Origin of the sequence: Bacillus cereus group sp. MYBK216-1 (genome assembly GCF_051916495.1) — a bacterium.
Classification (GTDB): domain Bacteria; phylum Bacillota; class Bacilli; order Bacillales; family Bacillaceae_G; genus Bacillus_A; species Bacillus_A thuringiensis_K.
Genome location: NZ_JBQAGT010000001.1, coordinates 1 through 57,065, shown reverse-complemented (window position 1 = coordinate 57,065; position 57,065 = coordinate 1). Strand labels below are relative to the sequence as shown.

The window sequence follows — 57,065 nt, the reverse complement described above, 5'->3', positions numbered from 1 at the left end:
CCTCCTACAATAAACGCTAACACACTTGCTAACCATTTATTATAATTAATTGCTCCGCTATTATTTTTCTTCGGTACAAACATCATCATAGCTGCAATGGTCGCTAATACTGTATAAACAACATTTACAGCATGTTCATCTAATAGATTTGCACTAAAACTTCCTATAAAACTTCCTATTAATATACTAGCTCCCATATACACAACTAACGTTTTATTCATATCAGTACTTTTCCGATATGCCCACGCACCTGCAAAAGTTGCAAAGAATACTTGTACCGCTGTAATACCGCTCACTTCATGAGACGTATAGCCAGTAAATCCTAACAGTACTGGAATGTATAAAATCATTGGATAGTTAATAATCGCACCGCCAATTCCAACCATTCCTGATATAAACGATCCTATAAACCCAATTATAAAAAGTAATAATACTAAACTCACCTTACATCCCCCTCCTTCTAAAAAGAAGGTGATTTAAATGAATAAGTTCACATTCCCATCCGAAGCATCTGCTAAATATGCCCCTACACCTGCAAACTCTACCCCTTCCATAATCTCTTCCTCTTTTAACCCTAATAAATCTACTGTCATTTGACAAGCTACAAGTTTAATCCCCTGTTCCTTTGCCAAATCAATTAAATCTGGCAAAGGCATTGCATTATGTTTTTTCATAATGCCTTTAATCATCTTTGGTCCCATACCAGCAAAATTCATTTTAGATAACCCCATCTTATCAGCACCGCGTGGCATCATTTTTCCAAATACTTTTTCTATAAATGTTTTCTTTACATTCACATGTTCATCTTTCCTTAAAGCATTTAATCCCCAGAAAGTATGAAAAATAGTTACCTCTTGATCATACGCCGCTGCACCATTTGCAATAATATAAGCAGCCATTGCTTTATCGTAATCTCCGCTAAATAACACGATTGTCGTTTTCTTCTGTTGTTCCATATTGTTCCTCCTCCAATTACCTATAGGGGTATTTTTTTATTTATAAAAAATTGTTTCTCCCTATTCTACTTTTCCTTCCCAAGCTAACATACCGCCTACCATATTGATTACTCGAAAACCGTAACTTTCTAAAAATTGAACAGCTCTTGCACTTCTCCCGCCTGAACGACAAACGATAATATATTCCTGATTTTTATTTAATTCATGCATACGAAACTCTAATAGTCCTAGTGGAATATTACATGCTTCTGGAATTTTCCCTTCAGCTACTTCTTCTACTTCACGTACGTCCACAATATTTACCACTTCTTTACGCAACAATTTTTCTTCTAATTCTTTTGTAGTCATTTCTTTCATTTTAAAGTCCCTCCTCACAAACTATTCATACCACCTGAAACGTTTATTACTTGCTGAAACCCTAGTTTTTTCAATATCTTTGCTGCTTGCTTACTTCTCATTCCACTTTGGCAAATAACGATTACTTCCTTATTCTTATCTAATTGATTCGCCTTGCTTGCTAGATCATTTAGGGGGATATTTTGAAAGCCTTCCATATGATTCCCTCTATATTCACCTACTGTACGGACATCAATAAAATACTTCCCCTTTTTTCCCACTATACTTTTCAATTCTTTGCCATTTATATTTTGAACACCTTTCACTGGTAAAAATCGTGAAATAACAAACCATGCAGCAAGTATAATGAAAAGCGTACTTAATATTGTGTTCATATAACCAACCTCTCTATATTTACAAAACTATTGCTTCACTACGCCTTCTTAATCCAAAACTTCAGCACATCAGCTTCTTCTACATGCTTTACGATGTCATGACCAGTTTTATTTGCCCACGCTGGAATATCTTTCACTGATCCTTTATCCGTTACCTGTATTTCTAACACTTCTCCAGTTTGTAAAGTATCCATCGCTTTCTTCGTTCTTACAATCGGCATTGGACATGCTAATCCTTTTGCATCTAATACTTGTTTTACATTCATCATCTATTCCTCCATGTTTTATTTATTTTATTATTCATGAACTGCACAACGATTTGGACCAATCTCCATTTCACGTTCTTCCTCTGCACTCGGATGAATTTTACCCATATTCGTTTGACGAATTTCTTCGTAAGCATTTGGCTGAGGTGGTAAATTCTCCGTTACAACTTTACGAAACTCTCCCTCATCCTCAATATTTAATCCTGCATTATACGCAAATAAATCTTTTAATTTAGCACTAACAATACCACTCTCGTCCATTTCACTTATTTTTGAATAATGAGCCGGTAACACAACTAAGTTTTGAGATAGTTCTTTATATCGGCTATACAAAGTAGTACGTAAATCACTTACCCAATCTTCAGCTTTCCCAGCAAGGTCTGGACGTCCAATTGAATCTACAAATAAAATATCACCTGATAATAAATAGGAATCATCTACAATAAATGACGTACTCCCAATCGTATGCCCCGGTGAGTATAATGCGTCAATTTCAATTTTAGTACCCCCCACCGTAATAACAGATCCTTCAACAAGCGGTTTATATGAGAACACAACTTCCTCTGCATCTTTTGGCGGCAACCAATACGTACCACCTACTTTTTCCGCTAACTTACGTCCGCCAGAAATATGGTCTGCATGTAAATGTGTATCCATTACATTCGTAATCGTAACGCCATGCTCTTTCGCAAACTCTTCGTATGCTTCAACTGTTCTTACTGCATCAATAACTGCTGCTTCACCGTTTGAAATAACCATATATGATAAGCAACCTTTTCCAAGACGGTTAAACTGATACATAATTCCGCCATCTTTTAAATCTCCCACTTTTATAGGCTTTACATATTCACTCCAAGCCTTCATACCACCAGATAAATAATAAATATTTTCTAATCCAGCCTCTGTTAATTGCTCTGCCACAAATATAGAAGATCCTTCTTTTGCACATACTACTAAAACATCTTTATCTTTAGGTAGTTCACCGATAATATGATCTACCCCCTCTAATAAATCAAAGTACGGTACATTTATTGAAGTAACTTCTTTTCCTTCAATTTTCCAATCTTCATAATCCGTCTCATTACGAACATCTAAAATAAACAACTCCCCGAATAAAACTTTCTCTGCAACATCTTTTGCTTGTAATGCTTTAACACTCATCTAATTACCCCCATAGGTATGTTTTTGTTTAAAAAATTTTATCCCGCTTTAATGGGCAGTAAGACCCCACTGATTAAAGTTTCACTTTATTTTTCCACATTCCCTTGCCACTCTAACATGCCTGGAATGACATTTTTCACATTTGCATAACCTTTCTCTTTCAACATGTGGCAAGCTACATCACTACGGTTGCCAGTTCGGCAAACAACATAAATTTGCTTCGTTTGATCTAACACTGCACTGTCTAATTCTCCTAACGGTATGGAAACAGCCGATGGAATATGACCAAAAGCGAATTCCGCCGCTTCACGAACATCTACTACAATACACTCTTCACCACTTAATACTATCTCTTCCACTTCCGAATTCGTAATTGTATGAGGATATTTCACTATTTCATTCATTTCATGCTCATTTGCTTTTCTAACGTAATGCATCAATACATCACCTTCATGTTTCGTCCCGATATATTGATGACCTACTTTACTCGCCCAACTTTGTATATCCACAATAGACCCTTTATCTGTTGCCTGAACCTCAATCACTTGCCCTGACGTCAATCCTTCCATCGCCTTCTTCGTCTTTACAATCGGCATCGGACAAGCCAAACCTTTACAATCTAGATTCATATCCACTTTTATACTCATAGTCGATTCCTCCATAATTCACATACATATACCCGTACTGGTATATTAAAGTGTTTTTGAAAATCTGTCAACAATTATGTTTGACAGATTATCGGCTTTTTACAAGTAATTGAACAGCTTCTTTAATTAATTCTTCATTTGAACCATTACCGCTTTCAAACTGCTCACGCAAACATTGCTCTAAATTTGTCCCAACAACAAGTCCAATTGTACGATCAAGTGCAGAACGAGATGCCGTTAACTGTGTAATAACCTCTCGGCAATCTTTTCCTTCTTCCATCATACGAAGCACACCGCGAACTTGCCCTTCAATACGTTTTAATCTATTTTTCATGTCTTGATTATATTCCATTGTATAATCACCTCATTACCATTATGTCACTATTTATAACCTATGACAATATATTATACCCTATAGGGTATTTTGTAAACCCTATTTTTAATTTTCACCTTATATGTTCACAAAACAAAAAGTAAAACCTTAATCTATAGGTTTTCATCTTCCACTAAATCTTGAAGTAGAAAATGAAAAATATCAATATACAACACGTTCTGGCAATACTGTCCCATACAATTTAAAACCACCATCTACATTCTTTACCTTATATCCTTTTTCCATTAACATACGCGCTGCAACATACCCTCTCATACCAAGTTGACAAGTGATATATATTTCTTTGTCCATTGGCACTTCATCCAATCGATCACGTAATTCATCTAATGGAATATTAATAGTGCCTTTAATCATTCCCTGTTTTAGTTCATTAGGCTCTCGAACATCAATAAGGTACCCACCATTTTCAACAATGTGATCTATTTCATGCCATTGCACTGTGTCCACAAAACCATCTACTATATTACTTGCAGCATACCCCACCATGTTTACTGGATCTTTTGCAGAAGAATACGGCGGGGCATATGATAATTCTAAATCCGGTAAATCGATTACTGTTAAGTTTGCCTTCATTGCCGTCGCGATAACATCTATACGCTTATCTACCCCGTCACGTCCTAAAGCCTGTGCTCCGTAAATCTTTCCGCTATCTTTATTAAAAATTAATTTTATTAGCACTGGCGTAGCATTTGGATAGTATCCTGCATGAGAATTTGCCTGTACATGTACTACCTCATAGGGTATATTTAATCGTTTTAATATTTTCTCATTTACTCCAGTCGAAGCAACTGTTAAATCAAAAACTTTAGCCACAGAAGTTCCCATCGTACCTTTATATAAAGAATCTGTATGACCATGAATAATATCTGCTAACATGCGACCTTGACGATTAGCTGGCCAAGCTAAAGGAATCATCGTTTCTGTTTCTATAACAAAATCTTTCACTTCAATCGCATCACCAATTGCATATACATATGGGTCAGATGTTTGAAATTTCTCATTTACCTTTATCGTTCCTCTAACTCCTAATGCTAATCCTGCATCTTTCGCTAAACTACTCTCTGGTTGTACACCAATTGCTAAAATAATCATATCTGTTTTTATAACTGAGCCACTTTTTAAACGTACAACAGTCCCATTCTCCTCTAACGCATCTACACCATCTTCAAAAACAAGCTCAACATTGTGCACCTTCATATGCTCATGTACATATGCCGCCATTTCGTAATCAATTGGTGGCATCACTTGATTTGCCATCTCTACAAGAGTAACCTCAATCCCGCGTTCTCTTAAATTCTCAACCATTTCCACTCCAATAAATCCTCCACCAATAACCGTCGCATGACGTGGTTTCTTCTCATCAATATACGCTTTTATACGATCTGTATCAGGTACATTTCGTAACGTAAACAACGCCTTCGCTTCTTCAATGCCCGGAATAGGTGGAACAATTGGTTTCGCCCCTGGTGAAAGAATCAAAACATCATATTCCTCGTTATATGTTTCATTTGTAGTTACATTCTTTATGGTAATTGTTTTCTCTTCTTTATTAACCTTTACCACTTCACTCAATACACGTATATCTAAATTAAAACGCTTTGACATCCTTTCAACAGTTTGTACTAATAACTTTTGTCTTTCTGTAATGACACCGCCAATATAATATGGCAATCCACAGTTTGCAAATGAAATGTATTCACCGCGCTCAACCATAATAATTTCATCTTCCTCACTTAAACGACGAAGCCTTGCAGCTACTGATGCCCCGCCTGCAACTCCGCCTACTACAACTATTTTTCTGAACATATTTCAAACCTCCATCTTATTGATTATTTAATTTTCTAACACATCACAAATAACCTATACCTGTATGGGTATATAATAGAATATAAAAAAACTAATTTCAATATATATGGCTTTCTTTCACAAATTTGAAACAAATAAAGTAAAACTTTAATCAGCCCTCACCAATCGGGCTTTTACGGACAGTTGATCCCCCACCTAACTTCTTTGCTTCCGCTGAATTTTGAGGTGGGGGTCTTACTGCCCGGCAAATAGCCAGATAAAAAAGAACTTAGATATCTCCAAGTTCTTTTACGTATAGTTCTATAACTTTCTGTACGATTAAACCAATGTATAAATACGTGTTTTTAATAACTGAAATACACCTGTATTTAAATTTTCAAAATCAATAGCTTCTTCACATAAAGTTAGATCCATTCCACGTAAAATTTTTTAATGCCACAACCTAAGAAAACAAATCCCAATGGATTCGTTTTCTACAATGATATGTTTATTTTTTTCGTTTCATCTCTGTCATTAATCATAACCATCTGCGTCTCGTTATTTGGCAAAAAGACGATATATTTTCCCGTTCTCACATTCCTCCAAATAACTTTTCCTTCTTCGTTTGTTCTCCCTATTGAGATCCCAATTTCTTTACTGGGTTCAGGTGACTCGTCTTTCATAAGTATAATTTCAAAATCTTTTATTGGCTGCTTTTCTTTATTTTTCACGTGAAAAGTTATAGAATTAACAACCTTACTAAACTTCTTTTCATTATTTGCTATAGAACTAGACATTATGATTATGACCAATACACAACATAAAATCCATATAAACTTATTATATTTATTCAGACCATTTTTTAAGATTATTAAAAACATCATCTGTCACCCGATTTCCAGAATTCCAAGAATTCCTTCCTACTGTATGGGTAGCTATTATTGTTACACCCGTACGAGAATAGTCATGATATACAGGTGCTCCACTTTGACATCCATAAGTGTCCATCTTATATGTTAACACTCTAGGACTAGTGCCTTCAATTGGTCCATAATCTTTCCACATAGTATATTTTTCATTTCCTACTTTATCACATGGATACCCTGGAACTACTGCAAGTAACCCCTTTGGAGACTCTACATTAGTAGTTCTATACCCTAACCAACCTGTATAATCTCCAGGAGATCCATTTAATTTAATGGCTCCATAATCAAATTCCGAATCTCCATCATCAGTCCATCCACTTACTGAATAAAGCTTTGTCCAACTATAAGGCAAATATGGTGCTTGGTTTCCATTTCTACCAGGAGTCACAATAACATTTTTTGCCCATCCACCAAGCTTTTTATTGTAAACACAGTGCCCAGCTGTAAATACTGTATCTTTACTAATTAGCGCTCCTGTACACCCATAAACCTCTTGTCCATTAAATTGAATTACTAAGTGTACTATAGCCCTATAAGGATACAAAGTTGTATCAGTAACTCTAATTCGATCATCTCTTCCTATTATAGAATGTGTAAGGATATTAGATGGATAATTAAAATTACTGTCTCTTAATAAGTATCCCCAATCTTCCCCACCATGTTTACGCCCTTCAAATGAAGGTGAAACAAGATCTTCTCCCCTTCGATCATTACTATACAAAGATTGTTCTTGAAAAAGTACACGTTCTCCCTCATTGGAAACTGATGTCCACGGTACATCTTCTGCATACACCTTCTGATTCACCAAAAATACTATACAACAAAAAATAAAAAGAACACCAAAACTATAAAGAGCCAACCTACATCTTATAGAAATAAAGCTATACAACATAACTTACCTCCTATACAAATGATAGCGAACAATTGAATATCCCTTTATAAATTCTAGTTTTTCTTTTTTCAGAAGTCAACGTAATTAATAATGATAATCATTATTAATTACGTTGACTTAACAAAATCAAACAATGAGTCATATTCTTTACTCTGCGTTCAAAAATCTGTCTCATTAAAGGTTCACTTTATTACATAAACCCGTAACCTTCTTCACAATCAGCTCTGCAGTATTTTCCTCCAGTGGCATCAATAAATTCGTAACCGGTCCATACACTATAGGGCTTAATTCCACTTCATATCCACCATATGCGAATTCTTCTTTCGTTGGTAAGTAACCAATATATCCGTTCGTATATCCACCAAAGAAAGCTAGTTCATTTTGAAGACGCTCTTTCACCTTTAATGCCGTTTCCGAAAAAGGTTCCATCGGTATACCTGAGAACATACCATCATTAACTTGAAACATTTGCACTTCTAAATCAATACTTAATTGCCGAATACCTTGCTTATATTTTTCTAAAACGATAGTAAGCCATTCATCCGTATTCACGCCCCACTGTTTCTCTGCTAATTGAGCCATGCTTCGTATCTCATTTATTCCAGGAATATCTTTCAACTTCATTTGCATCGTACTCGAAACTGTTCTTAAATTTACAATTGGGCTGTATGTAACTGTTGGCAACATCGTTAATACATGCCCACTAAGTGTGTAAGCCATTTTCTTTAATGCTTCCCTTGAACCGCGATATTTCGCATTTACATTACCAGCAGCTCCTTGCACAATAATAACAGGACAGTTTACGATCCTCTCAAGAACCTCCCTCGTCATTCCAGGATAATCCGCTGATAATACATCGCTATCACCTTTTAAAACATTCGGATGCGCAGTACAAAATACTACAATACCAGATAGCTCCTTCGTTTCAGCATTTCTTATTGCTAACATCCCAATTCTTTTATCTACAACGCCCTCTATATTTGTTCCCATCTTTGCTCTTCCATCAGATGTTCTCTCTCTTCGATTTATCCCAATATCACCTTTCGTAACACCCCAGCCAACTTCACATCGCTTCAAGTTGTTATTCGCAGTAACCGCACCGTGCACTACATTATTTACTAAAATCATTTTATACGACTGCACTAGCCGATCATCACCGACTGTCTCTGGACCGGAATGTGTATGTGTATAAACAACTGTTATTCGCTCAAATGGTACGTGAAGCCTACTTGCTACTCGCTCACGAATCATATTCGTATCTTCTACTAACATCCCGATATTATCAATACTTATAAACACAGTTTTCATTTCATCTTTTTCAAATACAAAAACTGTCCCATAAATACGCTCTTCAATATTATTTATCCCTGTCTCTCTATGATATCCGACAAAATCAATACCGACAGGTGGCGTAATATCTACCTTGCATACCCCTATTTTGCTCATTTGAATCGCTCCATTTCTCTATGTAACTCCCTTTTTTCAAGAATAGCATATTTTACCTTGTTCCAAATAAAAAAAGAACAGACATAGCATTCTATGTCCGTTCTTTCCATCACACATACTTCCGATGCACCATCTTCCCATCATAAGAAAACACAACGCCCTTACTCTCCACAATCGACTCCATATGCACTGTTCTTCCCCACAGCTGATGAAGGTATGGTAATACCTTTTCTAAGTATTTTAAATCAAGCTCGATTCCTTCGTAACTATGTTTAATGTATAATTCCCCGTTCTTTAAGTAGTCTCCATCTTCTACTACTAAGTACGGGAAGCCGCCATTTGTACGCATATTTACGAGCTGATCACGTACATGTTCCCACTCTTTATCTATTACTTTATATTCTTTTCCTTGGCGCTGGAATAAGTACATATCTTCTCTCATTACGAGATCTTTATTTAAGTAGTTTCTTAAGAACGATACGTCCCATTCGATTTCGCGCACTTCAAAGATTTTGTCACGACCAGATCCTGGTTTGACGCCTCTTCGTTTCATTTCTTCTGTCGGGTTGTTGTAGCGTTCTTCAATATCTTCAAACATTTTAATACCGAGGTAGTATGGATTAATGCTCGTTTTTGATGGCTGTACAACACCTGCATTTAATTTCGCAAATTCGATGGCTTCATCAGATGTTAAGTCCATTTCGCGAAGTATGCGTTGATGCCAGAAGGACGCCCAGCCTTCGTTCATGATCTTTGTTTCAAGCTGCGGCCAGAAATATAACATTTCTTCACGCATCATCGTTAATATGTCTCGCTGCCAATCTTCTAACTCACGGCTATATTCTTCAATAAAGAGGAGTAAGTCTTTTTCTGGCTTTGGTGGGATTTTCTTCTTTTTACGTACATTGGAACGTTCCCTTTTTTTATTTCGATCATCTAAATTCCATAGGTCATCGTATTGTGATGCCTTTTTCTTTTCTATTTCTTCCTCTTCTAAGTCATCAATACTCCACGCAAGTTTCGGACGCATGAGCGACGGATCAATATGCTCTTGGATAGCAAGTACGGCATCTAAAAATGTTTCTACCTCTTCTTTTCCGTACTTATGCTCATATGCTTTCACCCGTTCAGCTGTCGCCGACATACTTTCTACCATATCCCGCTTCGTATTTGAAAAACGAATATTATTTTTGAAGAAATCACAGTGTGCTAAAACGTGCGCTACAATTAATTTGTTTTGAATTAACGAGTTCGTATCTAATAAAAAGGCGTAACATGGATCAGAGTTAATAACGAGTTCGTATATTTTACTAAGTCCTAAATCGTATTGTAATTTCATTCTGAAAAATTGTTTTCCAAAACTCCAATGTGAAAACCTTGTTGGCATCCCATATGCACCAAATGTATAAATAATTTCCGCTGGACATATTTCATAACGCATCGGATAAAAATCAAGCCCAAATCCAGTCGCAATTTCCGTAATTTCCGCAATCGCATATTGCAGTGCTTTATCGTCACTTGCTCTCATTATTTTCCCTCCTTACACTTTCCCTTAAGAAAGTGTATGATGGAGAACAAGCTTTCATGAAAAATAAACGTAGTTACTTCATTTATTCAATTTAAAGATTTAATATCCCCCTCATTCATCACCTATTTATAAATCTGAAGGATATTCAGCTGCTTGTCTAATTAATTTTTTAGTTTTAATATTGACATTATATAAAATAAAAACGAATAAATAAGATGATGGTTTATAATACATCGCCCTATTTATTCAATATGTAAATTCTTTAGCCTTTTCATACTTTCAAAGATCTTCAATTAAAATTCTCCTCTTTAGTTTATGAAACAGGTAGCCTACATCTCTTATTGATTAATCTTTCGTTTCAGATTTGTCATGGATATCACATCCTGATAATGCCATTCAATCAATTTAACTTTATTTCCCTTACATTTTTCTTTTTTTAATGCATCGAGTTTTTGGCGATATAGAAAAGCATCTTCTCCTCCAAAAAATTCAACAGGCTCATAATGTTGTTGTCCTTGAAATTCAATAGCAATTTTTAAACTAGGAATATACACATCAAGAGACTGTTTATCAAGCCAATCTGCTCTATACTCGAAAATTGCATCTGGATAATATTTTGCTACGAGTTTAAATAACTCTGCCTCATTCTTCCATTTAATCTTCGCGTCTCCACTTAACATGAGTTGTTGATAAATTTCTTCTCTTTTTTTCTTAAACTCATCAACCATCAAGAAAATATTGTTTTTTTCAAAGAATTCCTCTCTTTTATCCACATAATTTTGCATAGGTAGCAAAAAATTATAATGTAAATAACAAGCTAAATAAAGTTCCGATTCAAACTCGGTTTCTTTCATTAGTTGATGAACCACAAATCGAATAGATTCCTCGTTATAATTTTTTAGATGTGCTCCATTCCTAAAAGCCAGCATTCCATTTTTAATTGATTCATAGTAGGTATTAAAACGAACTTCGTGCCATTCTGGCTCACAAATTGTTATCCCCTGATGCTTACAGCAAGCAATGATAACTTGGATAGGAATACCTAATAATTTAAAACCTTCCAGGGACTCTTTAAGAAATCGTTGAGATAAAATAGATCTCATAAAAGCTAGGTCTAAAGGCTCTGAAAAACTAACAAAATAATTTTCGTTCTCATCGTCTAAGTCTAAAATAATTCTTTCACTGTGATTCGCTTTATTTAGGTATGATGTTACTATTTCCCCATCCTTTCCAATATTAGGTGTGACAAAAAAACCAATCTTCTTCTTATTAAATTTAAGTTTTGTAAAAAAATTCTTTTCTTTGCTTGCCTCTTCTTTAATTATTGGTCCTATCTCTGAGAGTACCCTATTAATAGCAGTACCTATTCTTTTCCTCTTACCTGCTTCTTTTTGATATGTATTAATACAATCTTGTTCTTTTTCTGCTAAAGTAGATACTTCCTTCATTATCTCTTCTAAATTAATACCCTTAAATAATGTTTTGATTCTTGTTATCTCTTCTCTAGATAGTGCATGAATAAATTGAGTATCAAAAATCACCTTCCGTATTATCTTACGAGTTTCAACAGTTGTAGAACTTCTGGTTTTACTAACAGATTGGCGAAATTCTAGATACTTTGGATGAATATCTTCAGCATTATATTTGTAAAATAGTAACGATTGAATTAACTGTAATTCTATTTCAGTAATCCCCTTCTCGATATAACAAATGAGCTCATCATCTAACATTTCCCTAAATAAAGTTCGAACCTTTTTCTTCTCGATGTCCTTTATCATCTTGGATACAAATTTGTGTATATCCTTTCCCCCATAAAATCTTACTTTATAATAAATAAAACGATACAGCGGTGGCATTTGCTCATAGTCATGAAGAATTTTCATCTTTTTACTCCAATCATTTGATAGTATCTTTCATTATATAATCCTCGTTATTTCCATCTAAATTCCTGCATAATATCTGAATACTTTTTCTATACTCAATTGTTGTTATCCTGTTTCAAAATATATAAAACCTCACTAAATTGTTCCTAATGTTTATGCTCTGAAGAATGATTTGTATTATTGCAATTCATTCTTATAATGTAGTTACTTCTTGCATTACGCTTTAACCTTTTTTGAATTTCTCGACTCCAACTGCTCTGTAATGTTCCTTTGTAATTTAAAGCTTGCTGTATCAAATCCCATTGATCCTCACGCTTTAAGTCATAAAAATTTTTCTCTTTTAAAACCCACTTGAGCTTTTGGAGTTTGTCCGTTGTTAAACGATCAACGTGTCTTTGTGGCAGCACCACTTTTTCGTACAATCTATCTTTCAAAAATGAATGTAATTTCAACTTTCGAATCTGTTCTAAATTAATAAAGCTACCACTGTTTTGATAAGTCTTTTCAATAACACTTATTGGAATATCAGGGTGAATGAAATATCGTTCAATATCAGATTTATTAACCCCTAATTTTTTCGAAATTGTATCTATGCTTTTTTCATCATAAACCATTTGACTGATTAATATGTGTTTATCTATCCATTTGGTAACTTGGTGATGGAACATTCTCTGTAACAGCTTCAACCTTTGTTCTGTCTCATTAGAATAAGGCTGTACAACGCAATAAACTGTGTTATATTGTAGGTTTGCATCATCAACTTCGAGATAAGCTATATATTCTGGAAACCCTGAAACAAGCCAATATTTATCCTCAAACTTATCTTTTTCAACTATGATACTACTACTTAACATACTTCCTTGTTTCAAAGCTCGAACTATTTTCTTCACAGCACTTTTTGAAACATGTTCAGCATAAATAGGGACGATGCTTTGTATTTTCACCAACTCTAAGCGAATATTACTAAGCTGCATGTTTTCTCTTCTCCCCTTCTTTTATTTATAAACCATATGAAAAAGGAAGACTGTCTTATAACAAAAAGGTACTGAAGCCTATTAGGACGACAGTACCTTTTTGTTATAAATTCACTTCACAATATTATCCCATTACTTAATATTATACATTCAAAACCCTATTAATTATTTTTAAGCTTAGCCAATCTCCGTGATAATTTTCACTCTCTAACAATTCTCTTAATACATCTTCCACATCATTTATACTGTACTTTAAAAGAATTAGATTTGGTTCATTTAAATGTTTAACATCGTTTTCTATATCTTCATAACTATTTCCCAAAATACCATACAAATTAAATACTTCCTTTAAACCTTTCTTAAAATAAGACATCGGTACTTCAACCTCAATATACTCAGTTGGAACTTGCATATCTTTAATTAAAAACTGAATAACTTGTTACCTTACTATTTCTTCTGGAGTAATTAAAACTAATTTCTTTCTAATTGGATCAAAAAAGCATTTTTGTCCATTTCTTATAAATATTTTTGGAATTTCATATTTGTTATACCTTACAGATTAATACATGATTTCTACCCAATTCAATCGTTCTAGATTTCAAACATACATATAGAATTCTATGTTAAATCAACCTAACATTTCTTGTTTTTCACAAAAAATCTGTAATATTCTTCGATAATATTGTAATATTTTAATTATATTATAGGAAAAATTTATCATGAAGGGAACGATTTGAATGCCATTACCATTTATTCCATTAGTTGTTGCTGCTGGTGCTGCAGTTGCCACTGCAGTTGCTGGAAAAAAAGGACATGAATCCTATAAAAATATGAAGGAAACAAAAGATATTGCTGAATCAATAGAAAAACGCTACAAAAATTCTTTCAACACATTTGACAAAGCACGTCAAAGTACAAATACTCAATTTGAAAAATACGGAGAATTAAAACTAAACATCCTTAGTGGCACGATGAAAGAATTCATTTCAGAATTCAAGAAATTAAAAAATGTTGATTTTACAGATAAAACTACTATTGATTCCCTTGAAGATGTATCTGATTCTAAACGCTTTATGCAGGAAATTGAAAAACAAGTTATCGCTGCATCTGATTTATTAAAATCGGGGGTTTCCGCACTTGCTAGCGGTGGACTGGCAGCTTTCGGAGCACTCGGAGCTGCTACAACATTTGGTGCTGCCTCAACTGGAACAGCTATCGCTTCTTTAAGCGGGGTAGCTGCGACCAATGCAACGTTAGCATTTTTAGGTGGCGGGTCACTAGCTGCTGGGGGTTTAGGAATGGCTGGGGGGATGGCTGTTCTAGGTGGGATTGCTCTTGCCCCTGCTTTAGCATTAGGAACCGTGATTTTCGCTGCCTCTACCAAAAAGAAATTGGAAGAAATGAAAATTCAAAGAGAAGAAGTCAAAGTAGAAATTGAAAAATTAAATAGTGCAACTTCTGTTTTACAAGAAATTAAAGCCTATACTGTCAAATTATCCGATTTAACTACTGAAACAAATAATCTTTTTGGCGACTATATTGCAACAATGAGTTCCATCATCAATGAAAAAGGTATCGACTATCGCAACTTCACCGACGATGAAAAACTTGCAATCCGTTATACTACTGAACTGGCGATTATCTTGAAAAATTTATTAGATACACCAGTTATTGATGATAATGGTGAACGCTCCAAAATCTTAGAAGATGTCCTTAAAAACACAGAAAAATCAATTCAACACATGTACTAGGTAATTGCATATGAAGAAAAATCTAGATATTCTTGCAACTCAAATTGTAGCTGAGCAAATTGAGCGCTATGGAAATGCTACTATTGAAACATTTGCTGGAATGGATACACTAACCAAAGTAGCAAAACAATATATGAACTGTTCACCCAATATCACACAAGGACGGCTTTTTGAAATTATTGAAGCAACCAAATTTAATAAAGACGCAGCCTTAAAAGGTGAAAGTTTGCGTGCTTTTACAACAGACTCTTTAGGAGATCCACATGCCGCGGCTGATATCTTAATCAAAGATGGTGATACATTAATTAAAGAAGTACAAGCAAAGTCTGGTGCTAAAGCAGCATCACTAGCAAGAATGGTATCGAGCGAAAAGTATGGGGACATGGATCGTTTAGTTAACAGTGAAAACGCTGATAAAGTAAAAGAATTAGTTGAGAAACGTGCAAATTCCCAAAGTATTTATGCAAAAGACTACGAACAAGCAGCTCCTCACATAAACGGAAAACTAGAAGCAAACAACATTACAAGTGGTGGCACTACATATGAGGAAGCTTTAAAAGCTACAAATCAACCACAAACATACGCACTAAAAGAAAAAATATATACATTTGCTGAAGGAACATTCTCTTCTATGATGAATGGTGCTTTAGCAGGGGCATGTGTAGGTGGCGGAGTATCACTTGTACAACAAACTGTTGAGATTTGTAAAAGCGAAAAGCAAATAAAAGATGGATTTATACAAGTAGGAAAAGATAGTGGCAAACAAGCTGGAAAAAGCGCTGCTGTTGCAGGCATTGCTCATGGCATTAAATTTATTGGTAAAGATAGTGTGATGATGAAAGGAAACGTAGCAGCAGCTCTCGCTTCTTCAGCTGTTCGACTAACGGAAAGCTCCTACCAACTCATAAAAGGAAAATTATCTATTGAAGAATTTTTAGAAATAGTTGGTGAAAACGCTGTTACTACTTTTTCTGGAATTGTATTCAGCGCAGCAGGAGCAATGCTTCTCGGTCCTGTCGGTGCAGCTGTCGGCGCCACCGTCGCGATGCTAGGAATGAAACAACTTTATGGAGCATTCACTCGTGCTCAACAAGAATTGGAATTAACAATTGAGGAACGAAAAAGAGCTGAAGAATTAAGTAAAGTCCTTATAGATTACATTAAACAAGAAGAAGAACGTATTTGTAACTTTTATCAAGAAACTGGTGCAAAAATAGAACACGTAACTGGATTGGTTAAACAAACGATTCATACAGGTGAAAATATAGAAGCGACTATTCATCAACTTGCCGAAAATTTAAACGTCTCGTTTAAATTTAAAAATCAAGATGAGTTCAATTCATTTATGCTAAGTGAAGAGTCATTCATATTATGATAACTTTTCCTTGTACCCAATGTGGAATCTGTTGTCAAAACATACAAGGTATTGACTCCCTATCTCATTTAAACAGAGGTGATGGCTGTTGTATCCATTATGATATTGACAATCGGTCATGTAAAATTTATGAAGAACGTCCTCTTCTCTGCAATATCGAACTAGCATATGAGGAGCTTTTTAAAAAATCTATATCAAAAAAGGACTTTTATCTCCTAAATGCTAAATCATGTAATGAATTACAGGAAATGCATAACATCTCTTTCATATATAGAACTGATATTAAACAAATTGATGAATAAATACAAACAAGCGCATCCTAGTTGAGGAATGTGCTTGTTTGTATTTATTCTCCCTACGCCTATTTAAATTAATTACATATTTATGATTATCATATAAAAGAGTAGCTTCTCTACATAAAAAATATAATAAATAAAACCTTTATTCTCAAAAATTACTAACATAGCTAGAGTGCTATTTCATAGTCTTCTCAAAAACAAAAAACATCCTTGTTTTTAACAAGGATGCCTTACCTATTTAACCTTCGATAATCTCCATCTTCTCCGTAATCGGAGTACGAGCTTTTCCTTCTGGCGCTTTATCGAAATAGCCGATATGAAGAATTCCAACGATACGTTGGCCTCTTGTTAAACCGATTCCTTCTATAAATAATGGATTGTAGTTTAATCCGCCTGATTTCCAAACGCAACCTAATCCACGTTCCCAAGCAAGAAGTTGGAAGTTTTGCATAAATGCACATGTTGCAGCGTAATCTTCGTCACGCTGAATTTGACGTGGATCTTCATTTATATATACAACGATTTGTGCAGGCGTGCTTAAGAAACGATCTGATAAAATTTTACCGCGTTTCGCTCTTTCTTCTTCTGTGAAAGAGTTTAATACTGCATCTACTAATTTCTTGCGGCCTTCTCCGATGTATAGTTTACAATTCCATGGTTCACGGTGCTTATGATTAGGTGCCCATGTTGCATCGTTTAATAGTTCAATTAATAAATCTTTTTCTACTGCTTTGTCTGTAAATGTACGAACAGAGCGTCTTTCTTTAATCACATTTGCGATGGAAGTATATGTAGTCATATTTTTCTCTCCCTTATTTTTATCTATATGTATACGTTTATTATTGATATTGATTTTCAATTTCGATTATACCTTAGTTTTTTACTATTAATCAATGTTTTATGTTGGAAAACTTCTAAAAAACGTCATTCCATACTGTGAATAAAAAAACTTAACTTGTTCACAAGTATTTTACATTTTATGGAAATGATATGTGTACAGTTTTCTACATTATCCATCTAGGAGGAGTTTACATGTACAAAAAAATCGCTGTTTGTATGACTATGACAGCATTATTATGCGGGATATCTACCTTCCCCGCTTCCGCTGCCACGCCAAAAGAAGTAACAATGCATCACCATAACCCAATTTCAGAAGAAGAAATGCAATCGCTAGAAAAACTCGGCTATAACAAACATGAAATTTGGAAAGCTGCTCATATTGCAAGAATGAGTAAAAAAGAAATTAAAGATGTTTTAGCTTACTATAAGCAAAATAAATCTTGGGAGAAAACAGCCGAGCATTTCGGTGTAAATCCAAGTAAGCTGAAAAAGCATCATATAAATAAAGAAACAAAGCAAGCGCTGCTACAACAGTTAGCAACTATGCAAAAATCCACACCTGATCAGCTAAAGCAAAAAATGAATGAATATAACATAAAATTGCGTCATCTTACTGTGTTAACAATCATCTCTCAAAAAAGCAATACCCCACTTGATGATGTACTAAAGATGAAAAAAGATGGAATGGACATGAAACAAATTGCCGAAAAATTAAATGTAAAAAGAGAAGATATACGAGCGGAAATGATGAAGTTAGTGCAGTCTATTAAAGAAAAGAAAGCAAATTAACACCCCAAAAAGGAAGAGGGATTCAATGCTCTTCCTTTTTCGTATGAACTTTCAATTTTCAAGTATAAATTCCCGGATTTCCCAAAAACTAACACAAGTAAATGATGTAAGTTAGGGGTGAGAAAATGTTCGGTTTATCATCTAAGAAATCAAAAAAGACTAATACGAAAACACTTTGTTCTATTCCAGAATTTATACAAACCATGAAAGAATCAAGCGATTTTGTCTCTTATAACATACTTAAAGATGAAACGTTGTGCTTGTTTTATTATAAATCTGTCGTGGAAGCACTTATTATTAAACAATTTATTTTAACTCCTCTAAAAAAGGAATCGGAACAAATCCAAAACATCTCTGATTTATGTAATATCATCTCTATTGAAGACATTATTACCTCCCCTTCTATTGATGATATTCGTGAAAAATTATTAGGTGGATATATTTTAATACGCTTAAAAAACAATGCGAATCCTGATCAATATGCTTTAATTCGTGCCGAAAGTACTGTTTTAGGAAAACGATTATATAACGATACAGAAAATGAGTATAGTGTAATCGGGCCTAAAATCGGTTTCGTTGAAAACCTTGATACAAATATCCACTTATTGCGCCGAAATATCGTAACGGAGCAACTCATTTTTAAAGAAGTTACCGTCGGATCTATATCAAAAACGAAAGTAGCAGTTGCTTATATAGAAGGAATTACAAATGAACAATTTATCAACACCGCAATACAACGGCTAGAAGACATTGATTTTGATGTCCCATTTGATGCAACTATGATTGAGCAATTTATTAGTGATAATAGCAATTCACCTTTTCCCGTTCTATTACCTACAGAACGATTAGATCGAGCTGTATTTGCATTAATTAACGGAGAAGTTTTAATTTTAACAGATGGCTCTCCATATGCTTTATCAGGACCAACAACGTTACTGGATTTTTTCATTTCACCAGAAGATTATTATTTACCGTGGATGATTGGATCTTTTTTTCGTGTTATTCGTTTTTTCGGAGCTATATTTTCTCTTTTTTCCTCCGCTATTTATACAGCGGCTTTAACATATCATTATCAAATGATTCCTGCTGATTTACTAGGTCCTATTATTTTCTCGAGAGCTAACGTACCTTTCCCTCCTATTCTAGAAGCACTCTTTTTAGAAATTACAATTGAATTGCTTCGTGAAGCAGGAGCACGTTTACCAACGAAAGTCGGACAAACGATTGGGATTGTTGGGGGGATTGTAATTGGACAAGCATCTGTTGAAGCAGCTTTAACAAGTACAATTTTATTAATTGCAGTTGCTTTATCCGCACTTGCATCTTTCACAACACCGACTGTAAAGATGTCTTCTACTATCCGTTTATTACGCTTTCCGCTTATTCTTTTAGCCGGTGCATTTGGAGGATTAGGCCTTATTGTCGGATTTGTATTTATTTTAGCTCATTTAATTAAATTAAAATCACTTGGATCACCTTATTTATTACCTTTATATCCATTTCGTGGTTTAGGTACAGCAGAAGGTTTTCTTCGATTACCATTTAGCCAAACGGCTCAAAGACCTTCTTTTCTGAGACCAAAATCAAAATGGCGCTATAATCCAAACAAATCGAAGCAAAAACATGATGGTGAGAATGAATGAAGAAAATTTTATTGCACCTTATCATTATCTTCTTCGTTTTACAAACTGGCTGTACACAAACGTATATAGTAGATGCACAGCGTATTATTCATATTGCTGGATTTGATATCACAAAAAACAAAAGATTCCAAGGAACTATTCTATTCCCAGAGTACACACATGGTGTAAAGTCTAAGCCAGAGACTCAAACAACATCTGCCCGTTCACTTGAAACAATTGCTTCACGATTGAATGCGAAATCTCCTCACAATGTTGTTGTAGGTCAAATGCGTGTTGTCCTATTTGGAAAGGCTCTAGGAGAACGCGGAATGGGAGAGATTATTACTAACTTACAACGTGACCCAAATATCGGGCGTGATGTACAACTAGCAATTGTAGATGGATCGGCTGAAGAGCTTTTAAATTACGGAAAAAAAAATGGGTCTTTATATATCGCTGATTTACTCGAGCAAAATATAAGAAATGAGAACATCCCACAAACCACATTAAACATTTTTTTATATAATTATTACTCTTCTGTATGTGATGCCTATGTTCCTTATATTAAAATGGACGATAATCATTCTATCGCTGTCAAAGGACTTGCCTTTTTAAAAGGCGATAAAGTAGTCATGTATACAGATAAAAGACATTCTGTTTTAGCAAAATTACTTATTAATCCTACGAAAAATGGACGTTACGAAGCAGTAATAAAAAAGGATAAGCATAAAGGTATGGTTGTTATACAAAACTTAGCTGGAGAAAATAAGTATGATATAGATCAAACTGGCGACATACCAAAAGTAAAAATTCATTTAAAATTAAATGGATTAATTAAAAACTCTCCTAATTGGATTGATCTAAGAAAAAAAACAAATATCAATTATATAAAAAAACAAATTGAACAAAATGTTGAAAAAGACTGTGAAGATTTAATAAAACAATTTCAAGAAAAGGAAATTGACCCTTTAGGAATACGAGATGAAATTAGAAGCCATACGAGAAAATGGAATATAAAACAAATTCGAAATATGTATAAAAACGTAGCGGTGGATATAAATTTAGATCTTAATATTGTACAATCTGGAATCGGGGAATAGTGAGGTGAAATGAGCAATGAATACAATGAATAAGACAAAAACTGTCTCTCCATATTTTGCATTTATTTTATTGCATTCTCTCCAAATCGGCATAGGAATTCTCGGCTATCAACGTGTAATTTTGAAAAATGCAGGTTATGATGCTTGGATTTCTCTTATTATTGCGGGGATTGCAACTCATATTGTACTGTTTTGTATGTTAAAAATGCTTGAAAAAGACGGAGATTTAATTAGCATTCATACAACCACCTTTGGAAAATGGATTGGCTCTATATTTTCTGTAATTTTCACTCTTTATTGCTTATTATTTTGCCTTACTGTTCTTCGTACATATATGGAAGTAATACAAGTTTGGATTTTCCCTACCATTAAGTTATGGAAACTAACCTTTATGTTTTTATTAGTGACTTGCTATATTATAAAGGGTGGATTTCGCTCTGTAACCGGAATATGTTTTTGGGGAGTCGTTCTACCTATTTTCGTTGTATTCTTTTTAATTTATCCAATGAAATATGCACATTTCCGCAATATTTTACCTATTTTTACACATTCACCTTTTGACATGCTTATATCAGCAAAACACTCTGCGTTAGAGTTTCTTGGTTTCGAGACAATCTTAATCTTCTATCCATTTATTAAAAAAGGAAAATCCTTAAAAAGATGGGCCCATGCTGGAATTGCTTTTAGCACCTTAATTTATGTAATTTTAGCTATCGTATCTTTTATGTATTATAGCGAGGGACAATTAAACCGTACTATTTGGCCTACTTTAACGATGTTAAAAATAATTAAAGTTCCTTTTATTCAGCGTTTTGAATATATTATTATTTTCGTTTGGTTTTTAATTATTTTACCAAACCTTTGCTTAACTATTTGGTCATCATGTCAAACGATGAAGCGCTCCTTTCATATTTCATTTAAATTTACATTACCGTTTTTTATTTTCATCATATTTTCAGCTTCTCTGCTTTTCACAAACCGTGAAAGTATCAACACATTAAATACCATACTATCTCAAGCTGGTTTATATATTGTATACGCTTATATCCCAATTTTATTTCTATTTCATTCGCTAAGATGGCGCTTCAAAAATCAGTCAAAAAAATCTTCAACTGATACACCGTAATCTCTGATACAATTTGATTAATACATTTGTAAAGGGGACAAGCGAATGAAAAAGTATGTATTTTCTTTACTTGCAGTACTAAGTTTAATTCTTGCTGGATGCGGAAGTACTGGTACAAATGACCAAAAATCTTCTGAATCAAAAAAAGAAGAACATGACCATGCATCGCACACTCAGCAAGCTGACATTCAAGAGAAAACAAAAGGAGTCGACACACTTCCGGCCTTCCTAGATAAGCTTGATCCACAAATGAAAGATATCTACACCGTCGCTGGACAAAATGCAGAGCTATTAGATTGGATTCCATGCTATTGTGGTTGCGGTGAAAGTGTAGGACATAAAAATAATAAAAACTGCTTTATTCGTGAAATTAAAAAGAATGGTGAAGTTGTTTGGGATTCCCACGCAACGACTTGCGTCAATTGCCTAGAAATCGCAGTTGAATCTGCTTCCATGAAACAAAAAGGAAAATCAACGCTTGAAATTCGTAACTATATCGATAATAAATACAAAGAAGGTTATGGCAAACCAACACCTACGCCAATGCCAAAAGCTTAAAAAACGAGGAAACTCCTCGTTTTTTCTTTTCATTCACTTTTTTTCTTAACAAATTCTTTCAAGTGTATTTCCCCTTACTTATCACACACTATATATAACTCTCGGTAAGGAGGGTACACAGTGCAAACATACAACGACTATGATAAAGCTCTCTATTACACGTATTGCTGTAATTGGGATAAATTACTCGTTCTCATGGTTCAAACGAACGATCAATTATTTTCTAAGCGTATTGAGCATTTTTTACACGCTTATCAATACAGTAAAGAACTGCCAGAAGTTGATAAACAATTGCAGCTCCTATTTCAATATATTGACCACGCATCCCAAAAGTCGCATGTAGAAGAAGTAGAACAAATTCAAATGTAAAATATAGCGCTATTCTCTTCCAGAGAATGGCGCTTTTTTAAAATATTAATACTAATAAATGTTTCCTCTTATAAAACTTTTATTGATAAACATATTTTTTCTTTCTTTTCTATACCACTTCATACTATAATTTAGTATGTAACTATTATAAGAGAGGTATAAAATATGGGACGAGAAAAAAAGCAAGAATATGCTTTACTTACCGCATGGGGAGCTTCTTTTATTGCTACACTAGGAAGTCTGTACTTTTCCGAAATCATGAAATTTGAGCCTTGTGTCCTTTGTTGGTATCAACGCATTTTTATGTATCCATTCGTTTTATGGCTTGGTATTGCTGTAGCAAAAAAAGACTATCGCATCGCAAGTTATTCTTTACCAATCGCAACTATTGGCGCTTGTATTTCTTTATATCACTATGCAATTCAAAAAGTCGCAGCATTTTCATCTGCTGGGGCAGCTTGTGGACGTGTACCATGTACGGGAGAATACATAAACTGGTTCGGCTTTGTGACAATCCCGTTTTTAGCACTTATCGGCTTTATTACAATCGCTGTTTGTAGCTTTATTGTCATCAAAAACAAATAAGGAGATGAAAGAATGAAAAAAATGCTTATATTTGGTGGTATTATTATCGCCTTGTTCGTGGCAATTTTTGCAGTAACACAAATGGAAGAAAAAAATGCTACTAGCCAAAAAATTGATAATCCTACTGAAAGTAAGACAAACGGTTCTGACTACTACACAAATAAAATTTCTCTTTCAGATCTTCAAAAGAACTTAAAAGAGAAAAAAGAAGAAACAGTATACTTTTATCAAACATCTTGCGTTCATTGTCAAAAATTATCTCCTGTCGTAGTACCAATGGCTAAAGACTTGAACGTTGATATGAAAGTTATGGATATTGAAAAATTAGATGCTCCTTGGGATGAATATAAAATTCAAGGTACACCAACAATCATTCATTTTAAAGATGGCAAAGAAGTGAGCCGTATTAGCGGTGAACAGCCGAAAGACAAATTAAAAGAATGGCTTGAGCAAACGAAAAAGTAACGAGAAAAGGAAACTCCTTCTACACATGAAATGGGCGTAAAATCCCAAACTAATGTATAAGGAGGGGGTTTTATGCCAGAAGTAAGATGTTCTGTTTCCAACTGTTCTTTTTGGGGACAAGGTAACTTTTGTCAAGCAAGTGCGATCATCGTTCAGCCTGATGCAGATGAAACTGGTCAAACTGAAAATGATTCATATACAGCTGCTGTTTTAACAAACGAGACGCTAGAAAGTTCTGTAGCAACGAGTGTAGAGACTTGTTGTCATACATTTAAGCCTAGATATTAACAATTATTCCACCTCATTTACGTGAGGTGGTTTTTTCTTTCCCTCTTCTTGTTTACGTCATCTCTAATTCTCCCTATAATAAAGTTAACATTTTTATGAATACGAAGGTGAAATACTATGGCTAAAACAATTGCAGATATCGCCAAATTGGCTGGAGTTGCAAAAAGCACAGTCTCTCGTTACTTAAACGGCGGATATGTAAGTGATAAAACAAAACTTAAAATCGAAGGTATTATTCAGGAAACAAATTTCTCTCCCAATACATTTGCTCAAAGTTTAAAAGCAAAAACAACAAATTTAATTGGTGTCATCATCCCCCGATTAGACTCCTTCGCTACAATGAAAACACTTATCGGGATTGATAAAACATTACAGGAAAATAACTATCAAATGCTTGTAGCAAATGCAAATCAAACAACCAAAACTGAAATACAAGCTATGGAAAACTTTATAAAACAAAGAGTAGCTGGCATTATTTTATTAACAAAAACATTAACGAATGAACATCAAAAAATTATGGCTAATTCAAACATCCCTATTTTATTCGTCGGGCAAGAATATAAAGATCAATATTGCCTCGTTCACGATGATTATGATGCAGCTTATGAGTTAGGGGCATACGTGTTATCACAAGGTCATCGACATATTGCCTATTTAGGGATAGAAAAAGATGATATTTCTGTTGGAATAAATCGAAAAAATGGTTTTCAAAAAGCAATTGAAAATTTAGAACCGGCTTGCAACGTTTCATATTACGAAACAACTTTCCGCATAGAAGATGCCATGAAACAAGTACAACATATTTTAGATAATAATCGCCCAACTCTTATCGTATGTGCTACAGATAACATCGCACTTGGGGCAATGAAAGTGATTCACTCCCACTCCCTTTCTGTACCAGGTGATATTTCTGTAACAGGATTCGGTGGATATGATATTTCAGAAATGGTACACCCTAGCTTAACGACAATTGCGTTTGACTATGAGTATGCTGGAAAGCTTGCTGCCACTTCTCTTTCACAGCTTGTTGAAAACAAAACTATACCAAAAATATTACACTCTCGTTATACATTAAAAATCCAAGAAAGCGTTGACAAAATATAAAGGCGCTCTATAATAAAATTAAAACCGGTTCCACATTTTAAAAACAGGATTTTCAACATCATTTCCCTGTTTTTTATTTTAACTTATTGAGGAACCGGTTCCACAAGAGAAATTTATAGTAAGGGGGAATTTTTATGGATATGAAACAAATTGCAAATCAAGTATTACAGAACATTGGTGGAAAGGAAAACATTGTTCGTGCCACACATTGCGCGACTCGCCTTCGTCTTATATTAAAGGATGATACGAAAATAAACGCTGCAGAAATCGAAAACATCGATGGAGTAAAAGGTGCTTTCGCAACGACCGAGCAATATCAAATTATTTTTGGAACTGGCATAGTAAACAAAGTATATGATGAATTCTCAAAACTAATTGGAATAGCCGAACTAGATTCTACAACATCAAACGATATACCTAAGAAAAAAATGAATCCTATCGCCCGCCTAGCAAAGACACTATCCAATATTTTCGTTCCAATTATTCCAGCTATCGTCGCAAGCGGTTTACTTATGGGTCTACTCGGAATGTTGAAAGCGTTTAAATTAGTTCCTGGAGATCACTCACTTATCCAATTACTTGATATGTTCTCAAGTGCAGCTTTCATTATTTTACCTATTTTAATTGGAGTAAGTGCCGCTAAAGAATTTGGTGGAAATATTTTCTTAGGGGCAGTTGTTGGTGGTATATTAACTCACCCAAGCTTAACAAATCCTTGGACTCTTTCAAATGCAAAACCAACTGTTTTACATTTCCTTGGCATGGATATTGATATGATTGGCTATCAAGGTACTGTTTTACCTATTTTATTATGCGTATACGTTATGAGTACAATTGAAAAAGAACTTCGAAAACGTGTTCCGAACTCTTTAGATTTATTAGTTACACCATTCTTAACAATTATTATAACTGGCTTTTTATCACTTATTATTATTGGACCAATTGGATATAAAATCGGTGACGGTATTACGTACCTTTTAAATACAATTTATCAATTTGCAGGACCAGTAGCTGGTCTTATATTCGGTGGTCTATATTCAACAATTGTTCTTACTGGCTTACATCATAGCTTCCATGCTATTGAAGCAGGCTTACTCGCAAATAAAGATATCGGTGTCAATTTCTTACTCCCTATTTGGTCAATGGCGAACGTTGCACAGGGCGGCGCTACTTTAGCTGTCTATTTCAAAACAAAAAACAAAAAAACGAAAGAAATTGCAATTCCGGCAGCAGCTTCAGCATTTTTAGGAATTACAGAACCAGCTATTTTTGGTGTCAATTTAAAACTAGGTAAACCATTTATTGCAGCAGCTATTGGCGGCGCAATTGGAGGCGCTTACGTTGTTTGGATGCAAGTAGCAGCTAACGCATACGGTTTAACAGGTATTCCGATGCTTACAATTGTTGCACCTCTTGGCATGATGAACATGATTCACTATATAATTGGCTTCGCTATTGCAGTTATCACTGCTTTTGTTGCCACATTCATTTTATATAAAGAAAGTAAATAATAACGGGGTGAAAACCTATGTCAAAATATAAAACAATACTGCAATCTAATAAAGACGAATTACATTCTTTATATGAAATTGCAAACCAAGATTCATGGAAACCAATTTATCATATCCATCCACCATTTGGATTAATGAATGATCCTAACGGTGTATCATACTACAATGATGAATATCACGTTTTTTATCAATGGTATCCATTTGGTCCCATTCATGGAATGAAGCATTGGGGACATGTGAAGTCAAAAGACCTTATTAACTGGGAGCGTATGCCTGTAGCCATCATCCCTACTGAAAGCTATGAATCACACGGTGCATATTCTGGTAGTGCTATCGTAAAAGATGGCCTTCTTCATTTACTTTATACAGGGAATATAAAAAATCCTGATGATTCCCGTGATGCAAAACAATGTATGGCAACAATGGATTCACAATATACGATGACGAAATATAGTAATAATCCTGTTATTGATATAATTCCTGACGGATATACAAAACATGTACGTGATCCAAAAGTCTGGAAACATAATGATATGTACTATATGTTACTCGGTGCCCAACGTGAAAATACAACAGGAACTCTATTACTATACAAATCACAAGACCTATACAATTGGCATTTCCAAGGCGAAATTACAACAAATTTAAAAGAATTTGGATTTATGTGGGAATGCCCCGATTACTTCCAATTATCAGGGAAAGATGTACTTCTCTTTTCACCGCAAGGAATTGAAAAAGACGGAGAAAACTTTCACAATGTATACAATGTCGTTTATGCTATAGGTCATTTCGATATTAAAAATTTATATTTCCATATTGATTCCTATTACGAAGCTGATAAAGGATTCGATTTTTATGCCCCTCAAACTTTAGAAGACGCTACTAGTCGTCGCCTATTATTTGCTTGGGCAGGATCAAGTGAAATCACATATCCTTCTGATGATTATATGTGGGCTCATTGCCTAACACTTCCACGTGAATTAACATTAGAAGATAACATCATAAAACAAAAACCAGTTTCAGAATTAACAAAACTACGAACAACAAAAAAAGACATTTCAGGAGATATAACAGCTGGATTAAATGTATTATCAACGCTTGATGATGAAGGCTCCTATGAATTAATTGTTACACTTAAAACAGAAGATGCAAAGCGTTTTGGGCTTTCTCTCTTCCACAATGAGGAGGAATGTTTCCCCATTACATTTAATCGGGAACAAGGTACTATTTCTATAGACAGGGGCAACTTCTACCATCAATTTGGCGGAGAATATGGATTTGAACGCTGTAAAAAAATCGATATTCAAGATACGATAGAACTACAAATATTTGTAGATAAAAGCATCGTGGAAATTTTCTTATACGATGGTTCAACAGTCTTTACGTCCCGAGTTTTTCCTCGAAAAGACATGAAACATCATATCGCAATCTTTTCAGATGCAAAACTAAACTTTACCATCACACAATATAAGCTGAAAAGAGGGATTGTATGAGAAATGTCTTTTGTATAGGTGAACTATTAATTGATTTTGTGTGCCGAAATACTAACGTTTCTTTAGTAAACGGTTCAGATTTCGAAAAAAAAGCTGGTGGAGCACCCGCTAACGTTGCTGCTGCGATTACAAAATTAGGTGGACACGCTACATTTATGGGGCAAGTAGGAAACGACCCATTTGGTGAGTTTCTTGAACAAACTTTACAGCGTGCGCAAGTCGATACATCCATGCTCATAAAAGATAAACAAACAACACTTGCATTCGTATCCATCGATCAAGATGGCGAACGTGATTTTACTTTTATGCGTGGTGCAGATGGTGAATATCAATTCAATAGCATTGATTTATCAAAAATACAAACAAATGATTTAATACATTTCGGTTCAGCGACAGCTTTACTATCAAGCCCATTAAAAGAAACGTATTTCCAGTTGTTACAATATGCGAAAGATAACGGCCATTTTATTTCTTTTGATCCAAATTATCGAAGTGCACTCATTACAAATACAGAACAATTCTCTCAAGATTGTCTAACCTTTATAAAACATGCACACTTCGTAAAAGTAAGTCAAGAGGAAGCTACTATGCTCTCTAAAGAAAGTGATTTACAACAAGCTGCACTCAAATTATTAAATTATGGCGCAAAAGTAGTAGCTATTACACTTGGAAAAGACGGTACCCTTCTTGCGACAAATGAAGGTCAAACCATTGTCTCTTCTATTTCCATTCAACAAGTCGATACAACTGGTGCTGGTGATGCTTTCGTTGGAGCAATGTTATATCAGATTGCCCAAAGTGAACATACACTTTCGTATCATTTCAAAGACTTAACAGCGTTTATCTCCTTTGCAAATAAAGTAGGCGCTATCACATGTACAAATTACGGTGCAATTGCCTCTCTTCCATCATTAACAGATATAAAAGCATACGATTAATCGTATGCTTTTTTTACATTCCTCTCCAAAAATCATGCATAATAAAAAAGTACAAAATAACGAGAACGGCCGTCCCGCATAGGGTAATGCGCCGATATATACTCTTCTCTCCTTCCCTTGCTTTCACAAACGCCCAAATAAATCCGAAGAACAATATTAAATCAACATATGGAACATAAAAAGAAAAGACGAGAAACGCATATAAATACACGATAAATAAACAGGTCGTTACTAAGAAAACTTTAAACGCAAATTCACTTTTCATAATATAACCGCCCCCTATCTGTACTGTATTATATTCAGCAAAATACAATAGTTGCAGTTAAACTCCAAGTATAAATAAGCTACCGTCTATAATACGGTAGCCATTACGGAACATTGTATTTCCGTTTATATATATTACTTAAAATCGAAGAAGGAATTTGCTCGTAACGAATTTTCTCTCCTGTTTCATCTATAATATACGAATTGTTTCCTATATAATATATTCCATCTTTTCGTTTTGAGTACACTGGATATCTTTCATTTGGCAATACCGTTTTCACTTTCGTTAACTGTCCATTTGGTTCTTGCCAATATATATCCGCGCGGTCTACTAGCGTAAGTACTCCAATTTGTTCTTCTTCTATTTTTCGACCATTCCAGCTCACAACGCGATAACCAAGCTTATTCGCTTCATATTCGGGACTCGTATGAAAACGAGAAATGATTACTTTTGTTTGTAATTGTACTCGGTCATATAACCATTGTATATCCCTGTCATGCATGCGAATACAACCATTTGATTCCCTACTTCCAATCGTCCATTCCCGATTTGTCCCGTGAATCGCATATTCATTCTTATCTAGTCCCAGCCACCTCGTACCGAGAGGGTTATTCGGTGCACCCCCAGGTATTTTTTTTCGATGGTATTCTTTATTTTTAAATTTAGTTATAATACAAAAGTTACCTTCAGGCGTAGGTGTACGCTCTCTTCCAGTCGTTACTGGAAATGTTTTTGTGTAATTTCCATTTTCAAAAAAAGACAACTGGTTTGTCGTAAGATTTACTAATATTAAATGATCTGTATTAGCAAAAGCACTAACCGGTAGGATGAAAAATAATAGTATGACGAAACATGACTTTTTCAGCTATATCCCCCCTAGTGCTCACTATAATAAGTGGAATTAACATTACTTTGCTCTTATAAATGAAAACTATCCATTTACAATAACTCCCCCATTTACATGTATCATTTGTCCGCTAACATAGGATGAATCACTAGACGCTAAATATACATATGCTGGCGCTAATTCATATGGTTGACCAGGTCTTTGCATCGGAACATTGCTCCCAAACTGTGATACTTTTTTCTCATCAAAGCTTGATGGAATAAGTGGTGTCCAAATTGGTCCTGGCGCAACACCATTTACACGAATCCCTTTTTGCACTAACGATTGGGAAAGTGATCTTGTAAAAGCTACGATTGCCCCTTTCGTTGCGGAATAATCAATTAAAGTTTCATTTCCTTCGTATGCAACGATAGACGCTGTATTTATAATGACATCACCTTGCTTTAAATGAGAAAGTGCGGCTTTCGCAACGTGAAAATAAGAAAAAATATTAATACGAAAAGTCTTCTCTAGCTGTTCTGCTGTAATATACTCTAAGCCTTGCTGCGGATATTGCTGCGCGACATTATTTACCAAAACCTGTAAACTACCTAACTGCTGGACGGTCTCTTGAACAACATCTTTACAATGCTGTTCATCACTTAAATCACCCGGCAACAATACACACTTTACACCTTCTTTCTCAACATATTGCTTCGTCTCATTAGCATCCCCCTCCTCATCTAAATACGCAATCGCAATATTTGCTCCCTCTTTCGCAAAAGCGATGGAAACAGCTCGTCCAATTCCGCTATCTCCACCTGTAATTAATACATTCTTTCCTTTTAACTTTTCGCTTCCTTTATAATTGGGATCTTCAAACTGCGGTAGAGGATTCATTAATGATTCAATGCCAGGCTGTTTATTTTGATGTTGCGCCGGCATTGTTACAAAGTTTTTTTGCTGTGGCATAGCTTCTTTCAACTCCTTTTTCTTATAATGTGCATAATAAAAACTGGAATTCGCACATCATATTACGATTAATATTCGAATTTAAGACACAAAATATGAATTGTTGTAAACTTTTTATGCAAAACTATTGCAAAATAGTTAAAAAACGAATATTATATATAACTGTTGTGAAAATTATTCGTAAACAGAAAGGATGTTTATATGTTTAACCTTTCAAAACATAAAACTTCTATTAAAACTGAAATTATGGCAGGTATTATTACCTTCTTAACAATGGCATATATCATTGTCGTAAACCCTGTCATCCTTGGGGATGCAGGTGTTCCATTTGAACAAGCATTTACAGCAACAATTATTGCTGCTGTTGTCGGAACATTATTTATGGCAATCTTTACAAACTTACCAATCGCAATCGCGCCAGGTATGGGATTAAATGCTTACTTCTCTTACTCTGTTGTAAAAGCACATGAAGGCATGACTTTCGCAATTGCATTCTCTGCTGTATTCGTAGCAGGTATGATTTTAATTTTGCTATCATTTACATCTTTCCGTACAAAATTAATGGAAGCAATTCCTGAAAACTTAAAACATGCAATTACTGCTGGTATCGGGCTATTTATCGCCTTTATCGGTTTACGTTTAACAGGTATCGTTACAAAAAATGATGCAAACTTAGTTGGACTTGGTGATCTTCACTCTGCTCCAGTTCTACTAGCATTAGCTGGACTTGGAATTACTATTATCCTTATGTCTTTAAATGTAAATGGCGCACTATTTATCGGCATGCTATTAACTGGTATTATCGCTTTCTTCACAGGACAATTAACATTCTCAAATGGTGTTACATCAATGCCTGGATTACCAGAAGGAATTATCGTTTCAAATCCAATTACTGCTGTATCTGATGTAATTAACTACGGATTGTACGGCGTTGTATTTTCATTCTTCCTTGTTACATTGTTCGATACAACAGGTACATTACTTGGGGTAGCTCAACAAGGTGGATTTATGAAAGATGGGAAACTTCCAAAAGCTGGACGAGCTCTTCTATCTGACTCATTCTCGGCAACAATCGGTTCTATGTTCGGAACAACACCATCAACAGCTTACATTGAATCTTCTGCTGGCGTTGCAGCTGGTGGTCGTACTGGTTTAACAACTGTTACAGTAGCTGTTCTATTCGCACTAGCAGCATTCTTTGGACCATTAGTAAGTGCCGTTTCTGGTGTATCAGCTATTACTGCCCCATCATTAATTATCGTTGGTAGTCTTATGATGGGTTCAGTTCGCCACATCGATTGGGACGCATTTGATGAAGCATTCCCAGCATTCTTAGTAATATTAAGCATGCCACTTACATCAAGTATCGCAACAGGTATCGCACTTGGATTTATTTCATACCCACTTATGAAAGTAGCAAAAGGTAAATTCCGTGCTGTTCACCCACTTGTATATGTATTTGGAATTTTGTTTGCTTATCAATTAATATTCTTACCACATTAAAAAAGTAGAGCATCGAAATCCGATGCTCTACTTTTCTTTTATAACAATCATTCAAACTATAACGGTCCCTCCAAAATATGAAGGAGCTTATAACCTTTTAATATTTCTCTTCTACCTGTAATTCTTTACTATACTTTTGAATGAAAACTGATGAAATAACCATTACTATGCCCACACTAAAACTAATAAGTTGATCTAATAACATTTCATCATGAATAAACCAGCGAAGTAAAAATACGCTACCAAAAATAAACATCATAATAAATCCAGTATGTCTAAGTCCTTTATATACATTTTCCATATGTATCACCTCTTCACATACTTTTATCCATATTATACCATAATCTAAAAACGTGTATAACCAACATTCGGTATTGAAACCAATAATAAAAAGACTGCAGAGAACTCCATCTCCACAGCCTAATTATTATTTTTGCAAAAACGCCTGCAAATCTGCAAACTGTCTCTTTGCATCTTCATAGCCTTGCTCATATAGATTTTGTAGTTTTGCTGTATCTTTTTCCATACGATCTACTTGAAGCGGCACTTCTGGACGAATAACAAATAAATTCCCAGCTTGTTCTTCTTTTTCAATGTAGTGAAGTGTTTCATTATACACTTCATAACGATTCAGCATCGTGTTAACAAGGTTCGGATATTTTTTATAAGCTTTCGCTGCAACCCATCCAAACTTTGATTTTTTCTTCGCGTAACCATGATTTCTCGTTAAAATAACGACTGATTTTTTAAAACCATCTTCCTGTGCTTTACGAACTGGAATTGGATCCGAAATCCCGCCATCTAATAATTGCTTACCACGGTAATTTACTACAGGTGCAATGAAAGGCAATGAACTAGATGCTTGTAATAAATTTAGTGCATCATCATTCGTTCCTTCTTTTTCAAAATAAATAGACTGTCCTGTTTCACAATCTGTCGTTCCTACAAGGAAACGCTCTTGGCTATTAAAGTATGTTTCAAAATCAAACGGAACATGCTTTTCTGGAATCTCATGAAAAATGAACTCCATATCGAATAACTGGCGTTTTCTCCATAAATTTTTATACGATAAGTATTTTGGGTGTGATGCATAATCAATATTTACTGTTTTATTTCTATTTCTTTGTCTGGAAAGATACGACGCTGCATGACAAGCACCAGCTGATACACCGATTACATATGGAAAATATAAATCTTGTTCCATAAAGTATTCTAATATCCCGCCCGTGTACACACCACGCATACCGCCGCCTTCTAATACTAACCCCGTATTTTCAAGCATGTTACTCTCTCCTCTATATATATTGACTCTTTAATTATTCACCATGTTAAGTATCTTTTTCTATTATATATGAGTTCTTTCAGAAATTATATTCAAAAGACTTGAGAAAAAGGAGTTTTTTCTTCCAATTATATTTCCAAATGGTTGGAGACATCCTTTATAAATCTTTGAATAAAATCTTGCTCTTCTTTCGTATATCTATCTAAAAATAACAGCCACTTTTCTTCAGCTTGTTTATGTAATTTATCATGAGCTTTATATATTTCATTTCCGCTTTCCGTTAAACGGAAGAAGATTTCTTTTTGATTATCTAACATTTGCATCTTCTCAACGAATTTCTTTTGAAACAACTTTGTACAAATTTTAGAGATTGCACCCTTCGTCATTCCCATTTCTGTCGTAATAGCAGTTACATTCATCAAACCATTTTTCCCGATACACTCGATCACATGTAACTCAGATAAAGACATACCACTTATACCTGTCTCACGAAGAAATTTCTCATTTTGCCCTTTCAAATGTTCTTCTTTTTTATGCAAAAGTGTACGAATGTCCGAAAGTATTTCCATTTGTTTCGTTGCATAATCCAATCCGTTCGCCTCCTGAGTTTCTAAAGAAACAAATTAACTATATACCATTTTAAAATCATTTTTTCATATTTACAAGTGAGAAAATCATGTTAAAATAAATTTAGTTTCCAAGGAAACTAAATGACAAGGAGGTTAACATAATGAAAAAATCCAAAATACATTTCATTTTATATGTCGTCTGTATGAGTGCCTTACTCGGTTCCTTCGCTCAAAATATTTACACGCCTATCTTGCCCATGATTCAAGGTTCTTTTCACACTTCTCTTTATCTTGTAAATGTAACAGTTTCCCTTTTCACATTCGTTCTTGCGATTATGCAGCTCATATATGGACCTTTCATTGATACAAAAGGGAGAAAATCTGTCCTTATCCCTAGTTTGATCATTAGTACAATTGGTTCAATCGGATGTGCTTTTTCACCGAACATATATGTATTTCTATTTTTCAGAGCTGTTCAAGCTATAGGAATAGCAGCTATACCTGTAGTAGCAGCAACGATTATCGGCGATTTATTTGAAGGAAAAGAACGAGGAGAAGCAATGAGCCTGTATCAAATGTTACTTGCTCTTGCACCTGCGATCGGCCCTCTCATTGGTGGTTATCTAGGCAGTATAAATGGCCACGTATCCGTATTTCTCTTTTTATCTATACTTGGCATTCTCTTATTAACGATAAATATTTCACTACTTCCAGAAACAAAACCAACTGTAAGTAAACAACCGCAAGCAAAAAAGAATTACTGGCGTATCTTAAAAAATAAAACTGGATTTTCTATTACTCTTATTAGCTTCATTCAATTTTGTATTTACTTTTGCTTCCTCGTTTTTTTACCGAGCATTTTAACAAATTCATTTCACTTAACTGCAAGTGAAATTGGTCTTATGTTTGTACCGATGTCTCTTTCTATTATGCTAGGAAGTTATTGCTACAAGTTTTTGCAAAAACGCCTCACAACAAAGCAAGCTTTATTCATTACAAGTTTCTTCAATATTATATGTGTCACTTTATTCTCTTTCACATATAACATCAATATCACGTTCATCATTATCGTTACATCTTTGTACGGTTTTAGTATGGGACTTTCTATGCCAACTCATACTACTTTATTAACAGAAGAATTTGTACAAGAACGCGCAACAGCTATCGGTATGTACAACTTCATCCGCTATCTTGGTATGGGTACAGGGCCACTTATAGGTGGATTTCTTTTATTTAACCAAAAATACTTTTGGATTTTCTTCCTAGGCGCAATTATGTTTTTACTTGTAATCTTATATGCAATGAAAATGCTACGCTTTCATGCTGTACAAAAAGTAAAATAGGGCCCCAAAAAGGTCAGCTCTATTTTACCCTCTTTGATCCGCAACAATATGAATATCAATAAATTTTGTTTGTCTCATAATTTCATTTACAATAGAGCCTTTTCGTATTTCTTCCCACCTTGTTCTTGCCGATTGTCCAAGTAAAATTTGCGTCACCTGTAATCTTTTTGCCACTTCAATAATAACATCTGCTGGCTTTCTTCCTTTTGCTTCTTCTAATACAAAGCTTGCATCAAATTGATTCGTTAGCAACTTCCACTCTTCAATCGTCTGCTTTTTTCCAGCTGAAATAGAATCTATATTTTCCCTCTCAACGTTTAATACGTACAATTCAGCATTTAACCGATCAGCCATGCGCCATCCCCGTCTTATTAATTTCTCCGCTGTTGAACTGTATTGTACACAAACGAGAATTTTTTCTTTTACGCCAATTGGTTCTATTACTGTTTGGCTAATTTTCTCGTCCATATCATCGGCAACTTCTCGAAGTGATAATTCCCTAAGTGCTCCTAAATTATTAAGTGTAAAGAAGTTTTGTAAGCTTTGCTGAATTTTTTCTTCTTTATATATCTTTCCATCTATTAGTCTCTTCCTTAATACCTCAGGCGTTGCATCAACGAGCTGAATTTCATTTGCTTTTTGTAAAATAAAATCTGGAATTCGTTCTCTTACTTTTACATTCGTAATTTGAGCTACAATATCATGAACACTTTCTAAATGTTGAATATTAAAAGCTGATAATACCGATATACCAGCCTCTAACAATTCCTGCACATCCATATAACGTTTCTTATGTTTAGAACCAGGAACATTACTATGCGCAAGTTCATCCACAACAACGACTTGCGGTGCCCGTTTTATAATTCCTTCCACATCGAGTTCATAAAACACTTTCCCTTTATAATCTATTTCTTTTAAAGAAACTTGTTCTAAATCAGCAATTGCGTCTTCTGTCTCTTTTCTCCCGTGCGTTTCAATTAAACCAATTACAATATCCGTACCATCCTTTTTCATCTCTCTAGCATCATAGAGCATTTTATAACTTTTTCCTACGCCTGGAGCTGCTCCTACATATAGCTTTAACTTTCCGCGATTTTGCTGACGAATATATTCTAAATATTCCTCTGGCGTTCGCCTTTGAAACTTCGGTTCATAATCATCTGCATACAAAATAAACACTACCTTTCATTCGAAACAACGCTACCTCAATCCATTAGATTGAGGTAGCACTGTTACTATTTCATTAATTTCTGTAATGCCAAATTTAGCTTTAAGACGTTCACTGGATCTTCTCCAAATAAACCAAGTGCTGCACCTTCTGTTTGATCTTTAATCAACTGATCCAGCGTTTCTTTCGGGATTCTCGTTAATTTCGAGATGCGCTCTACCTGTACGGACGCCCCCTTCGGACTAATATCAGGATCTAGCCCTGAACCTGAATTCGTTACTAAATCCATCGGCACTTCTGTAACTGGAACAGTTGGATTTTGTTTCTTCCACTCTTCAATACTTTTCTCTACCCGTTTTGCTAAATCTGGATTAGATGGTGCATAGTTATTTGAACCAGATGCTTCAGCCTTATATTCAATACTAGAAACACGCCCTTGAAAATAACGTGGATCCGTGAAGTTTTGACCAATTAATTTAGAACCAATCACTTCATTTTTATCATTATATATTAGACTTCCATCCGCATTATCCTTCATCACTGCTTGTGCAATACCAGTAACAATAAGTGGGTATACAAGTCCACACAACACTAGAAATGTAAAAGTAATACGGATAATTGGTGATAGTATACTTTGTTTCTTCTCCATCTTTTTCCCCTCTTCCTTATATAAACAAGCCGACAATCATATCAATTACCTTAATTCCAATGAACGGAACGATAACTCCGCCAAGCCCATAAATAAGTAAGTTTCGGCTAAGCAATGCATTAGAACTCATCGGTTTATATGCAATACCTTTCATCGCTAACGGAATGAGTAATGGAATAATAACAGCGTTAAATATTAATGCTGATAAAATCGCTGACAGTGGTGATGTTAATTTCATAATGTTCAATGCCTCCATTTGCGGAATCGCAAGTGTAAACATTGCTGGAATGATTGCAAAATATTTCGCTATATCATTCGCAATACTAAACGTCGTTAACGCACCTCGCGTCATTAACAATTGCTTACCGATTCCTACAACCTCAATAATTTTCGTCGGATTCGAGTCTAGATCAATCATGTTCGCCGCTTCTTTCGCTGCTGTCGTACCACTATTCATCGCTAATCCAACGTCCGCCTGTGCTAATGCCGGCGCATCATTTGTACCATCACCTGTCATCGCTACAAGCTTCCCTTTATCTTGCTCTGCTTTAATAACAGCAATCTTATCTTCTGGTTTACACTCGGCAACGAATTCATCTACTCCTGCTTCTTTTGCAATCGTTGCTGCTGTTAACGGATTATCACCTGTACACATAACCGTTTTAATCCCCATTTGGCGCAACTGTTCAAAACGATCACGCATACCCGGTTTTACTGTATCCTTTAAATAAATTAAGCCATAAATACGATTATCTACTGCAACTACAAGTGGTGTTCCGCCCTCTTTTGAAATTAAGTCTGCTTTTTGATTTACATCTTTCGGAATTGTTCCGCCTTGTGACTCAACCCATTCAATAACGGCACCTACAGCACCTTTTCTCACTTTCGTTCCGTCTTGTAAATCAACACCACTCATTCTCGTTTCTGCTTTAAACGGAACAAACTCACCTTGTTCTGCAAGTTCTCTATTATATGATATAGATTTTCCCTGCACATACTCGATAACAGATCGGCCTTCTGGTGTTTCATCTAAAACAGAACTAATAGCAGCCCACTTTCCAACTTGCTCAATCGTTTCATTTCCTACAGGTAATAATGTATGAGCCATTCGGTTCCCAAAAGTAATCGTACCTGTTTTATCTAAAATAATTGTATTAATATCGCCCGCAGCTTCTACTGCTTTCCCTGACATCGCTAACACGTTAAATTTTGTTACCCGGTCCATCCCAGCAATACCAATTGCCGATAATAGCCCACCAATTGTCGTTGGAATTAAACAAACTAATAATGCAACTAGCACAGCAGTATCAATTTGAAAACCTAAATAATTTGTAAAAATCGGCAACGTCATAACGACGATCAAGAAAATAAGAGTTAAGCTCGTTAATACTGTATTTAAAGCAATCTCATTCGGCGTTTTTTGACGAGCAGCTCCTTCTACTAAAGAAATCATTTTGTCGATAAATGATTCACCAGGATTACTCGTAATGACAATTGTAATTTCATCACTTACGACCATCGTTCCACCTGTTACGGAACAAAAATCACCGCCTGCTTCTTTTATAACAGGAGCTGATTCCCCTGTAATTGCAGATTCATCTACAGATGCTAACCCTTTGATTACTTCACCATCACTTGGAATCATTTCTCCTTGTTTTACGATAACAACGTCACCTTTTGTAAGATCAGTTGCTGAAACTTGGACAATGTCTCCATTTTCTTTTACAACATTTGCAAACACATCTTTCTTCGACTGCTTTAAAGAATCGGCTTGCGCTTTACCACGACCTTCTGCTAATGCTTCTGCAAAATTCGCAAATAAAACTGTAAATAATAGAATGAGAGAAACTGTTATATTAAACCAACCTGGTATACTACTAGAACTACTTGGAAGAAAAGATAAAATGAACGTAATGATAAATCCAATTTCCACAACGAACATAATCGGATTCTTTATCATGACTTTCGGATTCAATTTCGCAATGGATTGCTTCATCGCATGTGTTACGATATCACGATCCATCGTTTTCGCTTGTCTAACTTCATCTTCTACAGCATGTATTTGTGACTCATTTAATTGTTTTTCTTTTACTACTACCGGTCTCATCATTTACCCTCCATTACTTCAATGTAAGAAATTCTGCAATTGGTCCGAGTACTAACATCGGGAAGAATGTTAATGCACCAACAATTACAATTGTTCCGATAAAGATACCACCAAATAAACTATTATCTGTACGGAACGTTCCGACTGTTTCTGGCACTACCGTTTTTTCTTTCAACGAAGCTGCCACAGCTAGCATCGTAATTAAACTGAAGTAACGTCCTAAAAACATAACTAAACCAGTCGTAATATTCCAAAACGGTGTATTATCTCCTAATCCTTCAAATCCAGATCCATTATTCGCAGCTGACGATGTATATTCATATACAACTTGCGTTAAACCGTGGAAACCGGAATGAGAAATAGCATCCGTCCCTAAATTTGTTGAAAGAGCTAATGCCGAAAAGCCTAAAATGAGCAATGGATGAAATAAAATCGTGACCGCAATTAATTTCATTTCCTTACCTTCAATCTTTTTACCTAAAAACTCTGGTGTCCGTCCAACCATTAACCCAGATATAAACACTGCAATAATTGCATACATAATAATATTTACAAAACCTGCTCCAACGCCGCCATATACTGTGTTTAACATCATATTTACAAGTGGAACTAAACCGCCAATTGGTGTTAACGTATCATGCATCGTATTAACGGCGCCTGTTTCAGCAGCTGTCGTTACCGTTGCGTATAGTGAAGAAAATACTGTTCCAAATCGTACTTCTTTCCCTTCTGTACTTCCTTGTACATGTTCGATACCCATTCCATTTAATGCCGGATTCCCGTTTAGTTCAGATGTCGTAATTGTTATAAATCCTAGTAAAAACACCATAAAAAGTGAAACGAAAAGGATGCGACCTTGTTTTTTATTTCCTACCATTCGTCCGTACGTAAATGGAAGTGCTGTTGGTAATAACATCATAAGCATCATTTGCAAAATATTACTCATTTGTCCTGGATTTTCAAAAGGATGCGTAGAGTTTGCTCCGAAAAATCCACCGCCGTTATTTCCAAGTTCCTTAATGGAAACGAATGATGCAACAGGTCCACGTAATATACTTTGTTTTGCCCCATCAATCGTTTGTGCTGTAACCGCTCCATCTAACGTTTGCGGTACGCCAAGTGCGACAAAAACTAGTGCCGCAATAAATGCGATAGGAAGAAACACTCTCGTTAACGCTCTCGTAAAATCAACGAAAAAGTTACCAAGTTCTTTTCCAGCAAGTCCTCTTATAAAAGCCATAACGAGCGCCAATGTCGTTGCTGGTGCCGCAAACATTAAAAATGTAATCCCGATTAATTGTGATAAATAGGATAAACCATTTTCACCGCTATAATGCTGTAAGTTTGTATCAGCCATAAAACTAATCGCTGTATTAAAAGCGAGCGTAGGCTCCATCCCTTCAATATGCGCTGGATTTAGCGGCAACACACCTTGTAATCTGAAAATGAAATATACAATAACAATCATAAATCCGTTGAGTAAAACTAATGATAATGCGTACTGTTTCCACGTTTGATTGTATTCTTTTACACCCGTAATTTTAAAAATAAGTTTTTCAAAAGGCCCGAATACTTTATCTAGCATTTTGCTACCTTGAAAAGCTTTTTCTAAATAAATCCCCATTGGCTTTGCTACTAAAATAAACAAGAGCATTGTAATAATGACTGCAACCCAAATCATAATGAATGATTCCCCCTAATTAAAACTTCTCTGGATTTAATAATGCATACACTAAATACACTGTAATTGCTGCGACAATAACCGATAAGACAATCATCATGATTGCTTTCCTTCTTTCACAACTTTATCTGACCAACTTGCAAGACTTGCCATTGATGCAACTAATAAAATAAAAATCCCGACCATTACAACATCTAACATAGCTATCCCTCGCTTTGTTTTTTTTGTTAAAATTTACCATTTGAATATTAAAAAAGAACACTGAGCTCTACTCAGTGTTCAAAAAATGAACAACAAAAAGTAAACCTCCTCTCTAAACGCTTACGAGGTTAGCTGTCGGATTCGGGCCTAAAGAGTAGCCCTACTTTCAAAACTGAAAGATTCACCCCAAGTGACGATGCACAAAATTGGTTCCCCCGCTCCATTTCTGGAACTCAGCGATTTTAGGTTTTTTTGGAAATTTTATGAATGATTTATGAGAGTAAATATACTCCTCTATATTTCACTTGTAAAGGGTTAAATTACTGAAAATAATAATATTTACATTCATTTAAACGCTTACATTGAAGATTATTACTATTATTTCATCTATTTTCTTTATTTCTCTTCTCTTTTCTTAAAAATGACCTTTTAAATATGAAATAAAAAGAGCGAATGAGATGAAGTGCATAGCTTGTTGCACTCAGCATTCGCTCTTTTTTATTCAACCTTTATTCTCCTCGTAAAAATGCACGTAAATTTCTCCCACGAATATAAACTTGTGTCAATTCTGCATGTAGCTGCTCATACTCGGTAATATCCACCTCTAAATACAAAGCATCTTTTGATGGTAATATAATATACGGCCCTGGAAAAAGGGGATCGATCTTAACCAATTCTTGAACTCGCTCTACCGATACTGCCCAACGATTTGCTATATCTCCAAGTAATAGTACCTTCATCATTTCTTCCCCCGCCCTATTCAAAAAATAAAAAAGAAATATTATCACAATTTGTAAACACGACAAACTTAGCTCCAATTGTTTCATAGAGCCTCGCTGGATATCGTTTATTCCTTGTAACAACAGTAATAGGTGCTTGAAAAGAAAAGCGAATGTGTTCTGTGAAAAAACTAACGATTGGAAGCTCATCCCCTAGTAAAATCACCTTCTTAATACACTCAAAAATACTAGTAAAGTCCTGCTCCTTACTGCAGCTATAAGTCCAATCAAACCCACAATTCCTAACTTCAGCCGCTATCTCTTCATTTGCTGTAAAAATAATTAACTCATGTTGAAATGATACTAGATCTCTTAAACTATCTACCTTACTTTCTTCTCCAACACAAATAAGTGTTAGTTCCATGTACCTCATCCTCCTTAGTATAAAAGAAATCAAACATAGATTGATATTCCCCTATACTAATCAGATCGATGAAGTGATGTATCCATCATGGCACCGTCCTCTCTCAAGACGCTTACGAAGTTAGCTGTCGGATTCGGACTTTGAGAGTAGCCCTACTTTCAAACTTGAAAGATTCACCCCGAGTGACACTGCACAAATTGGTTCCTCCGCTCCATATAATTGGACTCAGCGTTTACAAAAAAATGTATTCTGGCTGATATATTACTCCTGTATTTTGAAAAAGTAAACAGAAAAAAAGCCAGTTATAAAACTGGCTTTTCACTTACCTATGCACGCGTTCTATTCACTTTATATGCAAAATGATTCGTCGGTCCATGACCACTACCAATATTCAATGGCTCTTCAATTGCTATACTAATAAATCGTTTTGCTTCTTGAACAGCATCTTCAATTGAGTATCCTTTCGCAAGTCCTGCTGTAACCGCTGAAGCAAATGTACACCCACTTCCGTGCGTTTGCTTTGAAGGAATTCGCTCGCTTCTAAACTCAATAAATTTTTCTCCATCAAAGAGGAAATCAATTACTTCATTACCTTGATATTCTGCATGTCCGCCCTTCATAAGCACATATTTAGCACCTAATTCGTGCAATACTTTTGCAGCTTCCTTACTATCTTCAACATTATGAATCTCCATCCCAGTTAACACTTCTGCTTCTGGGACATTCGGTGTTATAACAGTTGCTACTGGTAATAAATATTCTTTTAATGCTTGCACTGCTTCTTGTTGTAATAATGATGCACCGCCCTTAGCAATCATAACAGGATCTAGTACAATATTATTCCAGCCAAATTTATTAATATGTTCTGCTACAATTTGAATAACTTCGCTGCTAAATAACATTCCTAGTTTCACAGCATCTGGTGTTAAATCCGTACCAATTGAATTCAACTGTTCCGTAATACCTTCTAACGAAACTGGATATACCCCTTGAACGCCAAGCGTGTTTTGAGCAGTAATTGCCGTAATAGCCGTCATTCCATACACACCAAGCTCTTGGAATGTTTTTAAATCTGCTTGAATGCCGGCACCGCCGCCACTATCAGATCCTGCAATTGTTAAAGCTTTATTTATTTTCATCCCACTCATCCTTTTCTATCCAAAATAGCGATGATAAATTGTTTTTGCTTCGCTTATATCTTTCGTTCCATGTACAAGTACACGACCATCTTTAAAAGCAACTAATCTCTTTTCTTCCACAGAAAATGATAATAAATATTGATTTACATTTAAATCCTGCACACGATCATTCAGCAGCTCTTTATATCTTTCAAAATCTATTTCCTCTTTATGAGGTGGTCTAATTTGAACTGTATTTCTCCCGCATAAAACTGCTGTTTTCGATGTGTTTTCTTTATTTAAATACGGGTATATCGCATTCTCTCCGCACGAAGGACAATTGTGTTTACGAAGCTTTTGCACATTCATACATGAATATTCATTCTTCCATACATCAAATGACACAAGTCCATCTCGCAGTGATTCGTAATCTTCTACTAACAGTTTAAGAGCTTCTGTTACTTGATGAGAAACGACGAGAGATACAGCAGGTGATATAATACCCGCTGTATCACATGTTGCCCCGCCAAGCGGAATCGACTGTAATAAACATGATAAACATGGTGTTTTACTAGGAAGGATTGTGTAAGAAAGACCGTAACTACCTACACATGCACCGTAAATCCATGGAATAGAATATTTTTGTGCTATATCATTCACAATAAAGCGTGTTTCAAAATTATCAGTCGCATCAATAATTACATCAACATTTGTAACAAGTTCTTCTAGCTCTTCAGCTGTTACATCTTGAACGAGAGCTTCTATTGTTACATCACTATTGATCTCTTCTAAACGTTTTTTAGCCGCTATAGCTTTTGGAAGATTATTCTTTACGTCGCTCTCTGCATACAATTGTTGTCTTTGTAAATTACTCCAATCTACATAATCACGGTCAACAATTGTTATCTTGCCAACACCTGCTCTTACAAACATCTCTGCATTTGCACTACCTAATGCACCTGCACCGATAATAAGCACATGCTTTTCTCTTATCTTTTGCTGTCCTTCTTCTCCAATTGGAGAAAATAGTTCTTGGCGAGAATATCGATTATTCAACTACGCTCATTCCTTCTAAAGGACTACTTGCAGTTGCACAACGCTTACGTGCAATACGACCTGCTTCAAAGCCTAAACGTCCTGCCTCAATACTTAATTTCATTGCTTGTGCCATTTTAATAGGATCTTTTGCTCCTGACACAGCCGTATTTAATAACACACCATCCACTCCTAATTCCATTGCAAATGCCGCATCAGCTGGACTACCAATACCGGCATCAACGATAACTGGTACTGTCGCTTGTTCAATAATGAAGCTCAAATTTAATGGATTTACAATACCAAGCCCTGAACCGATTGGTGATGCTCCTGGCATAATCGCATGCACGCCAAGCTCTTGTAATTTACGTGCTAATACAACATCATCAGATGTATACGGAAGTACGATAAATCCTTCTTCTAGTAACATTTCAGATGCCTTTAACGTTTCTACCGGATCAGGTAATAACGTTCTATCATCACCAATAACTTCTACCTTTATCATGTCACAAAGCCCAGAGGCTTTTGCTAATTTTGCAATACGAACAGCCTCTTCAGCGTTTTTTGCCCCTGCTGTATTTGGTAATAACGTATATTTTTTCACATCAAGTTTCTCTAATAAATTAGGTTGCTTTGCATCAAAGATATCCATACGACGTACTGCAAACGTTAAAATTTCAGCTTGAGAAACGTCAATTGCCTTTTGCTGCACGTCAAAATCAGGGAATTTACCTGTTCCTAATAAAAGTCTAGAATGAAATGAAAATGGTCCAATGTTTAACATAATCAACCGCCTCCTACGAAAGTTACAATCTCAATTTGGTCTCCATCAAAAACAGATGTATCTGTATGATCATCTTTTTGTAAAATATCTTTATTACGCTCTACTACAACAATTCTGTTATCTAGCTCTAAATGTATAAGTAGCTCGGCTACTGTTTTTACACTCTCTGGCACTTCAATTTGATTACCATTAATTTTCAAATTCAAACTTCCATCCCCTTTCTAAACCGTTTTAGAAAGCAATGAATCTAGCAAATGATTCTCTTGCTTTCCTTCTATTAAATCAGCCATATATTGGCCAGAAACAGGACTTAATAAAATACCGTTTCGATAATGGCCCGTGCAAGCATATAAACCTTTTATTTCTTCATGCTCTCCCATATAAGGAGCTTCATGATTCGATTGTGGTCGTAATCCTGCCCACGTGCTTTCCCATTCTGCTTCTTTTAAAGCTGGCAATATTGTATAAGCACGCTCTAATATAGAAGTTATACTTTCTGGCTGCACAGTTTTATTGAACGTATGTGGCTTCATTGTTGCCCCAATTACGTAACGTCCACCGCGCTTTGGAGTAATGTAAAATCTTTCTTGAAAAATAGGTGCTTTTAAAAGTTGTTTTCTACTTTTTACCGCAACCACTTCTCCTTTAACTGGATATGTACCCCAATCACGGTGAAAATAACTGAGTAACTGCGTACTCCATGAACCTCCTGCAATAACGACTTTCTCACATGTGACAATACCTTCACTTGTAATAACTCCAGTCACTTTATTATTTTCAATACGGATATCAAATACTTCTGTTTGCTCATATATATCCGCACCGGAAATTGTCGCAGAATGTGCAAATGCTTTCGTAAGCTCTGGTGCAATAACATGACCGTCTTTCGGATAATATACTGCTCCTATAATAGATTCGGATAGATATGGCTCTTTTTCCCGCACATGGTCTCCCGTTAGAAAATAAGAATCTTCACCTGTTTTCTGCTGCCAATCCATAATGTGAAGAATTCTTTCCTTCTCATCTGCATTTTGAGCAATACGATAAATTCCTTTTTCTTCATATCCAATATCAATACCCGTCTTTTCACGTAAAACTGCTGCAAGTTGTGGAAATATAGCTCGGCTTTCTCTAGCAAGTTCAAATAGCGGATCATACGCATCCCATTCTGCTTGAACACCAAGTAAACCAGCAGCTGCTTTCGAAGCTTCCGATGCAATTCTTTGCTTTTCTACAATCGCTACTTTATGTCCTCTTTCTGCTAGAAAATGTGCAACTGAACTACCAATTACACCACCACCAATAATCGCTACATCATACTTCTCACACATGTTTTTCCGCCCACTTTCTTATTGATTCCTTATAAGACTTCGCTTTGCTATACGGGTTACTACTACTTAAAATTCCAGACATAACAGCAATTCCACTTACTTCACTTGCCAGAATATCCTTTGTATTCTCAGGAGTAATCCCTCCAATAGCTATAATTGGTATCGATAAGCTCCTTGCAATGTCCGAAATTTCTTCAAGCCCTCTCGCTGGCACACCTTTTTTACAATCTGTCGGAAATACATGGCCATAAACGAGTGAATCCGCTCCATTTTTAAATGCTACTATCGCTTCATCTAGCGAATGCACAGAATAACCGACATGCAAATAAGAAAACTTTTCTTTCACTGACTTTACATCTGTGCTTCGATATCCTAGTTGAACACGAGGAATATTTAATAAAATTGCAATATCAATTCGATCGTTTATGACAATTTTAGAAGCTGGAAAGCCCTCCATTAACAGAATTTCCACACCTTCATATAATTCCTTTGTACTCTTCTCACGCTCACGAATATGCAAATAATCAATCTCACTCTCAATTTGCATCGCTACATTCACTAACTCTTCGAATGGCATATGGCCATTTGAGATTACGTGGAGCTCATTTTTCATATTCATTCGCCTACTTTAAAATATTTTCGAATAGTTCATCGGCTGGGACGGTTTCTTTTGTCATTCCTTTGTCCTTCAGCCACTTATTTTGTTTCTCCCAAGACTCTTTTGAATCTGATAAGAATGGCTCATCTTTCGTTTCCATCTTCTCTAATAAAATTTTCATACTTTCCTTTTCAACTTCTGGCACAAGTGGGAAGTTTTCTTTTTCTTGATGATTTAATAAAATATTTAATGCTTCATCTGGATTTTTCTTCATGAAATCATAGCCTTTTTTCGTACCACGTAAGAAGGCTTGCAACGCTTCTTTATCTTTTTTCAACGTTTTATCACCTGTTACAAATACAAGCTCATGATAATTCGGTACACCATAATCTGCTGGATTAAAGTACGCTGGTTCATGACCTTCATGACGCATAACAGGTACTTCATGGTTAATGTATGCCCCTGTTACCGCATCCACTTTTTTCGTAATTAATGCTGGTACTAAATCAAAGCCAACATCGACTACTTTCACTGTATCTGGATTACCACCAGCTTCTTTTACCATCGTTTTTAAATACATCTCACTTAAAGGTGTTCCAGAATATCCCACTGTTTTCCCCTCTAAATCTTTTGGCGATTGAATGCCTGCTGACTTCAGTGATACAACATGATTTAATGGGGAACGTACGACAGCTCCAATTGATTTCACTGGAATTTGTTCGTTTGCTTTTGCCATAACAACATCTGGTTGATAATATAGGCCAACCGTTACTTTTCCTGCAGCTGCTAAAGTTAATGGGTCAGTCGGATTGGAAGGGAATTTAATATTCACCTTTACACCTTCTTCTTTAAAGTAGCCTTTTTCAATTGCTGCATAAATAAAGCTATGTACCGCATTTGGGTACCAATCAAGCATGACCGTTATTTCTTTTTCTTTTTTACTCTTATCTGATGCTGAATTACTAGAACATCCAGCAATCATTGCAACTAATAATGTAAACACAAAGATGCGTTTTAATAATTTCATGAATGCTTCCTCCAACTAATGAATTTCTTTTCTAATATCGAAATAAGTATGACGAAGAAAATAGCTAATAACGATAACAATACAATGGGTGCAAATACACCTGCTCCGTCTAACTGCGTCATCATTCTTTTACTGAAATATCCTAGCCCAGCTTGTGCACCGAGCCATTCACCAATTGCTGCCCCAATTACACTAAGCGGAACTGCGATTTTTAAAGCTGAGAAAAAATAAGGAAGAGCAGACGGCAATTTTAATTTAAGAAAAACATCTTTTTTCGTTGCCCCGTATGTAACTAAAAGCTCTTCCCATTCTTTTTTCGTACTGCGTAGTCCATCATACGTATTGACCGCAATCGGGAAAAACGTAATTAAAACCGTAACAACGACTTTACTCCAAATCGTATATCCAAACCATAAAACGAAGAGCGGAGCAAGCGCTGTAATAGGAATCGTTTGTGAAGCGACTAATAATGGATAAAATGCTCTCTCCATCCATGTACTCGCATTCATTAACATCGCTAGCCCTACCCCAAGTACGATAGAAATTGCCACACCTATTAAAACGACATATAATGTTGCCGGCAAATGAACCGTAAATAATATATCTTTTAGTTTCCATATCTTCATTACAATTGCAGACGGTGACGGTAAAATGTACATTTCATCTACAATTATTGCTCCTACTTCCCAAAGGGCAAGTAAGATACTAGAAAGTGTAAGAGCAGGTAATAGCTCCTTCAACCGGTTCATCATACGAGTACCTGCCTTTGTAACATACTAAGAAGCTCATCTTTCAGCGCCAATACTTCCGGTTTATATAAATCTTTTCGTGTTCTGTTATGATCAAGCGGCACTATCCGCTCAGTCAAAGTAGTTATCGGCTGCTGCTCCACTACTAAAATTCGATTAGAAAGAAACAATGCTTCTTCCACATCATGAGTAATAAATAAAATTGTTTTTTCCCACTCTTTCCATTGTTCAAACAGCCATTCTTGCAAAGATGCCTTCGTTAAAGCATCCAACGCGCTAAACGGCTCATCTAATAACAATATCTCCCCGCCTGTTAATAAAGTTCGAATAAAAGATACACGTTGTCTCATACCCCCAGATAAATCTTTCGGATATTTTGTCTCATACCCTTGTAAACCAAATTTATGCAATAGTTCCTTTGCCTTTACTTGTGCTTCTTTCTTCGGCACGCCTTGGCATTCTAATGGCAAAGCAGCATTCTCAATAATCGTTCTCCACGGCAAGAGCATATCTTTTTGAGGCATATACCCTACAGGATGGCTCTTTGTTTCTATCAGCTCTATCTGACCAGTACTTACTTCTTCTAAACCTGTAATAAGGCGAAATAAAGTACTTTTCCCACATCCACTCGGTCCGATAATACTTACAAACTCTTTATCTTGTATAGAAGCATTTAATTCATTGATGATTGGTTTCTCATCATAATGAAAACAAACATTATGAAATTGTAGTATGTTCTTGCTCCTCAAATCCCCACATCTCCTTACGATAGGACATATCCCAGAATAAATATTCAAATCGACTGGAATATAGGAAAATCTCCTCTAATCGGTCAAGCTCTTTTTCAGACTTTCCAACTGCCATTTCATTTAATAAATCTATTAACCAAATACAGAGGTTGCCGTATTCTTCAGAACTATATCCTTGAATCCACTCACCAAAGAATTCATGATCCCTTGCTCCCGGAATATCATTTAAACGCTTTCCAATCTCCCAATAGCTCCACATACACGGAAGAAGTGCTGCTATTAATTCTGCAAGTGTGCCATTTTGAGATACAGACATCATGTAATTTGTATAAGCTAAATTTTTAGCAGATGGCTTTGCAGACTCTATCTCCTCTATAGAAATTCCAAGTCTTTTTGCATACTGTTTATGGATTGTCATTTCTCCATTTAATATTCCATCAATTTGTTCAGCAAATTTCCCCATAACTTGTGGATTCGTTGCCTTTACAACACCGATAGCATATAACTTTGCATAATCTAACAAGTATAAATAATCTTGAATAATGTAATACTGAAACTTATCTTTTTCTAACGTACCATCCCCCATACCTACTACAAATGGATGATTATGACTCATCTCCCAAACTGGTTGTACAGTTTCTAATAATCTATCGCAAAATTTCATTTCTCTATCCCCTTCCAGTATGTGTATATAAATAAAAAACCACTTCTCTATATAAGAAGTGGTTACAGCCAATAAAATTATAATTTATTCGTTGTTCCACTTCCCTTCGCTAGTATTACCTAGATCAGGTGTTATAAGGGTTAAGGATTATTCCTCTCTCAGCACAACAAGCACCCCTAGTGGTTTCAATATGAAATTTTCAAATAAAAAAGCCCCGTTTCTATACGCAAAGAAACGGGGACTCATTATTAGTGTCCGAATTGCTTCCCTACGCTAGCATAATCTAGATCAGGTAATAAAAAGGATCAAAGACTTAAGGTCTTACTCTCAGCTGGCAACACCAGCTCTCCTAGCAAACTATAAAATTATCACTGTCAGTATAACACCGTAATAAGACATCATCAACTTTTTTAATTTTCTTAATTATCAACATAATATCAAAGTTATACAATACATACATTCTATTTTAGAAAATAAAACACCAATTAATTGTATAAAAAGGAATCATTATCCTCAAAAAATTTATTTTTATATTGATTTCATATTACATTTATGTGAATACACCCACTATATTATATCTTTATACTATAATAAAATTACAACTATACAACTAGAGGAGGTCTCTATTCCATGAATATGAAAGCTACTGCTTTAACAGCAACTACTGTAGCGATTGCTTCTTTACTTCCTTCTATGGGTGAAACAAATGTACAAAAAGCAAACGCTGAACAATTATCTAATATTAAAACTGGGTATGTCAAAGTCGATCAAGTAGCATTACATACAGAAGATAACGTAAAAAGCACATCAATTGATACAATTCGCTTTAATACAAAAGTGAACATCCTTGAAACAACTAATGGTTGGTATAAAGTATCTGTTCATAATAAAGTAGGTTATGTACAAAAAGATGCTATTTTACTAAAAAACAAACTTCAATCTAATGATCAATACATCGTTAATGCTAATGCATTAAACGTTCGCTCTGAACCTAATTTAGAATCTTCCATTTTAGATGTATTACCAAATGGCAAGTTTATTACCGTTCAAGAAGATCAAGGCGAATGGTATAAAATCTCACATAATGGCCAAACAGGTTACGTACAAAAAGCATTCATCTCTAATGGTTCACAACCCTTAGTAAAAGGAATCACCGTTCAAAATAATACAAAATATACCGTTGCAACACCTAATCTAAATGTACGTAGCAACGCTAGTACAAGTAGCGCTCTACTCGGTTCATTACAAAACGGTACACAAGTACAAGTAGTAGAAACTGTAGGAACTTGGTATAAAATTCGTTTTGGCACAGGATACGGATATGTAGCAAAACACTATGTAGTACAAAATCAACCACAAGCTAAAACAGATCCGCCTTCATCAATTCCAGCTGCTTTCAAATTCCCCGCTCAAGGAAGAATTAGCTCAACCTTTGATATACGCTGGGAACAAATGCATTATGGTATAGATATTGCCGCTCCAGGAAACGTCTCTATCCAAGCTGCTGCTGCAGGTAAAGTTGTGAAATCTTATTATTCAGCTAGCTATGGCAATGTTGTTTTCATTGCGCATCAAATCAATGGGAAATTATATACAACTGTTTATGCTCATATGAAGGATCGCACTGTACAAGCTGGTGATCAAGTACAAACTGGACAATTAATAGGTCATATGGGAAACACAGGTCATTCATACGGGCAACATCTTCATTTTGAATTACATAATGGAGAATGGAATTTTGAAAAAACAAATGCAGTAAATCCACTGCCATATTTAGTTAGGTAAATTGTATGCCACGCAATATACCTCTTATAATTGAATACGTAGCCTTTTTAGGTTTAATCTGTTGTTTAATCATTTACAATACAAACATTGTATTTTTATCTATTATTATTGCTTTTGTTGCATTAGAAATTATGATGGAATCATTTCAAGTGCAACTAAAACAAAAAATTGCCCATATTTATAATGCTATTTTTCTTTTAAGTGCTCTCATAACAAATATAATTAGTAATGGCTTTTATTTATCTACTGTATTTCCAGTATTCTTTATGGCTGTTTTATTATTTGTAGCTAGATATATTAATGTCCCTTATAACCAAAAACAAAAACAAGAAGCTTAGAAAGAGGAGACACTGTGTACCAATCTTTCAAAGATACTCCAATAAAATACATATTGAATTTGTATAAGAAAACCAATACTTTTTTTGGTATACAAGGAAGTTATACTGCACAACTCCTCCTATATGGAATGCTTTTTCTTGTCTTAATCACTTTCTCCTTGTTTTACTAACAAAAAAGGATCTCACATAAACTGGAGATCCTTTTTAATTTATATGAATTTTTCATATCGAAAATATTGTTTATCCACAAGCATATTTTTCATAAATAAAGCTCAGATTATATTTTTTCTCTAAACTCATTCGTTGTTCGTCATCGCACCAATAGAAAAGAATATCATGAATCGTTGCGTAACGCTTATTTTTAAGAAATAGCCTAAAGAATGATGGTAAACAATCATGTAATTGTATAAATATATAATTGCGTAGTATTTCTTCTTTATATTCAATGCCCTTACAAATATACAGTAATTCTTCACAATAATATGCATGCTGTGGAACTTGTATCATTTCGAAAAATGGCACATAAGATAGTAGCTTTCCAATAAAATGACCGTATCGATCCATTACTCCTATCGTCATATGCTCCATCATTTCTTTCATCACATATAAATAATCATCTACATGCGTTGTCTTTAATGGGTCTAAGCGATCGGAAATTTGAGATAATACAGCTCTTTGACATGCTAAAACTGCCTGACTAGGTCCATAATATGATAGGAAATCTGTACACTTACGATATTTCCGTAATAAATCATGTGTATACAAATCATATACAAAAGTATTACAATACATTGCTAAACTCATCATATCACTATTTAATTGCTCTTTTGATAATGATTTCGCTCTCTTGCACATATAAAAGAATGTAAATTCCAATACTTCTTTATGAGATAATAAATGTTTACAATCGGTTATACACTTCTCATTAAATTTAACTCTATCCCAAATTTCAATATCCCTATCTGTCAATTCACCTATACGATATTTAATAATTAAATAATTTAAAGCAACTGATTGCGTCAAAAGATCCCATGTTTCATATTCCAATGAAGTATGAACAAACTCAGCTAATCCTTGCGCTATCATAAAATCATTTGCCTCTTCATACCAACCAATCTCTTGGCATAAGCGAAGAATACGCACTAAAGTTGGAATTTCATCTTTATGAAACTGCGGTAATTTCTTTGCTTTATTCATGCCATATACGATAAATGCCGCTAAATTTTCTTCTTTATAAAATTCTTTCTCTTTCCATACTAATATAGTTCGTTCTTTCCCCTCACCTTTTGGGTGACAAGGTACAAGCAAAGAAAATAATTCAGCGAAATTATTTGGTTCTATATATGTATCTGTAACCAAATTCCAATTTGGATCGCCCTGTACAGCCTTCATATAATTCCCCTTCCCTTTTCATCTATGTAGGAAATATTAATTTATTATCGCGCCACTAAAAATTAATATTGTTATATTCAAAATCTCTCATAATACTTATATCTATCAGTATATCATCTTTTCTCTTATTAAAAATGAAGAATAACAAATTTTAAAAAACTGTCGAAATTATTAACCACATACTTATTATATAATGTCTCAGATACATCACGCTAACATATTAGTTTAATCCATATATGCTAGAATAATGTATCTGAACTTTATATATAATTTAGCTCTTTATGAGTGACCATCAGACTCTCGGTTAATGAAAGTTTCAATTTACTCTGTATGCTCTGAGATTTCGCTCAAGGCAAATCCAGCTTGATCATCTGCTGATTCCCTTATAGCTAAATCTCCTAGTGCTAACATACCAATAAGTTGACCACTATCAACTACTGGTAATCGTCTAATTTGATGCTGTGCCATTAGCTCTGTAGCTTTTTCAATAGAATCATTTGGAGAAACTGAGATAATATTTGTTGTCATCACATTTGTAATTTTATTAGATCCAGGATGTTTTTCAGCAATCCCTCGAACGACTAAATCTCGATCAGTAACAAGCCCAACAACTTGCTCATTTTCAACAACTGGGATTAATCCAACTGATTCTTCCTTCATTTTAACAGCTGCCTCATATACATTGTCTAGCGGTGTACAATGTACAATATGGGTACTCATTAAGTCTCTAACTCGTGTCATTATTTATTTCCTCCTTTTTATACATACCATAGCTTTTCCAAAATCCCTTTATTTATTTCTGGAAAGTAACGTAATAAAAAGGATTAACAAAATAAAAAAGAGCCAGCATAATGCTGACTCTTTTTTGTATGACCCGTACGGGATTCGAACCCGTGTTACCGCCGTGAAAGGGCGGTGTCTTAACCACTTGACCAACGGGCCATGGCTCCGCAGGTAGGACTCGAACCTACGACCGATCGGTTAACAGCCGATAGCTCTACCACTGAGCTACTGCGGAATAATATATGGTGGGCCTAAATGGACTCGAACCATCGACCTCACGCTTATCAGGCGTGCGCTCTAACCAGCTGAGCTATAGGCCCATATACTTTACAGGGGCAGTAGGAATCGAACCCACACTGGAGGTTTTGGAGACCTCAGTTCTACCTTTAAACTATGCCCCTAAATGATGCCGGCTAGAGGACTTGAACCCCCAACCTACTGATTACAAGTCAGTTGCTCTACCAATTGAGCTAAGCCGGCATAAAAAAATGGTGGCTCGGGACGGAATCGAACCGCCGACACGAGGATTTTCAGTCCTCTGCTCTACCGACTGAGCTACCGAGCCAACATAAATGGCGGTCCCGACCGGGGTCGAACCGGCGATCTCCTGCGTGACAGGCAGGCATGTTAACCACTACACCACGGGACCATTTGGTTGCGGGGACAGGATTTGAACCTGCGACCTTCGGGTTATGAGCCCGACGAGCTACCGTGCTGCTCCACCCCGCGACAATATAAAGTTTTAAAAAATGGAGGAGGTAGAGGGATTCGAACCCCCGCGCGACTCTCGCCGCCTGTCGGTTTTCAAGACCGATCCCTTCAGCCGAACTTGGGTATACCTCCATGAAGGAAAAAATATTTTATTATTATATGTCTAAACCATTAAAGAAAAAATGGAGGAGGTAGAGGGATTCGAACCCCCGCGCGATTCTCACCGCCTGTCGGTTTTCAAGACCGATCCCTTCAGCCGAACTTGGGTATACCTCCGAGACATATATTAAATAAAGTGGAGCCTAGCGGGATCGAACCGCTGACCTCCTGCGTGCAAGGCAGGCGCTCTCCCAGCTGAGCTAAGGCCCCATGTTTTTTGGGAATATCGGGAAGACAGGATTTGAACCTGCGACCCCCTGGTCCCAAACCAGGTGCTCTACCAAGCTGAGCCACTTCCCGTTAATAAAAGCGCGCCCGAGAGGAGTCGAAC

63 protein-coding genes, 12 tRNA genes and 4 riboswitches (1 of these 79 running past the window's edge) are annotated in these 57,065 nt (G+C 35.4%); of the genes, 20 read left to right on the top strand and 55 right to left on the bottom strand.

The window, feature by feature from the left end; all coding sequences use genetic code 11:
- The 16 genes from ACTFRH_RS00375 to ACTFRH_RS00300 all read right to left on the bottom strand — a co-directional run.
- Window positions 1-443: the 5' portion of a sulfite exporter TauE/SafE family protein gene (locus ACTFRH_RS00375; RefSeq protein WP_000060623.1), read on the bottom strand. It extends 322 nt beyond the left edge of the window; the window shows 443 of its 765 coding nt (coding positions 1-443); the start codon lies at window positions 441-443; the stop codon falls past the left edge of the window.
- A gap of 33 nt (window positions 444-476) precedes the next feature.
- The gene (locus ACTFRH_RS00370) at window positions 477-956 is read right to left on the bottom strand and encodes a DsrE/DsrF/DrsH-like family protein (RefSeq protein WP_000437741.1); all 480 of its coding nucleotides are present in this window, start codon (window positions 954-956) and stop codon (window positions 477-479) included.
- A 60-nt stretch (window positions 957-1,016) separates the two neighbouring features.
- Window positions 1,017-1,313, bottom strand: a complete 297-nt coding sequence (locus ACTFRH_RS00365) for a rhodanese-like domain-containing protein (RefSeq protein WP_000661812.1) — start codon at window positions 1,311-1,313, stop codon at window positions 1,017-1,019.
- 14 nt (window positions 1,314-1,327) lie between these two features.
- Window positions 1,328-1,687: a rhodanese-like domain-containing protein gene (locus ACTFRH_RS00360; RefSeq protein WP_001092303.1), complete on the bottom strand. Its 360-nt coding sequence runs from the start codon at window positions 1,685-1,687 to the stop codon at window positions 1,328-1,330.
- A gap of 38 nt (window positions 1,688-1,725) precedes the next feature.
- Window positions 1,726-1,956, bottom strand: a complete 231-nt coding sequence (locus ACTFRH_RS00355) for a sulfurtransferase TusA family protein (RefSeq protein WP_003300082.1) — start codon at window positions 1,954-1,956, stop codon at window positions 1,726-1,728.
- Between the two features lie 27 nt (window positions 1,957-1,983).
- Window positions 1,984-3,114 carry an MBL fold metallo-hydrolase gene (locus tag ACTFRH_RS00350; protein WP_000111566.1) on the bottom strand — a complete coding sequence of 377 codons (1,131 nt, stop codon included), beginning with the start codon at window positions 3,112-3,114 and terminating at the stop codon, window positions 1,984-1,986.
- 86 nt (window positions 3,115-3,200) lie between these two features.
- A complete protein-coding gene (locus ACTFRH_RS00345) occupies window positions 3,201-3,776 on the bottom strand; it encodes a sulfurtransferase TusA family protein (protein ID WP_151522913.1) in 576 nt (191 codons plus the stop codon).
- 73 nt (window positions 3,777-3,849) lie between these two features.
- A complete protein-coding gene (locus tag ACTFRH_RS00340) occupies window positions 3,850-4,113 on the bottom strand; it encodes a metal-sensitive transcriptional regulator (protein WP_000456206.1) in 264 nt (87 codons plus the stop codon).
- Window positions 4,114-4,296: 183 nt separating this feature from the next.
- Entirely contained in the window at window positions 4,297-5,961 is a 1,665-nt protein-coding gene (gene cdr / locus ACTFRH_RS00335) for a CoA-disulfide reductase (protein WP_000488696.1), read from the bottom strand.
- A 473-nt stretch (window positions 5,962-6,434) separates the two neighbouring features.
- A complete protein-coding gene (locus ACTFRH_RS00330; RefSeq protein WP_000478581.1) occupies window positions 6,435-6,821 on the bottom strand; it encodes a DUF2606 family protein in 387 nt (128 codons plus the stop codon).
- Window positions 6,787-7,758 (bottom strand): trypsin-like serine peptidase, encoded by a 972-nt coding sequence (locus ACTFRH_RS00325; protein WP_002163850.1) that lies wholly within the window; start codon window positions 7,756-7,758, stop codon window positions 6,787-6,789. Before ACTFRH_RS00325 ends, ACTFRH_RS00330 begins: the two co-directional genes overlap by 35 nt.
- Window positions 7,759-7,932: 174 nt before the next feature.
- Window positions 7,933-9,204, bottom strand: a complete 1,272-nt coding sequence (locus ACTFRH_RS00320) for a neutral/alkaline non-lysosomal ceramidase N-terminal domain-containing protein (protein ID WP_000034548.1) — start codon at window positions 9,202-9,204, stop codon at window positions 7,933-7,935.
- 109 nt (window positions 9,205-9,313) lie between these two features.
- The gene (spoVR, locus tag ACTFRH_RS00315; protein WP_001202709.1) at window positions 9,314-10,732 is read right to left on the bottom strand and encodes a stage V sporulation protein SpoVR; all 1,419 of its coding nucleotides are present in this window, start codon (window positions 10,730-10,732) and stop codon (window positions 9,314-9,316) included.
- A 338-nt stretch (window positions 10,733-11,070) separates the two neighbouring features.
- Window positions 11,071-12,615: a hypothetical protein gene (locus tag ACTFRH_RS00310; RefSeq protein WP_000697421.1), complete on the bottom strand. Its 1,545-nt coding sequence runs from the start codon at window positions 12,613-12,615 to the stop codon at window positions 11,071-11,073.
- A gap of 146 nt (window positions 12,616-12,761) precedes the next feature.
- On the bottom strand, window positions 12,762-13,589 hold the full coding sequence (locus ACTFRH_RS00305) for a hypothetical protein (RefSeq protein WP_001177270.1): 828 nt from the start codon (window positions 13,587-13,589) through the stop codon (window positions 12,762-12,764).
- 142 nt (window positions 13,590-13,731) lie between these two features.
- Window positions 13,732-14,001 carry a hypothetical protein gene (locus ACTFRH_RS00300; protein WP_001198054.1) on the bottom strand — a complete coding sequence of 90 codons (270 nt, stop codon included), beginning with the start codon at window positions 13,999-14,001 and terminating at the stop codon, window positions 13,732-13,734.
- Window positions 14,002-14,326: 325 nt separating this feature from the next.
- Here ACTFRH_RS00300 and ACTFRH_RS00295 point away from each other — a divergent pair, with 325 nt between their 5' ends.
- From ACTFRH_RS00295 to ACTFRH_RS00285, 3 genes are read left to right on the top strand one after another with little or no spacing between them, the layout of a single operon-like run.
- Window positions 14,327-15,340 (top strand): hypothetical protein, encoded by a 1,014-nt coding sequence (locus tag ACTFRH_RS00295; protein WP_001130771.1) that lies wholly within the window; start codon window positions 14,327-14,329, stop codon window positions 15,338-15,340.
- Between the two features lie 10 nt (window positions 15,341-15,350).
- Window positions 15,351-16,715: a hypothetical protein gene (locus tag ACTFRH_RS00290; RefSeq protein WP_000739848.1), complete on the top strand. Its 1,365-nt coding sequence runs from the start codon at window positions 15,351-15,353 to the stop codon at window positions 16,713-16,715.
- Window positions 16,712-17,017 carry a YkgJ family cysteine cluster protein gene (locus ACTFRH_RS00285; protein WP_000627669.1) on the top strand — a complete coding sequence of 102 codons (306 nt, stop codon included), beginning with the start codon at window positions 16,712-16,714 and terminating at the stop codon, window positions 17,015-17,017. The genes ACTFRH_RS00290 and ACTFRH_RS00285 overlap by 4 nt, the downstream gene beginning before the upstream one ends.
- Window positions 17,018-17,252: 235 nt before the next feature.
- Here ACTFRH_RS00285 and ACTFRH_RS00280 read toward each other — a convergent pair whose 3' ends face one another.
- On the bottom strand, window positions 17,253-17,813 hold the full coding sequence (locus ACTFRH_RS00280) for a nitroreductase family protein (protein ID WP_000214819.1): 561 nt from the start codon (window positions 17,811-17,813) through the stop codon (window positions 17,253-17,255).
- A 233-nt stretch (window positions 17,814-18,046) separates the two neighbouring features.
- Between ACTFRH_RS00280 and ACTFRH_RS00275 the strand changes: the two genes are divergently transcribed.
- The 13 genes from ACTFRH_RS00275 to ACTFRH_RS00215 all read left to right on the top strand — a co-directional run bounded on the left by ACTFRH_RS00275 (window position 18,047) and on the right by ACTFRH_RS00215 (window position 29,802).
- A complete protein-coding gene (locus ACTFRH_RS00275) occupies window positions 18,047-18,643 on the top strand; it encodes a hypothetical protein (protein ID WP_000276970.1) in 597 nt (198 codons plus the stop codon).
- A 125-nt stretch (window positions 18,644-18,768) separates the two neighbouring features.
- On the top strand, window positions 18,769-20,286 hold the full coding sequence (locus ACTFRH_RS00270) for a spore germination protein (RefSeq protein WP_000467498.1): 1,518 nt from the start codon (window positions 18,769-18,771) through the stop codon (window positions 20,284-20,286).
- The gene (locus ACTFRH_RS00265) at window positions 20,283-21,365 is read left to right on the top strand and encodes a Ger(x)C family spore germination protein (RefSeq protein ID WP_000722250.1); all 1,083 of its coding nucleotides are present in this window, start codon (window positions 20,283-20,285) and stop codon (window positions 21,363-21,365) included. The genes ACTFRH_RS00270 and ACTFRH_RS00265 overlap by 4 nt, the downstream gene beginning before the upstream one ends.
- Before the next feature lie 16 nt (window positions 21,366-21,381).
- On the top strand, window positions 21,382-22,491 hold the full coding sequence (locus ACTFRH_RS00260; RefSeq protein ID WP_001095033.1) for a GerAB/ArcD/ProY family transporter: 1,110 nt from the start codon (window positions 21,382-21,384) through the stop codon (window positions 22,489-22,491).
- Between the two features lie 45 nt (window positions 22,492-22,536).
- Window positions 22,537-23,049 (top strand): PCYCGC domain-containing protein, encoded by a 513-nt coding sequence (locus ACTFRH_RS00255; RefSeq protein WP_000761025.1) that lies wholly within the window; start codon window positions 22,537-22,539, stop codon window positions 23,047-23,049.
- Window positions 23,050-23,169: 120 nt separating this feature from the next.
- The gene (locus ACTFRH_RS00250) at window positions 23,170-23,418 is read left to right on the top strand and encodes a YhdB family protein (RefSeq protein ID WP_001195459.1); all 249 of its coding nucleotides are present in this window, start codon (window positions 23,170-23,172) and stop codon (window positions 23,416-23,418) included.
- Window positions 23,419-23,583: 165 nt separating this feature from the next.
- Window positions 23,584-24,003, top strand: coding sequence for a disulfide formation protein C (locus ACTFRH_RS00245; RefSeq protein ID WP_000532266.1), 420 nt, complete (start codon window positions 23,584-23,586; stop codon window positions 24,001-24,003).
- A gap of 12 nt (window positions 24,004-24,015) precedes the next feature.
- On the top strand, window positions 24,016-24,468 hold the full coding sequence (locus tag ACTFRH_RS00240) for a thioredoxin family protein (protein ID WP_000738451.1): 453 nt from the start codon (window positions 24,016-24,018) through the stop codon (window positions 24,466-24,468).
- 72 nt (window positions 24,469-24,540) lie between these two features.
- Window positions 24,541-24,756 carry a DUF1540 domain-containing protein gene (locus ACTFRH_RS00235; protein WP_001115482.1) on the top strand — a complete coding sequence of 72 codons (216 nt, stop codon included), beginning with the start codon at window positions 24,541-24,543 and terminating at the stop codon, window positions 24,754-24,756.
- Between the two features lie 117 nt (window positions 24,757-24,873).
- Complete coding sequence (locus ACTFRH_RS00230; protein ID WP_001140404.1) at window positions 24,874-25,860, top strand: LacI family DNA-binding transcriptional regulator; 987 nt, start codon at window positions 24,874-24,876, stop codon at window positions 25,858-25,860.
- A 134-nt stretch (window positions 25,861-25,994) separates the two neighbouring features.
- Window positions 25,995-27,371: a sucrose-specific PTS transporter subunit IIBC gene (locus tag ACTFRH_RS00225; protein ID WP_000367316.1), complete on the top strand. Its 1,377-nt coding sequence runs from the start codon at window positions 25,995-25,997 to the stop codon at window positions 27,369-27,371.
- 17 nt (window positions 27,372-27,388) lie between these two features.
- Window positions 27,389-28,864 carry a beta-fructofuranosidase gene (scrB, locus tag ACTFRH_RS00220; RefSeq protein ID WP_000049745.1) on the top strand — a complete coding sequence of 492 codons (1,476 nt, stop codon included), beginning with the start codon at window positions 27,389-27,391 and terminating at the stop codon, window positions 28,862-28,864.
- Window positions 28,861-29,802 (top strand): carbohydrate kinase family protein, encoded by a 942-nt coding sequence (locus tag ACTFRH_RS00215; RefSeq protein ID WP_001246642.1) that lies wholly within the window; start codon window positions 28,861-28,863, stop codon window positions 29,800-29,802. Before scrB ends, ACTFRH_RS00215 begins: the two co-directional genes overlap by 4 nt.
- A 13-nt stretch (window positions 29,803-29,815) precedes the next feature.
- Here the strand turns inward: ACTFRH_RS00215 and ACTFRH_RS00210 are convergent, their stop codons facing one another.
- The 3 genes from ACTFRH_RS00210 to ACTFRH_RS00200 all read right to left on the bottom strand — a co-directional run bounded on the left by ACTFRH_RS00210 (window position 29,816) and on the right by ACTFRH_RS00200 (window position 31,865).
- On the bottom strand, window positions 29,816-30,067 hold the full coding sequence (locus ACTFRH_RS00210) for a hypothetical protein (protein WP_000834195.1): 252 nt from the start codon (window positions 30,065-30,067) through the stop codon (window positions 29,816-29,818).
- A 103-nt stretch (window positions 30,068-30,170) separates the two neighbouring features.
- Complete coding sequence (locus ACTFRH_RS00205; protein ID WP_033669406.1) at window positions 30,171-30,932, bottom strand: L,D-transpeptidase; 762 nt, start codon at window positions 30,930-30,932, stop codon at window positions 30,171-30,173.
- 66 nt (window positions 30,933-30,998) lie between these two features.
- A complete protein-coding gene (locus ACTFRH_RS00200) occupies window positions 30,999-31,865 on the bottom strand; it encodes an SDR family oxidoreductase (protein ID WP_001136284.1) in 867 nt (288 codons plus the stop codon).
- A gap of 201 nt (window positions 31,866-32,066) precedes the next feature.
- Between ACTFRH_RS00200 and ACTFRH_RS00195 the strand changes: the two genes are divergently transcribed.
- Window positions 32,067-33,368 carry an NCS2 family permease gene (locus ACTFRH_RS00195; protein WP_000482710.1) on the top strand — a complete coding sequence of 434 codons (1,302 nt, stop codon included), beginning with the start codon at window positions 32,067-32,069 and terminating at the stop codon, window positions 33,366-33,368.
- A 97-nt stretch (window positions 33,369-33,465) separates the two neighbouring features.
- On the opposite strand, the gene ACTFRH_RS00190 is transcribed toward ACTFRH_RS00195, so the two are convergent.
- The 3 genes from ACTFRH_RS00190 to ACTFRH_RS00180 all read right to left on the bottom strand — a co-directional run bounded on the left by ACTFRH_RS00190 (window position 33,466) and on the right by ACTFRH_RS00180 (window position 35,240).
- Window positions 33,466-33,669: a hypothetical protein gene (locus ACTFRH_RS00190; protein ID WP_000432808.1), complete on the bottom strand. Its 204-nt coding sequence runs from the start codon at window positions 33,667-33,669 to the stop codon at window positions 33,466-33,468.
- A 126-nt stretch (window positions 33,670-33,795) separates the two neighbouring features.
- A complete protein-coding gene (locus ACTFRH_RS00185) occupies window positions 33,796-34,650 on the bottom strand; it encodes a patatin-like phospholipase family protein (RefSeq protein ID WP_000892694.1) in 855 nt (284 codons plus the stop codon).
- Between the two features lie 128 nt (window positions 34,651-34,778).
- Entirely contained in the window at window positions 34,779-35,240 is a 462-nt protein-coding gene (locus tag ACTFRH_RS00180; protein WP_000384217.1) for a MarR family transcriptional regulator, read from the bottom strand.
- Between the two features lie 140 nt (window positions 35,241-35,380).
- Between ACTFRH_RS00180 and ACTFRH_RS00175 the strand changes: the two genes are divergently transcribed.
- The gene (locus ACTFRH_RS00175) at window positions 35,381-36,562 is read left to right on the top strand and encodes an MFS transporter (RefSeq protein ID WP_000748585.1); all 1,182 of its coding nucleotides are present in this window, start codon (window positions 35,381-35,383) and stop codon (window positions 36,560-36,562) included.
- 24 nt (window positions 36,563-36,586) lie between these two features.
- Here ACTFRH_RS00175 and kdpDN read toward each other — a convergent pair whose 3' ends face one another.
- The 18 genes from kdpDN to tenA form a co-directional block, all read right to left on the bottom strand.
- A complete protein-coding gene (gene kdpDN / locus ACTFRH_RS00170; protein ID WP_003300067.1) occupies window positions 36,587-37,741 on the bottom strand; it encodes a KdpD-like non-kinase potassium sensor in 1,155 nt (384 codons plus the stop codon).
- A 56-nt stretch (window positions 37,742-37,797) separates the two neighbouring features.
- Window positions 37,798-38,379 (bottom strand): K(+)-transporting ATPase subunit C, encoded by a 582-nt coding sequence (gene kdpC, locus ACTFRH_RS00165; protein ID WP_000412602.1) that lies wholly within the window; start codon window positions 38,377-38,379, stop codon window positions 37,798-37,800.
- A 16-nt stretch (window positions 38,380-38,395) separates the two neighbouring features.
- The gene (gene kdpB, locus ACTFRH_RS00160; protein WP_001247994.1) at window positions 38,396-40,486 is read right to left on the bottom strand and encodes a potassium-transporting ATPase subunit KdpB; all 2,091 of its coding nucleotides are present in this window, start codon (window positions 40,484-40,486) and stop codon (window positions 38,396-38,398) included.
- 13 nt (window positions 40,487-40,499) lie between these two features.
- On the bottom strand, window positions 40,500-42,167 hold the full coding sequence (kdpA, locus tag ACTFRH_RS00155) for a potassium-transporting ATPase subunit KdpA (protein WP_000638318.1): 1,668 nt from the start codon (window positions 42,165-42,167) through the stop codon (window positions 40,500-40,502).
- 19 nt (window positions 42,168-42,186) lie between these two features.
- A complete protein-coding gene (gene kdpF, locus ACTFRH_RS00150) occupies window positions 42,187-42,264 on the bottom strand; it encodes a K(+)-transporting ATPase subunit F (protein ID WP_223153441.1) in 78 nt (25 codons plus the stop codon).
- A complete protein-coding gene (locus ACTFRH_RS00145; protein WP_000887894.1) occupies window positions 42,264-42,368 on the bottom strand; it encodes a SipW-dependent-type signal peptide-containing protein in 105 nt (34 codons plus the stop codon). Before ACTFRH_RS00145 ends, kdpF begins: the two co-directional genes overlap by 1 nt.
- Before the next feature lie 103 nt (window positions 42,369-42,471).
- Window positions 42,472-42,617, bottom strand: a riboswitch (cyclic di-AMP (ydaO/yuaA leader).
- Window positions 42,618-42,877: 260 nt separating this feature from the next.
- Window positions 42,878-43,111 (bottom strand): hypothetical protein, encoded by a 234-nt coding sequence (locus ACTFRH_RS00140; protein WP_002163849.1) that lies wholly within the window; start codon window positions 43,109-43,111, stop codon window positions 42,878-42,880.
- Window positions 43,112-43,124: 13 nt separating this feature from the next.
- Window positions 43,125-43,511: a hypothetical protein gene (locus tag ACTFRH_RS00135; protein ID WP_000424070.1), complete on the bottom strand. Its 387-nt coding sequence runs from the start codon at window positions 43,509-43,511 to the stop codon at window positions 43,125-43,127.
- Between the two features lie 93 nt (window positions 43,512-43,604).
- A riboswitch (cyclic di-AMP (ydaO/yuaA leader) is annotated at window positions 43,605-43,752 on the bottom strand.
- A gap of 85 nt (window positions 43,753-43,837) precedes the next feature.
- The gene (thiD, locus tag ACTFRH_RS00130) at window positions 43,838-44,659 is read right to left on the bottom strand and encodes a bifunctional hydroxymethylpyrimidine kinase/phosphomethylpyrimidine kinase (RefSeq protein WP_003300058.1); all 822 of its coding nucleotides are present in this window, start codon (window positions 44,657-44,659) and stop codon (window positions 43,838-43,840) included.
- Between the two features lie 6 nt (window positions 44,660-44,665).
- Entirely contained in the window at window positions 44,666-45,685 is a 1,020-nt protein-coding gene (thiF, locus tag ACTFRH_RS00125; RefSeq protein WP_001065424.1) for a thiazole biosynthesis adenylyltransferase ThiF, read from the bottom strand.
- Complete coding sequence (gene thiG, locus ACTFRH_RS00120; protein WP_440048806.1) at window positions 45,678-46,448, bottom strand: thiazole synthase; 771 nt, start codon at window positions 46,446-46,448, stop codon at window positions 45,678-45,680. The genes thiF and thiG overlap by 8 nt, the downstream gene beginning before the upstream one ends.
- Window positions 46,449-46,450: 2 nt before the next feature.
- On the bottom strand, window positions 46,451-46,654 hold the full coding sequence (thiS, locus tag ACTFRH_RS00115) for a sulfur carrier protein ThiS (RefSeq protein WP_001049504.1): 204 nt from the start codon (window positions 46,652-46,654) through the stop codon (window positions 46,451-46,453).
- A 15-nt stretch (window positions 46,655-46,669) separates the two neighbouring features.
- Entirely contained in the window at window positions 46,670-47,779 is a 1,110-nt protein-coding gene (gene thiO / locus ACTFRH_RS00110) for a glycine oxidase ThiO (RefSeq protein ID WP_000333300.1), read from the bottom strand.
- Entirely contained in the window at window positions 47,772-48,392 is a 621-nt protein-coding gene (gene tenI / locus ACTFRH_RS00105) for a thiazole tautomerase TenI (protein WP_000787159.1), read from the bottom strand. The genes thiO and tenI overlap by 8 nt, the downstream gene beginning before the upstream one ends.
- Window positions 48,393-48,402: 10 nt before the next feature.
- On the bottom strand, window positions 48,403-49,404 hold the full coding sequence (locus ACTFRH_RS00100; RefSeq protein WP_000771336.1) for an ABC transporter substrate-binding protein: 1,002 nt from the start codon (window positions 49,402-49,404) through the stop codon (window positions 48,403-48,405).
- The gene (locus tag ACTFRH_RS00095) at window positions 49,401-50,153 is read right to left on the bottom strand and encodes an ABC transporter permease (protein WP_002163847.1); all 753 of its coding nucleotides are present in this window, start codon (window positions 50,151-50,153) and stop codon (window positions 49,401-49,403) included. The genes ACTFRH_RS00100 and ACTFRH_RS00095 overlap by 4 nt, the downstream gene beginning before the upstream one ends.
- The gene (locus ACTFRH_RS00090) at window positions 50,153-50,902 is read right to left on the bottom strand and encodes an ABC transporter ATP-binding protein (protein WP_001256780.1); all 750 of its coding nucleotides are present in this window, start codon (window positions 50,900-50,902) and stop codon (window positions 50,153-50,155) included. Before ACTFRH_RS00090 ends, ACTFRH_RS00095 begins: the two co-directional genes overlap by 1 nt.
- Window positions 50,871-51,566 carry a thiaminase II gene (tenA, locus tag ACTFRH_RS00085; RefSeq protein WP_000666825.1) on the bottom strand — a complete coding sequence of 232 codons (696 nt, stop codon included), beginning with the start codon at window positions 51,564-51,566 and terminating at the stop codon, window positions 50,871-50,873. Before tenA ends, ACTFRH_RS00090 begins: the two co-directional genes overlap by 32 nt.
- Before the next feature lie 84 nt (window positions 51,567-51,650).
- A riboswitch (TPP riboswitch) is annotated at window positions 51,651-51,754 on the bottom strand.
- 60 nt (window positions 51,755-51,814) lie between these two features.
- Window positions 51,815-51,927: riboswitch (TPP riboswitch) on the bottom strand.
- 269 nt (window positions 51,928-52,196) lie between these two features.
- Between tenA and ACTFRH_RS00080 the strand changes: the two genes are divergently transcribed.
- Together ACTFRH_RS00080 and ACTFRH_RS00075 are read left to right on the top strand one after the other, a co-directional pair.
- Complete coding sequence (locus tag ACTFRH_RS00080; protein ID WP_001056035.1) at window positions 52,197-53,351, top strand: SH3 domain-containing protein; 1,155 nt, start codon at window positions 52,197-52,199, stop codon at window positions 53,349-53,351.
- Window positions 53,352-53,356: 5 nt separating this feature from the next.
- The gene (locus ACTFRH_RS00075; RefSeq protein WP_001137823.1) at window positions 53,357-53,689 is read left to right on the top strand and encodes a hypothetical protein; all 333 of its coding nucleotides are present in this window, start codon (window positions 53,357-53,359) and stop codon (window positions 53,687-53,689) included.
- A gap of 240 nt (window positions 53,690-53,929) precedes the next feature.
- Here ACTFRH_RS00075 and ACTFRH_RS00070 read toward each other — a convergent pair whose 3' ends face one another.
- The 14 genes from ACTFRH_RS00070 to ACTFRH_RS00005 all read right to left on the bottom strand — a co-directional run bounded on the left by ACTFRH_RS00070 (window position 53,930) and on the right by ACTFRH_RS00005 (window position 57,034).
- Window positions 53,930-55,081, bottom strand: a complete 1,152-nt coding sequence (locus tag ACTFRH_RS00070; RefSeq protein WP_000648911.1) for a DUF3965 domain-containing protein — start codon at window positions 55,079-55,081, stop codon at window positions 53,930-53,932.
- Between the two features lie 321 nt (window positions 55,082-55,402).
- Complete coding sequence (locus ACTFRH_RS00065; RefSeq protein WP_000199010.1) at window positions 55,403-55,822, bottom strand: CBS domain-containing protein; 420 nt, start codon at window positions 55,820-55,822, stop codon at window positions 55,403-55,405.
- A gap of 129 nt (window positions 55,823-55,951) precedes the next feature.
- Window positions 55,952-56,023 (bottom strand) — tRNA-Glu (locus ACTFRH_RS00060).
- A gap of 1 nt (window position 56,024) precedes the next feature.
- Window positions 56,025-56,099: transfer RNA gene (locus ACTFRH_RS00055), tRNA-Asn, on the bottom strand.
- Window positions 56,100-56,107: 8 nt separating this feature from the next.
- A tRNA-Ile gene (locus ACTFRH_RS00050) sits at window positions 56,108-56,184 on the bottom strand.
- Window positions 56,185-56,194: 10 nt separating this feature from the next.
- A tRNA-Trp gene (locus tag ACTFRH_RS00045) sits at window positions 56,195-56,265 on the bottom strand.
- A 6-nt stretch (window positions 56,266-56,271) separates the two neighbouring features.
- Window positions 56,272-56,344: transfer RNA gene (locus ACTFRH_RS00040), tRNA-Thr, on the bottom strand.
- 9 nt (window positions 56,345-56,353) lie between these two features.
- Window positions 56,354-56,429, bottom strand: a tRNA-Phe gene (locus tag ACTFRH_RS00035).
- 8 nt (window positions 56,430-56,437) lie between these two features.
- Window positions 56,438-56,513 (bottom strand) — tRNA-Asp (locus ACTFRH_RS00030).
- Between the two features lie 3 nt (window positions 56,514-56,516).
- Window positions 56,517-56,593, bottom strand: a tRNA-Met gene (locus tag ACTFRH_RS00025).
- A gap of 21 nt (window positions 56,594-56,614) precedes the next feature.
- Window positions 56,615-56,707, bottom strand: a tRNA-Ser gene (locus tag ACTFRH_RS00020).
- Window positions 56,708-56,758: 51 nt separating this feature from the next.
- Window positions 56,759-56,851: transfer RNA gene (locus ACTFRH_RS00015), tRNA-Ser, on the bottom strand.
- A 20-nt stretch (window positions 56,852-56,871) separates the two neighbouring features.
- Window positions 56,872-56,944 (bottom strand) — tRNA-Ala (locus tag ACTFRH_RS00010).
- Window positions 56,945-56,960: 16 nt separating this feature from the next.
- Window positions 56,961-57,034, bottom strand: a tRNA-Pro gene (locus ACTFRH_RS00005).
- Window positions 57,035-57,065 lie beyond the last annotated feature (31 nt).

Coding starts and splice junctions, on each gene's coding strand:
- ACTFRH_RS00370 (WP_000437741.1), bottom strand. CDS start 956: ATGGAACAACAGAAGAAAACGACAATCGTGTTATTTAGCGGAGATTAC.
- ACTFRH_RS00365 (WP_000661812.1), bottom strand. CDS start 1,313: ATGAAAGAAATGACTACAAAAGAATTAGAAGAAAAATTGTTGCGTAAA.
- ACTFRH_RS00360 (WP_001092303.1), bottom strand. CDS start 1,687: ATGAACACAATATTAAGTACGCTTTTCATTATACTTGCTGCATGGTTT.
- ACTFRH_RS00355 (WP_003300082.1), bottom strand. CDS start 1,956: ATGATGAATGTAAAACAAGTATTAGATGCAAAAGGATTAGCATGTCCA.
- ACTFRH_RS00350 (WP_000111566.1), bottom strand. CDS start 3,114: ATGAGTGTTAAAGCATTACAAGCAAAAGATGTTGCAGAGAAAGTTTTA.
- ACTFRH_RS00345 (WP_151522913.1), bottom strand. CDS start 3,776: ATGGAGGAATCGACTATGAGTATAAAAGTGGATATGAATCTAGATTGT.
- ACTFRH_RS00340 (WP_000456206.1), bottom strand. CDS start 4,113: ATGGAATATAATCAAGACATGAAAAATAGATTAAAACGTATTGAAGGG.
- cdr (WP_000488696.1), bottom strand. CDS start 5,961: ATGTTCAGAAAAATAGTTGTAGTAGGCGGAGTTGCAGGCGGGGCATCA.
- ACTFRH_RS00330 (WP_000478581.1), bottom strand. CDS start 6,821: ATGTTTTTAATAATCTTAAAAAATGGTCTGAATAAATATAATAAGTTT.
- ACTFRH_RS00325 (WP_002163850.1), bottom strand. CDS start 7,758: ATGTTGTATAGCTTTATTTCTATAAGATGTAGGTTGGCTCTTTATAGT.
- ACTFRH_RS00320 (WP_000034548.1), bottom strand. CDS start 9,204: ATGAGCAAAATAGGGGTATGCAAGGTAGATATTACGCCACCTGTCGGT.
- spoVR (WP_001202709.1), bottom strand. CDS start 10,732: ATGAGAGCAAGTGACGATAAAGCACTGCAATATGCGATTGCGGAAATT.
- ACTFRH_RS00310 (WP_000697421.1), bottom strand. CDS start 12,615: ATGAAAATTCTTCATGACTATGAGCAAATGCCACCGCTGTATCGTTTT.
- ACTFRH_RS00305 (WP_001177270.1), bottom strand. CDS start 13,589: ATGCAGCTTAGTAATATTCGCTTAGAGTTGGTGAAAATACAAAGCATC.
- ACTFRH_RS00300 (WP_001198054.1), bottom strand. CDS start 14,001: ATGCAAGTTCCAACTGAGTATATTGAGGTTGAAGTACCGATGTCTTAT.
- ACTFRH_RS00295 (WP_001130771.1), top strand. CDS start 14,327: ATGCCATTACCATTTATTCCATTAGTTGTTGCTGCTGGTGCTGCAGTT.
- ACTFRH_RS00290 (WP_000739848.1), top strand. CDS start 15,351: ATGAAGAAAAATCTAGATATTCTTGCAACTCAAATTGTAGCTGAGCAA.
- ACTFRH_RS00285 (WP_000627669.1), top strand. CDS start 16,712: ATGATAACTTTTCCTTGTACCCAATGTGGAATCTGTTGTCAAAACATA.
- ACTFRH_RS00280 (WP_000214819.1), bottom strand. CDS start 17,813: ATGACTACATATACTTCCATCGCAAATGTGATTAAAGAAAGACGCTCT.
- ACTFRH_RS00275 (WP_000276970.1), top strand. CDS start 18,047: ATGTACAAAAAAATCGCTGTTTGTATGACTATGACAGCATTATTATGC.
- ACTFRH_RS00270 (WP_000467498.1), top strand. CDS start 18,769: ATGTTCGGTTTATCATCTAAGAAATCAAAAAAGACTAATACGAAAACA.
- ACTFRH_RS00265 (WP_000722250.1), top strand. CDS start 20,283: ATGAAGAAAATTTTATTGCACCTTATCATTATCTTCTTCGTTTTACAA.
- ACTFRH_RS00260 (WP_001095033.1), top strand. CDS start 21,382: ATGAATACAATGAATAAGACAAAAACTGTCTCTCCATATTTTGCATTT.
- ACTFRH_RS00255 (WP_000761025.1), top strand. CDS start 22,537: ATGAAAAAGTATGTATTTTCTTTACTTGCAGTACTAAGTTTAATTCTT.
- ACTFRH_RS00245 (WP_000532266.1), top strand. CDS start 23,584: ATGGGACGAGAAAAAAAGCAAGAATATGCTTTACTTACCGCATGGGGA.
- ACTFRH_RS00240 (WP_000738451.1), top strand. CDS start 24,016: ATGAAAAAAATGCTTATATTTGGTGGTATTATTATCGCCTTGTTCGTG.
- ACTFRH_RS00235 (WP_001115482.1), top strand. CDS start 24,541: ATGCCAGAAGTAAGATGTTCTGTTTCCAACTGTTCTTTTTGGGGACAA.
- ACTFRH_RS00230 (WP_001140404.1), top strand. CDS start 24,874: ATGGCTAAAACAATTGCAGATATCGCCAAATTGGCTGGAGTTGCAAAA.
- ACTFRH_RS00225 (WP_000367316.1), top strand. CDS start 25,995: ATGGATATGAAACAAATTGCAAATCAAGTATTACAGAACATTGGTGGA.
- scrB (WP_000049745.1), top strand. CDS start 27,389: ATGTCAAAATATAAAACAATACTGCAATCTAATAAAGACGAATTACAT.
- ACTFRH_RS00215 (WP_001246642.1), top strand. CDS start 28,861: ATGAGAAATGTCTTTTGTATAGGTGAACTATTAATTGATTTTGTGTGC.
- ACTFRH_RS00210 (WP_000834195.1), bottom strand. CDS start 30,067: ATGAAAAGTGAATTTGCGTTTAAAGTTTTCTTAGTAACGACCTGTTTA.
- ACTFRH_RS00200 (WP_001136284.1), bottom strand. CDS start 31,865: ATGCCACAGCAAAAAAACTTTGTAACAATGCCGGCGCAACATCAAAAT.
- ACTFRH_RS00195 (WP_000482710.1), top strand. CDS start 32,067: ATGTTTAACCTTTCAAAACATAAAACTTCTATTAAAACTGAAATTATG.
- ACTFRH_RS00190 (WP_000432808.1), bottom strand. CDS start 33,669: ATGGAAAATGTATATAAAGGACTTAGACATACTGGATTTATTATGATG.
- ACTFRH_RS00185 (WP_000892694.1), bottom strand. CDS start 34,650: ATGCTTGAAAATACGGGGTTAGTATTAGAAGGCGGCGGTATGCGTGGT.
- ACTFRH_RS00175 (WP_000748585.1), top strand. CDS start 35,381: ATGAAAAAATCCAAAATACATTTCATTTTATATGTCGTCTGTATGAGT.
- kdpC (WP_000412602.1), bottom strand. CDS start 38,379: ATGGAGAAGAAACAAAGTATACTATCACCAATTATCCGTATTACTTTT.
- kdpB (WP_001247994.1), bottom strand. CDS start 40,486: ATGAGACCGGTAGTAGTAAAAGAAAAACAATTAAATGAGTCACAAATA.
- kdpA (WP_000638318.1), bottom strand. CDS start 42,167: ATGATTTGGGTTGCAGTCATTATTACAATGCTCTTGTTTATTTTAGTA.
- kdpF (WP_223153441.1), bottom strand. CDS start 42,264: ATGATTGTCTTATCGGTTATTGTCGCAGCAATTACAGTGTATTTAGTG.
- ACTFRH_RS00145 (WP_000887894.1), bottom strand. CDS start 42,368: ATGTTAGATGTTGTAATGGTCGGGATTTTTATTTTATTAGTTGCATCA.
- ACTFRH_RS00140 (WP_002163849.1), bottom strand. CDS start 43,111: ATGATGAAGGTACTATTACTTGGAGATATAGCAAATCGTTGGGCAGTA.
- ACTFRH_RS00135 (WP_000424070.1), bottom strand. CDS start 43,511: ATGGAACTAACACTTATTTGTGTTGGAGAAGAAAGTAAGGTAGATAGT.
- thiD (WP_003300058.1), bottom strand. CDS start 44,659: ATGAGTGGGATGAAAATAAATAAAGCTTTAACAATTGCAGGATCTGAT.
- thiG (WP_440048806.1), bottom strand. CDS start 46,448: ATGTTAAACATTGGACCATTTTCATTTCATTCTAGACTTTTATTAGGA.
- thiO (WP_000333300.1), bottom strand. CDS start 47,779: ATGTGTGAGAAGTATGATGTAGCGATTATTGGTGGTGGTGTAATTGGT.
- tenI (WP_000787159.1), bottom strand. CDS start 48,392: ATGAAAAATGAGCTCCACGTAATCTCAAATGGCCATATGCCATTCGAA.
- ACTFRH_RS00100 (WP_000771336.1), bottom strand. CDS start 49,404: ATGAAATTATTAAAACGCATCTTTGTGTTTACATTATTAGTTGCAATG.
- ACTFRH_RS00095 (WP_002163847.1), bottom strand. CDS start 50,153: ATGAACCGGTTGAAGGAGCTATTACCTGCTCTTACACTTTCTAGTATC.
- tenA (WP_000666825.1), bottom strand. CDS start 51,566: ATGAAATTTTGCGATAGATTATTAGAAACTGTACAACCAGTTTGGGAG.
- ACTFRH_RS00080 (WP_001056035.1), top strand. CDS start 52,197: ATGAATATGAAAGCTACTGCTTTAACAGCAACTACTGTAGCGATTGCT.
- ACTFRH_RS00075 (WP_001137823.1), top strand. CDS start 53,357: ATGCCACGCAATATACCTCTTATAATTGAATACGTAGCCTTTTTAGGT.
- ACTFRH_RS00070 (WP_000648911.1), bottom strand. CDS start 55,081: ATGAAGGCTGTACAGGGCGATCCAAATTGGAATTTGGTTACAGATACA.
- ACTFRH_RS00065 (WP_000199010.1), bottom strand. CDS start 55,822: ATGACACGAGTTAGAGACTTAATGAGTACCCATATTGTACATTGTACA.